This is a genomic window from Streptomyces sp. CA-146814, from assembly GCF_050942385.1.
GTDB lineage: Bacteria > Actinomycetota > Actinomycetes > Streptomycetales > Streptomycetaceae > Streptomyces.
The window spans coordinates 775001-832671 of sequence record NZ_CP192068.1 but is presented as its reverse complement, the minus strand read 5'-3'; the positions used below and the strand labels follow the sequence as shown (position 1 = coordinate 832671).

General features: G+C 73.0%; 46 protein-coding genes (1 of these 46 cut by a window edge). 25 read left to right on the top strand and 21 right to left on the bottom strand.

From position 1 onward, the window contains the following. Both ACQP09_RS03585 and ACQP09_RS03580 read left to right on the top strand, forming a co-directional pair. Positions 1-963: the 3' portion of a hemolysin family protein gene (locus tag ACQP09_RS03585; RefSeq protein WP_433395925.1), read on the top strand. 480 nt of this gene lie to the left of the window's left edge; only the last 963 of its 1443 coding nucleotides appear in the window; the start codon falls outside the window, past its left edge; its stop codon occupies positions 961-963. After that, complete coding sequence (locus ACQP09_RS03580) at positions 960-2057, top strand: hemolysin family protein (protein ID WP_433395923.1); 1098 nt, start codon at positions 960-962, stop codon at positions 2055-2057. The genes ACQP09_RS03585 and ACQP09_RS03580 overlap by 4 nt, the downstream gene beginning before the upstream one ends. Positions 2058-2126: 69 nt before the next feature. On the opposite strand, the gene ACQP09_RS03575 is transcribed toward ACQP09_RS03580, so the two are convergent. Both ACQP09_RS03575 and ACQP09_RS03570 read right to left on the bottom strand, forming a co-directional pair. Next, positions 2127-4082, bottom strand: a complete 1956-nt coding sequence (locus tag ACQP09_RS03575) for an AAA family ATPase (protein WP_433406480.1) — start codon at positions 4080-4082, stop codon at positions 2127-2129. A gap of 359 nt (positions 4083-4441) precedes the next feature. Then, entirely contained in the window at positions 4442-5071 is a 630-nt protein-coding gene (locus ACQP09_RS03570; protein WP_433395921.1) for a uridine kinase family protein, read from the bottom strand. 186 nt (positions 5072-5257) lie between these two features. Between ACQP09_RS03570 and ACQP09_RS03565 the strand changes: the two genes are divergently transcribed. Together ACQP09_RS03565 and ACQP09_RS03560 are read left to right on the top strand one after the other, a co-directional pair. Beyond that, the gene (locus ACQP09_RS03565) at positions 5258-6625 is read left to right on the top strand and encodes a peptidase C39 family protein (protein WP_433395919.1); all 1368 of its coding nucleotides are present in this window, start codon (positions 5258-5260) and stop codon (positions 6623-6625) included. Between the two features lie 59 nt (positions 6626-6684). Further along, positions 6685-7467: an SAM-dependent methyltransferase gene (locus ACQP09_RS03560; protein ID WP_433395917.1), complete on the top strand. Its 783-nt coding sequence runs from the start codon at positions 6685-6687 to the stop codon at positions 7465-7467. A 56-nt stretch (positions 7468-7523) separates the two neighbouring features. On the opposite strand, the gene ACQP09_RS03555 is transcribed toward ACQP09_RS03560, so the two are convergent. Together ACQP09_RS03555 and ACQP09_RS03550 are read right to left on the bottom strand one after the other, a co-directional pair. After that, on the bottom strand, positions 7524-9056 hold the full coding sequence (locus ACQP09_RS03555; RefSeq protein ID WP_433395915.1) for a PepSY-associated TM helix domain-containing protein: 1533 nt from the start codon (positions 9054-9056) through the stop codon (positions 7524-7526). A gap of 168 nt (positions 9057-9224) precedes the next feature. Beyond that, the gene (locus ACQP09_RS03550; protein ID WP_433395913.1) at positions 9225-9824 is read right to left on the bottom strand and encodes a hypothetical protein; all 600 of its coding nucleotides are present in this window, start codon (positions 9822-9824) and stop codon (positions 9225-9227) included. Positions 9825-10191: 367 nt separating this feature from the next. On the opposite strand from ACQP09_RS03550, the gene ACQP09_RS03545 reads away from it, so the two are divergent. Next, positions 10192-10347 (top strand): SCO1431 family membrane protein, encoded by a 156-nt coding sequence (locus tag ACQP09_RS03545; RefSeq protein WP_356211199.1) that lies wholly within the window; start codon positions 10192-10194, stop codon positions 10345-10347. A gap of 83 nt (positions 10348-10430) precedes the next feature. On the opposite strand, the gene ACQP09_RS03540 is transcribed toward ACQP09_RS03545, so the two are convergent. Then, positions 10431-11699, bottom strand: coding sequence for a glycoside hydrolase family 18 protein (locus ACQP09_RS03540; RefSeq protein ID WP_433395911.1), 1269 nt, complete (start codon positions 11697-11699; stop codon positions 10431-10433). 412 nt (positions 11700-12111) lie between these two features. On the opposite strand from ACQP09_RS03540, the gene ACQP09_RS03535 reads away from it, so the two are divergent. Next, positions 12112-13284: an acyl-CoA dehydrogenase family protein gene (locus tag ACQP09_RS03535; RefSeq protein WP_433395909.1), complete on the top strand. Its 1173-nt coding sequence runs from the start codon at positions 12112-12114 to the stop codon at positions 13282-13284. Between the two features lie 40 nt (positions 13285-13324). On the opposite strand, the gene ACQP09_RS03530 is transcribed toward ACQP09_RS03535, so the two are convergent. Together ACQP09_RS03530 and ACQP09_RS03525 are read right to left on the bottom strand one after the other, a co-directional pair. Beyond that, positions 13325-13474: a hypothetical protein gene (locus tag ACQP09_RS03530; RefSeq protein ID WP_433395908.1), complete on the bottom strand. Its 150-nt coding sequence runs from the start codon at positions 13472-13474 to the stop codon at positions 13325-13327. Between the two features lie 231 nt (positions 13475-13705). Then, positions 13706-14104 carry a hypothetical protein gene (locus tag ACQP09_RS03525; RefSeq protein WP_433395906.1) on the bottom strand — a complete coding sequence of 133 codons (399 nt, stop codon included), beginning with the start codon at positions 14102-14104 and terminating at the stop codon, positions 13706-13708. A 204-nt stretch (positions 14105-14308) separates the two neighbouring features. Between ACQP09_RS03525 and ACQP09_RS03520 the strand changes: the two genes are divergently transcribed. The 4 genes from ACQP09_RS03520 (at position 14309) to fxsA (ending at position 18462) form a co-directional block, all read left to right on the top strand. Beyond that, the gene (locus ACQP09_RS03520; protein ID WP_015607305.1) at positions 14309-14749 is read left to right on the top strand and encodes an Lrp/AsnC family transcriptional regulator; all 441 of its coding nucleotides are present in this window, start codon (positions 14309-14311) and stop codon (positions 14747-14749) included. 46 nt (positions 14750-14795) lie between these two features. Beyond that, positions 14796-16442, top strand: a complete 1647-nt coding sequence (locus ACQP09_RS03515) for an amidohydrolase (protein WP_433395904.1) — start codon at positions 14796-14798, stop codon at positions 16440-16442. 563 nt (positions 16443-17005) lie between these two features. Further along, the gene (locus ACQP09_RS03510) at positions 17006-17773 is read left to right on the top strand and encodes a polyprenol monophosphomannose synthase (RefSeq protein WP_433395902.1); all 768 of its coding nucleotides are present in this window, start codon (positions 17006-17008) and stop codon (positions 17771-17773) included. 77 nt (positions 17774-17850) lie between these two features. Beyond that, positions 17851-18462, top strand: a complete 612-nt coding sequence (gene fxsA / locus ACQP09_RS03505; RefSeq protein WP_433395900.1) for an FxsA family membrane protein — start codon at positions 17851-17853, stop codon at positions 18460-18462. A 183-nt stretch (positions 18463-18645) separates the two neighbouring features. Here the strand turns inward: fxsA and ACQP09_RS03500 are convergent, their stop codons facing one another. From ACQP09_RS03500 to ACQP09_RS03485, 4 genes are all read right to left on the bottom strand, one after another. Further along, complete coding sequence (locus ACQP09_RS03500; protein ID WP_003959706.1) at positions 18646-19020, bottom strand: RNA polymerase-binding protein RbpA; 375 nt, start codon at positions 19018-19020, stop codon at positions 18646-18648. Between the two features lie 266 nt (positions 19021-19286). Beyond that, on the bottom strand, positions 19287-20660 hold the full coding sequence (locus ACQP09_RS03495; protein WP_433395897.1) for an MFS transporter: 1374 nt from the start codon (positions 20658-20660) through the stop codon (positions 19287-19289). A gap of 46 nt (positions 20661-20706) precedes the next feature. Next, entirely contained in the window at positions 20707-21471 is a 765-nt protein-coding gene (locus ACQP09_RS03490; RefSeq protein ID WP_433395896.1) for a glycerophosphodiester phosphodiesterase, read from the bottom strand. Next, positions 21468-22163, bottom strand: coding sequence for a YczE/YyaS/YitT family protein (locus ACQP09_RS03485; protein ID WP_433395894.1), 696 nt, complete (start codon positions 22161-22163; stop codon positions 21468-21470). The genes ACQP09_RS03490 and ACQP09_RS03485 overlap by 4 nt, the downstream gene beginning before the upstream one ends. A 102-nt stretch (positions 22164-22265) precedes the next feature. Between ACQP09_RS03485 and ACQP09_RS03480 the strand changes: the two genes are divergently transcribed. Then, positions 22266-23765: a PLP-dependent aminotransferase family protein gene (locus ACQP09_RS03480; RefSeq protein WP_432152497.1), complete on the top strand. Its 1500-nt coding sequence runs from the start codon at positions 22266-22268 to the stop codon at positions 23763-23765. 19 nt (positions 23766-23784) lie between these two features. Here ACQP09_RS03480 and ACQP09_RS03475 read toward each other — a convergent pair whose 3' ends face one another. Together ACQP09_RS03475 and ACQP09_RS03470 are read right to left on the bottom strand one after the other, a co-directional pair. Next, complete coding sequence (locus tag ACQP09_RS03475; RefSeq protein ID WP_433395892.1) at positions 23785-25443, bottom strand: hypothetical protein; 1659 nt, start codon at positions 25441-25443, stop codon at positions 23785-23787. A gap of 37 nt (positions 25444-25480) precedes the next feature. Next, positions 25481-25675, bottom strand: a complete 195-nt coding sequence (locus ACQP09_RS03470; RefSeq protein ID WP_003970432.1) for a hypothetical protein — start codon at positions 25673-25675, stop codon at positions 25481-25483. Positions 25676-25997: 322 nt separating this feature from the next. Here ACQP09_RS03470 and ACQP09_RS03465 point away from each other — a divergent pair, with 322 nt between their 5' ends. The 7 genes from ACQP09_RS03465 (at position 25998) to ACQP09_RS03435 (ending at position 39929) form a co-directional block, all read left to right on the top strand. Next, positions 25998-26390, top strand: coding sequence for an ankyrin repeat domain-containing protein (locus ACQP09_RS03465; RefSeq protein WP_433395890.1), 393 nt, complete (start codon positions 25998-26000; stop codon positions 26388-26390). A 280-nt stretch (positions 26391-26670) separates the two neighbouring features. Further along, positions 26671-28089 carry a HEAT repeat domain-containing protein gene (locus ACQP09_RS03460; RefSeq protein WP_433395888.1) on the top strand — a complete coding sequence of 473 codons (1419 nt, stop codon included), beginning with the start codon at positions 26671-26673 and terminating at the stop codon, positions 28087-28089. A 56-nt stretch (positions 28090-28145) separates the two neighbouring features. Further along, positions 28146-28718, top strand: coding sequence for a DUF4240 domain-containing protein (locus ACQP09_RS03455; protein WP_433395886.1), 573 nt, complete (start codon positions 28146-28148; stop codon positions 28716-28718). Between the two features lie 93 nt (positions 28719-28811). Continuing rightward, complete coding sequence (locus ACQP09_RS03450; RefSeq protein ID WP_433395884.1) at positions 28812-32408, top strand: hydantoinase B/oxoprolinase family protein; 3597 nt, start codon at positions 28812-28814, stop codon at positions 32406-32408. A 105-nt stretch (positions 32409-32513) separates the two neighbouring features. Further along, positions 32514-34040 carry a hypothetical protein gene (locus tag ACQP09_RS03445; protein WP_433395882.1) on the top strand — a complete coding sequence of 509 codons (1527 nt, stop codon included), beginning with the start codon at positions 32514-32516 and terminating at the stop codon, positions 34038-34040. A gap of 82 nt (positions 34041-34122) precedes the next feature. Then, positions 34123-35073 (top strand): hypothetical protein, encoded by a 951-nt coding sequence (locus ACQP09_RS03440; RefSeq protein ID WP_433395880.1) that lies wholly within the window; start codon positions 34123-34125, stop codon positions 35071-35073. Positions 35074-35156: 83 nt separating this feature from the next. Further along, positions 35157-39929 (top strand): hypothetical protein, encoded by a 4773-nt coding sequence (locus ACQP09_RS03435; RefSeq protein WP_433395878.1) that lies wholly within the window; start codon positions 35157-35159, stop codon positions 39927-39929. Between the two features lie 132 nt (positions 39930-40061). On the opposite strand, the gene ACQP09_RS03430 is transcribed toward ACQP09_RS03435, so the two are convergent. Continuing rightward, complete coding sequence (locus ACQP09_RS03430; protein WP_433395876.1) at positions 40062-40592, bottom strand: hypothetical protein; 531 nt, start codon at positions 40590-40592, stop codon at positions 40062-40064. Positions 40593-41099: 507 nt separating this feature from the next. Between ACQP09_RS03430 and ACQP09_RS03425 the strand changes: the two genes are divergently transcribed. From ACQP09_RS03425 to ACQP09_RS03410, 4 genes are all read left to right on the top strand, one after another. Next, positions 41100-44135: a nitrate- and nitrite sensing domain-containing protein gene (locus tag ACQP09_RS03425; RefSeq protein ID WP_433395874.1), complete on the top strand. Its 3036-nt coding sequence runs from the start codon at positions 41100-41102 to the stop codon at positions 44133-44135. After that, positions 44132-44575: a roadblock/LC7 domain-containing protein gene (locus ACQP09_RS03420; RefSeq protein WP_432152486.1), complete on the top strand. Its 444-nt coding sequence runs from the start codon at positions 44132-44134 to the stop codon at positions 44573-44575. Before ACQP09_RS03425 ends, ACQP09_RS03420 begins: the two co-directional genes overlap by 4 nt. Before the next feature lie 192 nt (positions 44576-44767). Continuing rightward, entirely contained in the window at positions 44768-45160 is a 393-nt protein-coding gene (locus ACQP09_RS03415) for a DUF742 domain-containing protein (protein WP_433406479.1), read from the top strand. Beyond that, positions 45141-45749, top strand: a complete 609-nt coding sequence (locus tag ACQP09_RS03410; protein ID WP_432152485.1) for a GTP-binding protein — start codon at positions 45141-45143, stop codon at positions 45747-45749. Before ACQP09_RS03415 ends, ACQP09_RS03410 begins: the two co-directional genes overlap by 20 nt. A 153-nt stretch (positions 45750-45902) precedes the next feature. Here ACQP09_RS03410 and ACQP09_RS03405 read toward each other — a convergent pair whose 3' ends face one another. The 4 genes from ACQP09_RS03405 to ACQP09_RS03390 all read right to left on the bottom strand — a co-directional run bounded on the left by ACQP09_RS03405 (position 45903) and on the right by ACQP09_RS03390 (position 48995). Continuing rightward, a complete protein-coding gene (locus ACQP09_RS03405; RefSeq protein ID WP_433395872.1) occupies positions 45903-47093 on the bottom strand; it encodes a lipid-transfer protein in 1191 nt (396 codons plus the stop codon). Next, on the bottom strand, positions 47090-47530 hold the full coding sequence (locus ACQP09_RS03400) for a Zn-ribbon domain-containing OB-fold protein (protein ID WP_433406478.1): 441 nt from the start codon (positions 47528-47530) through the stop codon (positions 47090-47092). Before ACQP09_RS03400 ends, ACQP09_RS03405 begins: the two co-directional genes overlap by 4 nt. 173 nt (positions 47531-47703) lie before the next feature. Further along, positions 47704-48051, bottom strand: coding sequence for an Mpo1-like protein (locus ACQP09_RS03395; protein ID WP_432152482.1), 348 nt, complete (start codon positions 48049-48051; stop codon positions 47704-47706). 107 nt (positions 48052-48158) lie between these two features. Beyond that, positions 48159-48995 (bottom strand): M15 family metallopeptidase, encoded by an 837-nt coding sequence (locus ACQP09_RS03390; RefSeq protein ID WP_433395870.1) that lies wholly within the window; start codon positions 48993-48995, stop codon positions 48159-48161. Positions 48996-49055: 60 nt separating this feature from the next. Between ACQP09_RS03390 and ACQP09_RS03385 the strand changes: the two genes are divergently transcribed. Beyond that, on the top strand, positions 49056-49622 hold the full coding sequence (locus ACQP09_RS03385; protein ID WP_433395868.1) for an NUDIX domain-containing protein: 567 nt from the start codon (positions 49056-49058) through the stop codon (positions 49620-49622). Between the two features lie 55 nt (positions 49623-49677). On the opposite strand, the gene ACQP09_RS03380 is transcribed toward ACQP09_RS03385, so the two are convergent. Then, the gene (locus ACQP09_RS03380; RefSeq protein ID WP_433395866.1) at positions 49678-52038 is read right to left on the bottom strand and encodes a glycoside hydrolase family 31 protein; all 2361 of its coding nucleotides are present in this window, start codon (positions 52036-52038) and stop codon (positions 49678-49680) included. Positions 52039-52252: 214 nt separating this feature from the next. Here ACQP09_RS03380 and ACQP09_RS03375 point away from each other — a divergent pair, with 214 nt between their 5' ends. Both ACQP09_RS03375 and ACQP09_RS03370 read left to right on the top strand, forming a co-directional pair. Then, positions 52253-54232, top strand: coding sequence for an acetoacetate--CoA ligase (locus tag ACQP09_RS03375; RefSeq protein ID WP_433395865.1), 1980 nt, complete (start codon positions 52253-52255; stop codon positions 54230-54232). A gap of 62 nt (positions 54233-54294) precedes the next feature. Beyond that, on the top strand, positions 54295-55245 hold the full coding sequence (locus ACQP09_RS03370) for a hypothetical protein (protein WP_433395863.1): 951 nt from the start codon (positions 54295-54297) through the stop codon (positions 55243-55245). Between the two features lie 74 nt (positions 55246-55319). Here ACQP09_RS03370 and ptsP read toward each other — a convergent pair whose 3' ends face one another. Beyond that, complete coding sequence (ptsP, locus tag ACQP09_RS03365; protein WP_433395861.1) at positions 55320-56990, bottom strand: phosphoenolpyruvate--protein phosphotransferase; 1671 nt, start codon at positions 56988-56990, stop codon at positions 55320-55322. A 76-nt stretch (positions 56991-57066) separates the two neighbouring features. Continuing rightward, a complete protein-coding gene (locus ACQP09_RS03360) occupies positions 57067-57516 on the bottom strand; it encodes a PTS sugar transporter subunit IIA (RefSeq protein ID WP_432152475.1) in 450 nt (149 codons plus the stop codon). Between the last annotated feature and the right edge of the window lie 155 nt (positions 57517-57671).

The window sequence follows — 57671 nt, the reverse complement described above, 5'->3', positions numbered from 1 at the left end:
CTGGCCAACCGGCTGGTCCGGCTCTTCGGCGTCGAGCCCACCGACGAGCTGGCCTCCGCCCGCACCCCCGGCGAACTGGTCTCCCTGGCCCGCCACTCCGCCGAGGCCGGCGCCCTGGAACAGGACACCGCCGACCTCTTCGTACGGACCCTGTCGCTCGCCGGGCTCACCGCCCAGCACGTCATGACCCCCCGCGTGAAGGTGAACGCCCTGCACTCCTCCGCGACCGCCGCGGACGTCCTCAACCTCACCCGCGCCACCGGCCTCTCCCGCTTCCCGGTCTACCGGGACCGCATCGACGAGGTCGTCGGCATGGTCCACCTCAAGGACGCCCTCGCCGTCCCCGCCCACGAGCGCCTGCGCACCCCGGCCGGCCGGATCGCCGTCGCCCCGCTCCTGGTGCCCGGCACCCTGCCCGTCGAGCGGCTGCTGCGGCGGCTGCGCCATGAGCAGCCGATAGCCGTCGTGGTCGACGAGTACGGCGGCACCGCCGGGGTCGTCACCCTGGAGGACATCATCGAGGAGCTCGTCGGCGAGGTCCGCGACGAGCACGACGCAGAGGGCTCCGACCGCCCCGAACTCACCGCCGCCACCGGCGAGGACGGCCACCTGGCCTGGGACGCCGAAGGCAGCTGCCGGGTCCACACCTTGCGCCGGGCCGGTCTGGAGCTGCCGGAGGGGCCGTACGAGACCGTCGCCGGGCTCGTCGCCGACCTGCTCGGCCGCATCCCCGCGCCGGGCGACCGGATCGGACTCCCCGGCTGGCGGATCACCGTCCGCCGGGTCGGCCACAACCGAGCGGAGCAGGTCCGCTTCACCCGGCTTCCCGGCCCGCAGGAGCCCGTACGAGCCCTGCTGAAGGCACCGGCACACGGCGCACCGGACGCATCCGTACCCGCCCTGCCGGAGCCCGCCCCCACTCTGCCGGAGCCCGCCCCCGCCCTGCTGGAGGCCGTGCGATGAGCCTGCTCCAACTCCTCTTCGCCGCCTTCCTCGTCCTGGCCAACGGCTTCTTCGTCGGTGCCGAGTTCGCCCTCGTCTCCGTCCGCCGCAGCCAGATCGAACCGCTGGCCGCCCAAGGATCGAGCCGCGCCCGCACGGTCCTGTACGGGCTGGAGAACCTGCCGCGCATGATGGCCGCCGCGCAGTTCGGCATCACCGTCTGCTCGCTCACCCTCGGAGCCGTCGCCGAGCCGACCGTGGCCCGCCTCCTGGAGCCGGTCTTCCACCTGCTCCACATCCCCGAAGGGCTCATCCACCCGCTCGGCTTCGCGCTGGCGCTCGCGCTCGTCGTCGCCCTGCACCTGGTCATCGGCGAGATGGTGCCGAAGAACCTCGCGATGGCGGCTCCCGAGCGCACCGCGCTCTGGCTCAGCCCCGGCCTGGTCGCCTTCGCCCGGCTCTGCCGTCCGGTCACCACCGCGCTGGGCGCCTGCGCCGGTGCGGTGCTGCGCGGCTTCGGGGTCGAACCCAAGGACGAGGTGGAGGCCGTCTTCACCAGCGAGCAGCTCAACCGCCTGGTCGAGGACTCCGGCCAGGCCGGGCTGCTCGGCCCGGAGGCGCAGGAGCGGCTGGAGGACGCGCTGGTCCTCGGCAGCCGGCCGGTGACCGATGTCCTGCTGGAGCGGGACGGGCTGGTGACCGTGGACCCGTCGGTGACGCCGCGCCGGATCGAGGAGCTGACGGTACGGACCGGCTTCTCCCGCTTCCCCGTCTGCGCGGCGGGCGGCGAAGGCCCCTTCATGGGCTACCTGCACGTCAAGGACGTCCTGGACCTGGAGGACGCCGACCGGGCGGTCCCGCAGCAGCTCTGGCGCCCGATGACCACCGTGCGGGCCGAACTCCCGCTCGACGACGCCCTGACGGTGATGCGCCGCGCCGCGACGCACCTGGCCCAGGTCGCGGACGGCTCGGGCCGCGTCCTCGGCCTGGTGGCGATGGAGGACGTCCTGGAGACCCTGGTCGGCGAGGTCCGCGACCCGGCCCACCGGGTGGTCCCGGTGCCGCTGCGCACGGTGGACGCGGCGGGTGCGGAGGACCGGGCGCTGGTCTCCTGAGGGGTATGGGGGTGGGCCGGGCGGGAGAGACCGGCCCGGCCCACCCCCGTACGGGCCGCTCCTGAGGCCTCACACCCCGCCCGGCTCCTGCTTCCCCCGCCCCACCGGGCCGCGCCCTGACAGCACCTCGCCGTACGCCTGCATCAGGTCCGGCAGCCGGAGCGTGGACAGGTCCTCCCGGCTCAGCGTCCCCGGATAGCCGGAGAGCCGCAGATCGCGGTAGGCGCAGCTCTTCTCGTACAGCGTGCGCAGGAAGCGGCCGTTGCCCAGCTCGTCGATCCAGCCCTGGTCCACCACATGACCGCTGATGGAGCGCAGCTCGTCGACCGCCTCCTCGTCCCACACGTCGTCGTTCTCGGCGGCCAGCACGCTGCCGATCGCGGTGAGTTCGAGCGGCCGGTAGCTGGGGAAGTCGACCCGGCTGGTGAACCGGGAGGAGAGCCCGGGGTTGGTGGCGAGGAGGCGGTCCATGCCTTCCGGGTACCCCGCGAGGATGACGACGAGGTGGTCCCGGTTGTCCTCGGCCCGCTTCAGGAGGACCTGGAGGGCCTCGTCGCCGTACGCATCGCCCTTGCTGTAACCGGAGTTGGCCAGGCTGTACGCCTCGTCGACGAAGAGCACCCCGCCGAGCGCCGAGTCGATCAGCTCGTTGGCCTTCACCGCCGTCTGGCCCAGGAACTCGCCCACCAGGTCGGCGCGTTGGGCCTCGATCAGATGGTCGCCGCCGAGGAGCCCCAGCGCGTAGAAGACCCGGCCGAGGATGCGGGCCACCGTGGTCTTGCCGGTGCCGGAGGGGCCGGAGAAGACGAAGTGGCGCTTCGGCGGCTGGACCGGGAGCCCCTGCTCGGCCCGGAGCCGGGCCATGTTGAGCTGCGCGGAGAGCGCCTTCACCTGTCGCTTCACCGGCTCCAGGCCGACCATGCGCTCCAGTTGGGCCAGCGCCTCGGCCAGCAGGACCGGATCGCTCGGCCCGGCCGGGAACGCCGGCGGCTTCCGCGTCTTCGTCCGCCGTACGCCTTCGACCGGGCCGGTCGGAGAAGGCGCCGAGCCGCCTCCGCCCCCGTCCCCGGCCCCGTTCCCGCCTCCGTCACCATCGCCGAGCAGCCCGGCGTCACCGATCGGCCACGGCTCGCGGCCGTCCACCAGATCCGTCCCCAGCGCCGCGTCGCCGTCCACCAGCGCCTCGGCGCCCGTGCTCCCCGCCCCTCCCGCTCCGAATCCGGTCAGCATCACGGCGGCCAGGTCGGCGGACTCGTCGTACCCGTCGCCCTCCGAGATCGCCGCGAGGCGGGCCGAGGTGTCCATGAACGCCGGGTCGACCCGGTGCACCGCCCGGTACAGCGGCAGCGCCGCCGCACTGCGCCCGGTCCCCTCGTGGGCCCGCGCCAGCCAGTAGCGCAGCTCCTTGCGCTGCGGCTGCTCGCTGCGGCAGCGCATCAGGGCGGCGGAGAGCAGCGGTTCGGCCTGCCCGTACATCTCCAGCCGGACCCGGGCCATACCGCCGAAGAGCCCCGCCTCGATGCCGAGCATGGGATCGTCGACGAGCTGTTCGGTGTAACGGACCAGCTGCTCCCAGTCCTTGACCAGATACGAGCGGCAGGCGTGCAGGAACCGCACCTGCGCATCCGTGTCCACCGGCGGCAGCCCCGCCAACGCCCGGTCCAACTCCGGCACATGGCGTCCGTCCAGCCAGTGCGAGGCGTGGGCGAGCAGCAGATCACGCGGGCTCTCCAGCAGCGGCTGCACCCACCAGCCCAGCCAGTACCAGGAGTTGAGCGGCCGCCGGTGCCGGGCCCGCTGTTCGCCGAAGCGGTCGCGGTGCCGGTACATGCGTAACAGCGCGGTGGCGGTGTCGATGCGCAGCGCGTGGAGGCCGAGCCAGCCGTCCGCCATGCCGGGATCGATCCGTACCGCAGCTCTGAACTCCTCCTCGGCCTGCGGATAGGCGCCCATCGTGTAGGCGTCCATGCCGCGCAGCCAGGCGAGGTCGGCGGGGGCGTGTGCGCCCGGTGTGCCGATGTCCATCAGGTCCCCCACGCCAACCGTTCCCCCAGGATGTCCCGCCCGCACAGCATGCCCACCTGAGCGTGCCGAATCACTGCGCGGAGGAAGGGAATTGACCGCACCGGGGTGCATCGTACCTGCGCAAGGGGGAGCGAGCCGGTCAACGGCGGACCGGGCGGGTGGTGACCGAGGGTGAGCGGATCGCTCTGCGTGGTCGCCGGGCGGCGGGGCGCGCACAGGACGAAGCCCCCGATCACGGGGGAACAACCGGGGGCTTCGCGTCTGTGGGGGCTCCGAAAAGCCGCACAATGAGAACGTAAGACCAGTAAGGCCCCTCGGTCAAGCCGAGTTGGGGCACTTCCCGGCTGATTTCCGACTGCTCAGTACGGCGGTGTGTGCTGCTTACCGTCGGTGACGAAACGGTTCGCTCCCGCTGTCGCGCCGGGCCCCTCCTGCCACGTGTATCCCTCCGGCACCTGACGTACCAGCAGATCGGCGTACGGACGTGAAGGGTCCTCGGCGAAGTGCGCCGCCTCGGCGGCGGTCCACCCGTTCCAGAACTCCGTGAGCCCCGCGCCGTCCCGCGCCCTCCCGCGCCCCCAGGAGGCCTCCCGCTCCAGCTCCATCCAGCAGAGCGCCGCCAGCCACGGCCGCACCTCCCGGCGGCCCGCCCCGACACCCTCGACCAGGACCACCGGGGCCGGCTCCAGGGTCCGCGCGGGGCCGAAGCGCCGCTCGGTCCAGTCGTACGGCGCGTACTGGGCCGCCTCGCCGCGCGCGAGGGGCAGGAGCACCTGGCCCCGCAGCCGTCCGACCCAGCCGAACAGCTCCTCGTGGGTGGCGAGATCGTCCACATGGAGCACCGGCGCACCCCCCAGAGCCTCCGCCAGCCGCCCGGCGAACGTGCTCTTGCCGGACCCCGCGTGCCCGTCCACCGCGACGAGCCGGACCGGCCCGCAGGAGGCGGGCAGCGAGCGCAGGTCGGCGGCGTGGCGGGCCAGGTCGTTCATGCGTCCAGCGTACGGGCCGGAGGCCGGTGGGCCCGGCGCGCCGCAGGTCACGCCAGTGGTCCAGACCCATATTGGTGGCGCGGCGCAGGCCGAAAAGCTGGCCCGACCGCGCCCGGAGCCGGGATAGTTGGCGCACCGATCGGCATCCGCAGCCCCACTCCCACCCATGACCCGGGGGTTTCGCCCATGACCAGTCCGACCTCACGCAGGACCGTCCTGACCGCCGCACTCGCGGCAGCAGCGGCCGGAGCGGGCACCGCCGCATCCACCGGACCCGCATCCGCCGCTTCCGCGTCGACACCCTCCGCACCCCAGGCAGCCGCACCTCTCGTGGACAACCGTTTCTGGCACACGTACACCGACTGGCGCTGGGGCTCCGGCGACGGCACCCGCGTTTTCGCCGGCGTCCGCCCCGGCCTGGCCATCGCCACCGCCACGGGCCGCACCGACTACACCGACCCGCACACGGGCCGGACGGCCGCCTGGGAGTACGCCACCTGGACCTCGCCGCTCCACCGCACCGCCGTCCCCGCCACCGAACTGATCACCTCCTGGAACGCCCGTACGCCCGCGGGCACCTGGATCGCCGTCGAGCTCAGCGCCAGCTACGCCGACTCCACCACCACCCCGTGGTTCGTGATGGGCCGCTGGGCCTCCGGCGACGGCGACATCCGCCGCACCTCGGTGGACGACCAGGGCGACCCGCACAGCTCGGTCTGGACCGACACGCTCTCGGTGGACGACTCGGCGAGCGGCGTACGTTTCGTCGCGTACCGCCTCCGCCTCACCCTGTACCGCACCCCGGGCAGCCGCCTGACCCCCACGGTCCGGCGCGTCGGCGCGATGGCCTCCGACATCCCCGACCGCTTCACCGTCCCGGCGACCACCCCGGTCCACGCCCGCGAACTGCGGGTCCCGCGCTACTCGCAGAACGTCCACATCGGCCAGTACCCGGAGTACGACAACGGCGGCGAGGCGTGGTGCAGCCCGACCTCCTCGCAGATGATCGTCGAGTACTGGGGCCGCAAGCCGACCGCCGAGGACCTCGCCTGGGTCCGGCCCGGCCTGCCCGACCCGCAGGTCTGCCACGCCGCCCGCTACACGTACGACTACCAGTACGGCGGCTGCGGCAACTGGCCCTTCAACGCCGCCTACGCCGCCACCTACCGCGACCTGAACGCGGTCGTCACCCGCCTCGGCTCGCTCACCGACCTGGAGCGGCTGGTCCACGCGGGAATCCCCGTCATCACCTCGCAGTCCTTCCTCCAGGAGGAGCTGCCCGGAGCGGGTTACGGGACGGCGGGCCACCTGATGGCGGTGGTCGGCTTCACCCGCGAGGGTGACGTGATCGCCAACGATCCGGCTTCGCCGGACAACGAGGCGGTCCGCCGCGTCTACCCGCGGCGCGACTGGGAGAACATCTGGCTCCGCACCAAGCGCTACAACGCGAACGGCCAGGTCCGCAGCGGTACGGGCGGGGTCTGTTACGTGTACTGGCCGTCGGGGCCGACACCGGGACAGCGCCGCGTGCTGCGGTCGCTCGGGCTGCTCTGACTCCGTCAAGGAGGCCTTGAATCAAGAGAGTTGACCGGAGCGTGCGATAAGTTGACGCGGTGACCGACATCGCATCGCGTATCGACACGACCCGGCCGCACACCGCCCGGATATGGAACTACTGGACCGGCGGGAAGGACCACTACCCCGTCGACCGGGAGGCCGGCGACCGGATCCGGGCGCTGCACCCCGGCATCGGGGAGTACGCGAAGGCGGACCGGCTGTTCCTGGGCCGGGCGGTCCGCCACCTGGCCGGTCAGGAGGGCATCCGGCAGTTCCTGGACATCGGTACGGGGCTGCCGAGCGCCGACAACACGCACGAGGTCGCCCAGCGCGCCGCCCCGGACGCGCGGGTCGTGTACGTGGACAACGACCCGCTCGTCCTGGCGCACGCGCGCGCTCTGCTGGTGGGGACGCCCGAGGGGCGCACCGACTACCTGGACGCGGATCTGCGGGACATCGACACGATCCTGGCCGCGGCGGCGAAGACGCTCGACCTCTCGCAGCCGGTCGCGCTGATGCTGCTCGGCGTCGTCATCTTCATCGAGGACGACGAGGAGTCGTACGCCCTCGTCCGCCGCCTCATGGACGCGCTCGCCCCCGGCAGCCACCTCGTCCTGTCCCACACGGTCACGCACCCCGACATGCCGGACGTCGACGAGGCGGTGGCCTTCTGGAACGAGCACGGCACCCCGAAGCTCACCCAGCGGACCCCCGCCGCCGTCGCGCGCTACTTCGACGGCCTGGAGCTGCTGGAGCCCGGCGTGGTGTCCTGCTCGGCGTGGCGGCCGGAGCAGGCGGTGCCGGACGTCGCGATGTACGCGGGCGTCGGCCGGAAGTGACGTCACGGTGAGGCGCCCGGCCGGGTGGTCCCGGCCGGGCGCCTCGTACCGGACACTCAGGCGGTACGCCGCTGTCGCCGTACCGCGCCCACCACCACGTCGACCACCAGGAACGCGGCCAGCGTCACGCCGAGGACCGGCAGCGCCCAGCCCAGGGCGATGACCGCCGGGACGCCCAGGATCAGGACCGGCAGCGGCAGCCGCCGCCAGGCGCCGCGCTCCGGGGCCCGGCCGACGGGCGCGCGGCGGTCGTCGCGGGTGGGCCGTCGCTGCCACCACATGCGGTAGCCCCAGACGATCACCGCCGTCAGACCCAGCGCGATCACCGCCAGGACGATCTGGTTGACGACTCCGAACAGCACGCCCATGTGCCCCTGCACGCCCAGCTTGCTGAGCTTGGACAGGGCCGGGTGGTCGGCCCAGTAGGTGCGCGCGGTGACCTCGCCGCCGGCCACGTCCACGGCGACCCGGTCGTAGTGCACCGGCCAGACGTTGTCGTTCTGCGCCACGGTCCACGCGCTCGCCGCGTCCGCCGCGGGCGTGACCACCACCGTGCCGCCGAGACCCGCGTCCCGGGCCGCCGCGAGGGCCGTGTCGAAGCCGGCCGGGTCGGCGTCGGCCGTCGCTTCGCCGGAGCCGCCGTGACCGGCGTGGTCCGAGTGGTCCTCGGCGGGAGCCTCCGCGCCCGGGAGCGCGGTGTCGAGGGCCGGGGCGTTGCCGCCGGCCGCGTCCAGCAGCCGGCCGAACCGCTCACCGGCATAGTTCGACCAGGTCAGACCGGTGGCGCTCAGGAACAGCAGCCCCAGAGCCAGCCACACCCCGGTGGCCGCGTGCCAGCTGCGCGTCCGGCGCACCCCACGGGCCTTGCGGTCCGGAACCAGCACACCCCGCGCCGACTTGGCACGCTGTCCACGGCTGCGCCCGATCCACAGGACGAGCCCGCCCGCGACGGCCACCCAGAGCCAGCTCGCGGCGACCTCGGAGTACAGGCGGCCGAACTCGCCGAGGTGGAGGTTGCGGTGGAGGTCGTCGAGCCAGGTGGTGAGCGGCGTCGACCCGAACCAGGTCGTCAGCTCGCCCCGTACCTCGGCGGTGTAGGGGTCGACGAAGACCGTGCGCTGGTTCTCGCCCAGCTCCGGCACCGCGAGCACCACCCGCGTGGTGTCCTCGGGACCCGACGGGGTGATCACCGACGCCGTGGTGCCTTCGGGGTAGGCCGCCCGCGCGGCGGCGATCTGCTCGGCCAGCGGCCGGGGCGCGTCCCCGACCCGCTCGACCCGCAACTGGTCACCGTAGACGAGCTGGTCGAGCTGGGGTGTGAGCGTGTAGGCGAGCCCGGTCAGGGCGGCCACCAGCAGGAAGGGGGCGACGAGGACCCCGGAGTAGAAGTGCAGCCGGACGAGGAGGTGGCGTACGGCGTCCCAGGAGCGGGGCCGGCCGGGGCCGTCGGCGGGTTCGGTGGCGGCGTCCGCCGTGTCGGTGGCGGCCGGTTTCGTGAGGGCGTCCGGTCTGTCGCTGTCCGGCTCGCTTGTCGCGGCGCCGGTGGGGTCGTGGTCGTTCTGCGGTATTTCTTCGGTGCTGCGAGACATGGGTGCTCCTCGGAGGGCAGGGCGGAGGAAGACTCGGCGACCTGCCGGTGGGGGCCGGGTTCTGCCCGGGCGGTGGGACGAGGTGGCGTTGGCGACCCGGCGGCACCCGCACGTACGCCTCAGGGCGCCGGATCGGCTCCGGCGCTCGCGAGGCTGGGTGCGGGCCCGTCAGGCCGCGGTCGCCACCGGCGGCCCACGCCGGTGACAGGACCGGGCGAGGAGCGCCCCGAACCGGATCCGCGCGACCACCGGCGGCACCGGGCGCGACCGGGGCAGGCAGGGGAGGGGAGGGGCGGTCCGGAGGGCGACGCGGGGGACGAGCAGGGCCGCGAGGCGCCGCAGCACCCGCTCCCCGTAGATCACGCAGAGGGCCGTTCCGAGGGTGGCCGCCGCATGGGCGAGAGCCATGCCGGGGTCCATGGCGTGCCCGCCGTCGTGACCGCCGGACGGCCCGGACGCGTGGTGCTCGCCCCCGGGAGTCATGGCGGAGTGCCGGCCTCCGCCGGACGCCGGGAGGAAGTGGAAGGCACCGTGCAGCGCGAACTGCGTACCGCCCAGCACCAGCGTCACGACGTCGAAGCGGCGCCGCCGGCCGCCGAAGAGCAGGGCGCCCTGGAGGCTGAGCGCGAGGAGCAGAAGGGCGAGCACCCCCGCACCGGGCAGCCGTCCGCCCGCCGCGACATGGCTCACGGCACCGAGAAGCAGGCAGGCGGAGCCGCAGAGCAGGCCCCTGGCCGCTCGCGTCGGCCAGCCGCCCCGTGCACGCATGGAGACAAGGTAGCCAGCCGCCGCGCACGCTCCGCCCCGGGGGCCGCCGGCGCTGTCTCTTGCCACGCGGTCTCTTTCCATGGGCCAGTAGTCGGCCAGATGGCCGAAAAAGTTCCCGTACGACTTCTCGTACGACTTCTCGTACGGAAGCCCGTACGAAGTTTCTGTCTGCCGTCCTGTGGCGTCGCCCACAGCAGCCCCTCCCGCCCCGGCTCCACGGGCCCCGGAACCCTTGCCGTATCAGGGGACCGAGCTGCCCCGGGCCGTCCGAGCGGTGACCCGGATCTCGTTTCGCGCCGCGCTCCTGGCTGGCACTGTGGTCGGGCCAGGGGGGCCTCAGCCGGAGTTCGACGAACAGCGAGACGCCATGACCGCGACCACCGCCGCACAGAACGCCCACCACGTCCGCCGCGCCCGCACCGGCGGCCCGGACGACGACGGCCCCGGGCTGCTGGAGCACCTCGCGGGGTGGGCCCTCGTGGTCGTGCTCGCCATGTTCGTCACCCAGGCCGGACTGATGTGACCCGCCCCGGCCCCGGAGCCGCGAAAGGGGTGGGGTGCCCGGCCGGCACCCCACCCCCACGGTCCGCGTAGGTCCGTGGCCGGTCAGTCGATCGCCTTGATCAGCTCGCCGTTCGTGGTGTCACCGCTCAGCTCCCAGAAGAACGTGCCTCCCAGACCCTGTTCGTTCTTGTACTCCATCTTGGTGCCGATGGTCTCCGGGGTGTCGTAGCTCCACCAGTCGTTCCCGCAGTGCGCGTACGCCGTACCGGCCACCGTGCCCGAGACGGGGCAGCTGCCCTTGAGGACCTTGTAGTCCTCGATGCCGTCCTCGTACGTGCCCTTCGCCGCGCCGGTCGCGCTGCCGCCCGGCTCGGTCTGGGTGACGCCGGTCCAGCCGCGGCCGTAGAAGCCGATGCCGAGCAGCAGCTTCTCCGACGGGATGCCGAGCGACTTCAGCTTGGAGATCGCCGCGTCGGAGTTGAAGCCCTCCGTCGGGATGCCCGGGTAGGAGGTCAGCGGGGAGTGCGGGGCTGTCGGGCCCTGCGCCGCGAAAGCGCCGAAGAAGTCGTACGTCATCGGCAGGTACCAGTCGAGGTGCTTCGCCGCGCCCGCGTAGTCCACCGCGTCGATCTTGCCGCCGTCGGAGCCGTCCGCGGTGATCGCCGAAGTGATCAGGTTGTCGTTCCCGAAGGACTTGCGCAGCTCGCCGAGCAGTTCGCCGTAGGCGTCCCGGCCGCTCGTGTCACAGGTCAGACCGCAGGCATTGGGGTACTCCCAGTCGATGTCGATGCCGTCGAAGACATCGGCCCACCGCGGGTCCTCCACCAGGTCGTAGCAGGACTTGGCGAACGCGGCCGGGTTCTGCGCGGCCTCACCGAACCCGCCGGACCAGCTCCAGCCGCCGAACGACCAGAGCACCTTGATGTCCGGGTGGAGCTCCTTCAGCTTGCGCAACTGGTTGAAGTTGCCGCGCAGTTCCTGGTCCCAGGTGTCGGCGACCCCGTCGACGGACTCCTCGGCCGTGTAGGCCTTCTCGTAGTCGGCGTAGGAGTCGCCGATCGTGCACGTGCCGTTCTGCACGTTGCCGAAGGCGTAGTTGATGTGGGTGAGCTTCTCCGCCGAACCTGACGTCACGATGTTCTTGACGTGGTAATTGCGGTCGTACGTGCCCCAGTTGGTGAAGTATCCGATCACCTTGTCGCCGGCCGCTGTGGGGGCGGCCTCGGCGGGGGCGGCGGCCGGCCGGGCGGCGGGGGCGGCGCCGGCCGGGGCCATGCCCGCGACGCCGAGCAGGGTGGCGCCGAGCGCCACCGTACAGACGGCCGCGGCGAGCGCCCGGAGCCGGGCGCGGGGACGGTGCGGTGTGAGCATCGTGGCTCCTCGTGGGGGAGGGCTGGTGCATGGGGGTGCGGGTCGAACGCGTGGGGGGTGCGGGTCGAACTCCGGGCCGTACGCGCCCGGTTTGACATGAACGCGGTAGGGCGTTCGTGGGGGAAACCGTAGAAGGACTAGACCAGTTGGGTCAATGGTTCGGACCAATTCACGGATCTTCGTGAGGCGCTCCAGCCCCTTTGACCAGCCCTTCACCCGTGACGGAAGGCATCCGATCGGGCATACTCAACCCGCCACAGCCGCTGACCCGCGCCCCCCCGAGACCCGGGAGGGCAGGATCGGCTGGGCAGTCTGCTTTTTCCCGGCTCCGCTCCGGGAGATCACCCGGCGGCGCCTCTCACACCCCGAGCGCGCGACCGTCGCAACGCCCGACAGGGAGGAGAGCGCCGTCATGTCCGACCGTGCCCCGCAGCCGGTGGAACGCCGTCTGCCCACCGAGGAGTCCCGGCAGCTCGTCGCGCTCGTCCGCGACATCGTGTCCAAGGAGATCGCCCCCCGGGCGGCCGAGGAGGAGGAAGCCGGCCACTTCCCGCGCGAGGTCTTCACCCTCCTCTCCGAATCCGGCCTCCTCGGACTTCCCTACGGCTCCGCCCACGGCGGCGGCGACCAGCCCTACGAGGTCTACCTCCAGGTGCTGGAGGAGCTGGCCGCGGCCCGCCTCACCGTCGGCCTCGGCGTCAGCGTCCACTCCCTGGCCTGCCACGCGCTCGCCGGTTACGGCACCGAGGAGCAGCAGGCCGCGCACCTTCCGGCGATGCTCTCCGGCGGCCTGCTGGGCGCCTACTGCCTCTCCGAGCCCGCCTCCGGCTCCGACGCCGCGTCCCTGCGCACCGAGGCCGTACGCGACGGCGACGACTGGGTCATCACCGGCACCAAGGCGTGGATCACCCACGGCGGCGTCGCCGACTTCTACACCGTCCTCGCCCGCACCGGCGTCGAGGGTCCCCGCGGCATCACGGCCTTCCTCGTCCCCGGCGACGCCGAAGGCCTGAACGCCGCGCTCCCCGAGAAGAAGATGGGGATGAAGGGCTCGCCCACGGCCCAGCTCAACTTCGACGGCGTACGGGTCGGTGACGACCGCCGCATCGGTGAGGAGGGCCAGGGCTTCGCCATCGCGCTCTCCGCGCTCGACTCCGGTCGCCTCGGCATCGCCGCCTGCGCCATCGGGGTCGCCCAGGCGGCCCTGGACGAGGCCGTGCGGTACGCCACCGACCGGCGCCAGTTCGGCCGCCCCATCGCGGACTTCCAGGGGCTGCGCTTCATGCTCGCCGACATGGCCACCCAGATCGAGGCAGGCCGGGCGCTCTACCTGGAGGCGGCACGGCTGCGCGACGCGGGAGAGCCCTTCTCCCGCCAGGCGGCCATGGCGAAGCTCTTCTGCACGGACGCGGCCATGCGCGTGACCACCGACGCCGTCCAGGTGCTCGGCGGCTACGGCTACACGCTGGACTTCTCGGTCGAGCGGCTCATGCGCGAGGCCAAGGTGCTCCAGATCGTGGAAGGCACCAACCAGATCCAGCGCATGGTCATCGCGCGCCACCTGGCGGGCCCGGAGACCCGCTGACCCGCGGGAGGTGTCCGAACGTCCCGCGTGGGCGGAACGGTCAGACACTCCCCGGCGGCCGGTCCGACCAGGCCGGAAGCGCGGCGGCCCGGGTCCACTCCGGGTCGCGGTGGCCCGGCACGGTCCGGCCGCTGCTGCGCCAGTGGAGCAGCAGGGCGCTGTAGACGGGCGGGTCGACGGGGGAGGCCATCGGCGAGTTCCCCGTCGACCGGGGCAGCGGCTGTGGCTGCGGAACCGATTCTTCGAGCGCCGGGGGAGCGAGCCGGCGGCGCCCCGAGCCGACTGGTGAATGCAGCGTCGTCATACGGGGGTCAACGCGCCGGGGCCGGCCGGGTCACTGCCGGCCCGAACCGAGTGCCAGTTCGGCGGGTGCCCGCGAGCACCCGCCCGGGAACGTACCCCTACGGCCGCGAACGGCGGCTCAGGCCGCCTCGCGCCGCATCCGGGGAATCCGCAGCGGCCGGGAGCCAGGGCCGCCCGCGTGGGAGAAGGGCTGCATCCGCCAGTCGAGGCCCTGGGGGAGCGTCAGCAGCAGCGCCGCCTCCTGCTCCTGGGGCTCCAGCGTCTCGTCGGCGGGCCGGGCCTCCGCCGCCGCACGGCCGGTGCCGGAGCAGACGGTGAGAACGAACGGGTTCCACGGGGTGGGGCACCGGGCGTGCTCCGGCAGGACGTCCTCGTCGGCCAGCAGCGCGATCGGCTGGGCGCAGTCCGGGCAGACCACCCGGAACATCTCGAACATGTCGTACACATCGGCGCCGTCGTCCTCGTCGGGATCGACGGGCTCCGGTTCGGTACGTCCGGTGAGCTTGATGCTCTGCATGGGATCTTCCCCCCTCGGGTGGGCCGGCACAGCGCCACGGCCACGACCACAGCAAGCACTTCCCTCCGCTCGCGGCCGATAACCGCCGGAGGCCCCGCTACCGACCCGTAGGTCTGTGGTGTTCGTCACATGCCGCCCGCAGGTGCCGTTCCGTGACCTTGTGCGACTGTGCCGACAGGCGTCCGGGGCCATAGGTTGATCCGCATGGAGGAGCTGGACCGTCAGATCGTGGAGTTGCTCGTCAAGGACGGGCGGATGAGCTACACCGACCTGGGCAAGGCCACGGGCCTGTCCACCTCGGCCGTTCATCAGCGCGTCCGCAGGCTGGAGCAGCGCGGGGTGATCCGCGGCTATGCCGCCGTCGTCGACCCCGAGGCCGTCGGGCTGCCCCTCACCGCGTTCATCTCGGTGAAGCCGTTCGACCCCAGCGCGCCCGACGACATCGCCGAGCGGCTGGCGGGCGTGCCGGAGCTGGAGGCCTGCCACAGCGTCGCCGGGGACGAGAACTACATCCTCAAGGTGCGCGTGGCGACCCCGCTGGAGCTGGAGCACCTGCTGACCCGGATCCGCACGCTGGCCGGCGTCTCGACCCGGACGACCGTCGTCCTCTCCACCCCGTACGAGGCCCGGCCGCCGCGCGTCTGAGGGGGGTGCGGGCTCCACGGTCCGCGGCAGGCGCGAGACTGGTCCCATGACCGAGAGCACCGCCCCTCAGAGCGCCCCCGACCACCGCACCCTGCTGCTGCGCGGTGGAGACGTCCACAGCCCGGCCGACCCGTTCGCCACCGCGATGGTCGTGGAGCGCGGACATATTGCCTGGGTGGGCTCCGAAGGGGCCGCCGACGCCTTCGCGAGCGGCGTCGACGAGGTGGTCGACCTGGAGGGCGCCCTGGTCACTCCGGCGTTCACCGACGCCCATGTGCACACCACCGCCACCGGCCTGGCCCTCACCGGACTGGACCTCTCCGGCGCCCGTACACTCCCCGAAGCCCTCGGCCTCGTCCGTGCGTTCGCGAACCGGCACGGTGTCACCGACGTCCTGCTCGGCCACGGCTGGGACGCCGCGCGGTGGCCCGAACGGCGCCACCCCTCGCGCGCCGAGCTCGACGAGGCGGCCGGCGGCCGTGCCCTCTACCTGCCCCGGATCGACGTGCACTCCGCCGTCGTCACCACCGCCCTGCTGGACCTCGTCCCGGGCGTCACGGCGATGACCGGCTACCACCCCGACGCCCCGCTGACCGGCGACGCCCACCACGCCGTACGCGCCGCCGCGCACAACGCCCTCACCACGGCCCAGCGCACCGCCGCCCAGCGCGCCGCCCTCGACCACGCCGCATCGCTCGGCATCGGCACCCTCCACGAGTGCGGCGGGCCCGAGATCTCCGACGAGGAGGACTTCACCTCGCTCCTGGCCCTCGCCGCCGAACGTCCGGGCCCCCGGGTCTTCGGCCTCTGGGCCGAGGAGATCGCCGACGAGAAGGGCGCCCGCCGCATCCGGGAGCTCGGTGCGATCGGCGCGGCCGGCGACCTCTTCGTCGACGGCTCCCTCGGCTCGCACACCGCCTGCCTGCACGAGCCGTACGCCGACGACCCGCAGACCGGCACCGCCCACCTGGACGCCGCCGCGATCGGCGCCCATGTCACCGCCTGCACCCAGGCGGGCCTCCAGGCGGGCTTCCACGCCATCGGCGACGCGGCCGTCACCGCCGTCGTGGAAGGCGTGCGGGCCGCCGCCGAGACGCTCGGCCTCGCCAGGATCCGCGCCGCCCGCCACCGCGTCGAGCACGCCGAGATGCTCACCCCGGAGACGATCGCCGCCTTCGCCGAACTCGGCCTCACCGCCTCCGTCCAGCCCGCCTTCGACGCCGCCTGGGGCGGCCCGGACGGCATGTACGCCCAGCGCCTCGGCGCGGAGCGGGCCGCCGGCCTGAACCCGTACGCCGCACTCCTGCGCGCCGGAGTCCCGCTCGCCTTCGGCTCCGACAGCCCGGTCACGCCGCTCGACCCGTGGGGCACCGTGCGGGCCGCCGCCCACCACCGCACCCCCGAGCACCGCATCTCCGTCCGGGCCGGCTTCACCGCGCACACCCGGGGCGCCTGGCGGGCCATCGGCCGGGACGACGCCGGGCTTCTGGTGCCCGGTGCACCCGCCGACTACGCCGTCTGGCGGACCGCCGAACTCCTGGTCCAGGCGCCCGACGACCGGGTCGCCCGGTGGTCCACCGACCCCCGCTCCGGCACGCCCGGTCTGCCGGATCTGACCCCCGGTGCCGAACTTCCGGTCTGCCTGCGGACGGTGGTGGCCGGACAGACGGTCCACGTGCGACCGAACGAGTGACGTCGGCGGGTTCCGTACCGCCGATCGATGGCTCGGGCACGCGTTCACGACCTGCGGATCTCGGGCACTGACCAGGCAATTTGGGCAAAAGCCGCAGGTCGCACGGGTGTTGACAGAACGCGCCCACGGGCCGGTAGGTTCGGCCGGGTCCACCACAGGACGTCCGACCGGTGAAACCTCCACGCAGTCGTCGAACGCCGCTGGGTCATGGGGTGGTGTGCCGCACCGGCGCACCACCACTGACAGCCAGGTTCAGCGCCCGCGCCTCGGGGGCGAGGGAAGGTTTCAGCCGGACGGAGGGTGCGACCCGGGTGGGGCCCGGACGTTCAGTAGACAACGGCTTTCGGTCGACCCGCAGCCAGCGGGTCCCAGGTCGGCCCGAAGGGCGCCGGGCCCCGATCCGCAGCTCCGTCCCTGCCGGAGGCCGCGGTTCCGTCCGTGCTTCTGTCCGCAGTTCCGTCCATCTGCCCGGCCTGTGCCACGCGCCTGTACGACCGCGTAGGACCCGGGCGGCGGTGTGCTGGATATGGTGTCCCTCTGTGTACGGACTTTAAGGGGCAGTAGTGAACGACGGCGGTCAGAGGCAGTTCGGCCCGCTCGGCAAGGTCCTCGTGATCATTCCGACCTACAACGAGGTCGAGAACATCAGGCCGATCGTCGACCGGGTGCGCACCGCCGTGCCGGACGCCGACATCCTGGTGGCCGACGACAACAGCCCCGACGGCACGGGAAAGGCGGCCGACGAGATCGCGGCCGCCGACGACCAGGTCCACGTCCTGCACCGCAAGGGCAAGGAAGGGCTCGGCGCCGCCTACCTCGCGGGCTTCACCTGGGGCACCGAGCACGGCTACGGCGTCCTCGTCGAGATGGACGCCGACGGCTCCCACCAGCCGGAGGAACTGCCCCGCCTGCTCACCGCGCTCAAGGGCGCCGACCTCGTCCTCGGCTCCCGCTGGGTGCCCGGCGGCCGGGTCGTCAACTGGCCCAAGAGCCGCGAGGTCATCTCCCGAGGCGGCAGCCTCTACTCCCGCCTCGCCCTCGGCCTCTCCGTCCGCGACGTCACCGGCGGCTACCGGGCCTTCCGCACCGAGACCCTCCAGGGCCTCGGACTCGACGAGGTCGCCTCCCAGGGCTACTGCTTCCAGGTCGACCTGGCCCGCCGCTCGGTCGAGGCCGGCTACCACGTCGTCGAGGTCCCCATCACCTTCGTGGACCGCGAGGTCGGCGACTCCAAGATGAGCCGGGACATCCTCGTCGAGGCGCTCTGGCGGGTAACCGGCTGGGGCATCACCTCCCGCGCCAACAAGGTCCTGGGCCGCAAGAAACCCTGACCCTCCGGTGCGCGTACCGGCCGGTCCATGATCACCCCCTTACGCCGCTTCCACCTCCGTACGGGCACACTGGTGGCATGACGACCGGCACTCCGCCCCCGACCCGTCCCCGGCGCTCACGCGCCCGTAGATTCCTGCCCCTGGCCCTCGCCGCCTGGCTGGTCCTGGAGGTCTGGCTGCTGACCGTGGTCGCCTCGGCCGCGGGCGGTCTCACCGTCCTGCTGCTCCTGGTCGCCGGAGCGGTGCTCGGCACCGTGGTGATCAAGCGCGCCGGACGCCGCGCCTTCAAGAACCTCACCGAGACCCTCCAGCAGATGCCGGGGCAGCCCGGCGCCACCGAGGCCCCGCAGGTGACCGGCGGCAAGGCCTCCCGGGGCAACGGGCTGCTGATGCTCGCCGGACTGCTGCTCCTGATCCCGGGCCTCATCTCGGACGCGGCCGGTCTGCTCCTGCTGGTGCCGCCGGTCCGTACCCTGATCAGCCGCCGGGCGGAGCAGTCCCTGGAGCGCCGGATGCGGGCCGCGTCCCCCGGCAGCCTCTCCGACGCCTTCCAGCAGGCCCGTATGCACCGGCCGGACGGAAAGGTCGTCCAGGGCGAGGTCATCCGCGAGGACGGCACACAGCCCCCTTCCCGGCCCACCGGCCCCGACGACGACCCTCGCGGCCCGCGCCCGCCGCTCACCCCCTGAGACCGGTCGGCCGGCTCCGGACCTGCTGACGCCGGTCGGGCTCACACCGGTCGGGCCGGCGCCGGACATGGCAAGAGCCGCCGGCCGTGACACACGTTCTGTATCACGGCCCGCGGCTCTTGTGCTGTGCTGTTGTCGCGCTCGGTGCGATAGGTACGCGGAGTGCGGTGGTGCATTACGCGGTCAGGCAGACTTCCTGCTGTCCCGCGGGTGCACGGCGATGTTCATGGCTCCGGAGCGCAAAACCGCCAGCCTCTCGGCCAGCACCTCTTCGAGCTCCTCACGCGTGCGCCGCTCCATGAGCATGTCCCAGTGCGTACGCGCAGGCTTGCCCTTCTTCTCCTCGGGGCCATCCCCGTCCACCAGGAGTGCCTGGGCGCCGCACGCCTTGCACTCCCACTCCGGCGGAATCTCCGCCTCCACCGAGAACGGCATCTCGAACCGATGTCCGTTCTGGCATGCGTACTCCACCGCCTGGCGCGGGGCCAGATCGATGCCGCGGTCCGTCTCGTAGCTGGTAACCACAAGTCGCGTGCCGCGAAGAGCTCGCTCACTCATGAATCGTGCCTCCCGGGCTTGTCGCCCACAGGACAAAATGTCGCTGTCGTCGTCATCCGGTCAACGTACGGTCGCTGGCAAAGATTCCCGTCGCCGGTCATGCGTCGCCCGTTCGTGCCGCTGCTTGTCTTGGGTCGAGTACCCACCCTTGCCCGGTTTGTCACCTCTGATGGGCGTTGTCACCCAACGGTTGGGCCGTTTCTACTCGCAGTAACGGTCCTCCGGGCAGGCCAAAGACGTATACTACCGGCCTTTGACTTCAACGTCTAAATCCGTTCCGGTACGGGGTTGCCCGCGGCCGTGATCGCCCGCCGTACCGGCACCCGCGCGAGCAGCACCGCGCCCAGTGCGAAGAACACGATCAGCGAGATGATCGCCTCCCGGTAGCTGCCGGTCAGCTGGTACGCCAGACCGAACACCAGGGGCCCCAGCCAGCTCAGACCCCGGTCGCTCATCTCGTACGCCGAGAAGTACTCCGCTTCCTTGCCGCGCGGCACCAGATGGGAGAAGAGCGAGCGGGACAGCGCCTGGCTGCCGCCCAGGACCAGCCCGATGGCCGCCGCGAGAACGAAGAAGAAGACGGGCGCGTCGGCGGGCAGCAGGTAGGCGGCGATCAGGATCGCGGTCCATACGACCAGCGAGCCCAGGATCGTGCGCTTGGCGCCGTACACCCGGGCCAGCCGGCCCATCCCGAGCGCCCCGGCCACCGCCAGGATCTGCACCAGCAGCACGGCGACGATCAGGGTCGTCTGGTCGAGGCCCAGCTCCTCGGAGCCGTACAGCGAGGCCTGGGAGATCACTGTCTGGATGCCGTCGTTGTAGACCAGGTACGCGAGCAGGAACGACAGCGTCAGCGGATGGCGCCGCATGTCCTTCAGGGTCGCCATCAGCTGCTTCCAACCGGATCCGACCGCGCCCTCGCCGTCCGGTGCCACCCGCCGGTCGCGCAGCCGCCGCAGCGGTACGAGGGTGAACGCGCCCCACCACACACCCGCCGAGGCGAGGCAGATCCGTACCGCGTCGGACTCCGCGAGACCGAAGGACTCGTGGCCCGTGTACAGGATCAGGTTGAGGACGAGCACCAGGGCGCCCGAGGTGTAACCGAAGGCCCAGCCGCGCGAGGAGACCGCGTCGCGCTCCTCGGAGGTGGCGATCTGCGGCAGATAGGCGTTGTACAGGACCATCGACACGGAGATCGACGCGTTCGCCACGATCAGCAGGAACGCGCCCAGCAGATAGCGGTGGCCGTCCAGGAAGAACATCCCGGCGGTCGCCGCGGCACCCGTATAGGCCGCCGCCGCCAGCAGCGGCTTCTTCCGTCCCGTACGGTCCGCCGCCGCGCCCACGATCGGCATCAGGATCACGGCCACCACGATGGAGGCCGATACGGAGTACGCGAACAGTGAGCCCGCGCGCACGGGTATGCCCAGTGGATGCACGAAGCCGTCGGGATCGGCGGCGGCCTTGGCGATCGACGTCAGATAGGGACCGAGGAAGACGGTCAGCACGCTGGTGGAGTAGACGGAACAGGCGAAGTCGTAGAAGTACCAGCCGTGCTGTTCGCGTCTGCGCGCGGCCGCCGACCCGTCGCCCCGCGGCTTTCCGGCCGGATCTGTCGTTCCTGCGGTTCCGGTGCTCAACCCGCGCCCCCTCGGTTCTCGCGTACGGACGCGGACGGGCCCGGCGTCAGGACCAGGCCCCCCGCTCGCTCAGCACCGTGCGCAGCGTCTCGATGTGATCGGTCATGATGCCATCGACCCCGAGGTCCAGGAGGGCCGCCATCCGCTCGGGCTCGTTGACCGTCCAGACGTGCACCTGGAGCCCGAGCGCGTGCGCCGTACGGACGAAACGGGCGTCCACCACCGGGATGCCGCCCTGGCGCTCGGGAACCTGCGCGCAGACCGCGCCCGCGCGCAGCGGCGCCGGGATCCCGTACGAGCGCAGCCGCAGCCCCAGGACGCCGCGCACGCCGTACGAGGTGGCCAGGCGCGGGCCGGCCAGACGGTGCGCCCGGGCCACCCGGGCCTCGGAGAAGGAGCCGACGCAGACCCGGTCCCAGGCGTCGGTCCTGCGGATCAGCTCCAGGAGTGGTCCGAGGGCCGGTTCCGCCTTGATGTCCACGTTCCAGCGGGCCTCCGGGAACTCCTCCAGCAGCTCCTCGAAGAGCGGAAGGGGTTCGGTGCCGCCGACCCTGGCCCGGCGCACCGCGCTCCAGGGCAGCGCGGAGATCCTGCCCCGCGCGTCGGTGACCCGGTCGAGCGTGGCGTCGTGGAAGGCGACGAGGCGGCCGTCCGCCGTGGTGTGGACGTCGGTCTCGAAGTAGCGGTAGCCCGCGGCGGCCGCCCGGCGGAAGGCGGCCGCGGTGTTCTCCACGCCGTCCGCCGCCCCGCCGCGGTGGGCGAAGGCAAGGGGTGTCGCGTGATCAAGATAGGGATGGCGGCTCGATTTCACTGCGGCAGTATGGCCTGCCCGGATGGAGGGGTGGCGACGGGGCCGGATCCGGCGGGAGGCGCGGCGGTGACCGTCGGCGTGGCGGGTGCGGGGAGTTCGAAGAGCCGCAGGAAGAGCTGGGCCAGCGGGCCGATCGCCAGCGCGTACAGGACCGTACCGGCCCCGAGCGAGCCGCCGAGCAGGAAGCCGGTGACGACGACGGCCACCTCGATCGCCGTACGGACCAGCCGGATGGAGCGGCCCGTGGCCCGGTTCAGCCCGGTCATCAGCCCGTCGCGCGGACCCGGGCCGAAGCGGGCCGCTATGTAGAGGCCGGTCGCCACCCCGTTGAGCACGATGGCCAGGGCCATCACCGGGATCCTGGCCCCGAGACCGTCGAGGTCGCCGACCAGGGCGAGCGTGCCGTCCATCGCCAGGCCCACCACGAAGACGTTGGAAACAGTGCCGAGCCCCGGACGCTGCCGGAGCGGGATCCAGAGCAGCAGCACGATCGCGCCGACGATGATCGAGACGACGCCGATCGAGATGCCGGTCAGCTCCGTGAGGCCTTGGTGCAGGACGCCCCACGGCTCCAGACCGAGTTCGGCGCGGACCAGGAGTGCCGAACTCGCCCCGTACAGCGTCAGACCCACGTACAGCTGGACCAGTCGCCGGGTGAGGTGGGTGGTGCCACGGGCGGTGGTGCTGGACACGTGTTGCCCCCTGGTGTGGTGGTGGTGGACTGCTGCGTGTCACTCTGTGGCAGGGGATCGGCCACCAGACATGGCCAATCCGAGGAAGGTGGACTGATTTTCATGGCGCAGTGGACTTCGACCGTCGGGGCGGCCCAGCTCGCCCGGCAGCTCCAGGCCCAGCAGCCCCGGCCCACCGGCCCCGCCGGACGGAAGCCGCCCGCCTACCGCGCGCTCGCCGACGGCGTACGGCTCCTCGTGCTGGAGGGCCGCGTTCCGGTCGCCGCCCGGCTGCCCGCCGAACGCGAACTGGCCCTCGCCCTCGCCGTCAGCCGCACCACCGTCGCCGCCGCCTACGAGGCGCTGCGCGCGGAGGGGTTCCTGGAGTCGCGGCGCGGGGCCGGAAGCTGGACCGCCGTCCCGGCCGGGAACCCGCTGCCCGCCCGGGGCCTGGAACCGCTGCCTCCGGAGTCGCTCGGCTCCATGATCGACCTGGGCTGCGCCTCCCTGCCCGCCCCCGAGCCCTGGCTGACCCGGGCCTTCCAGGGTGCGGTGGAGGAGCTGCCTCCGTACGCCCACACGCACGGCGACTACCCGGCCGGGCTCCCCGCCCTGCGACAGATGATCGCCGACCGCTACACCGCGCTCTCCATCCCGACCATGCCCGAACAGATCATGGTCACCACCGGTGCGATGGGCGCCATCGACGCCATCTGCCACCTCTTCGCGGGCCGCGGCGAACGGATCGCGGTCGAGTCCCCTTCGTACGCCAACATCCTCCAGCTGATGCGCGAGGCGGGCGCCCGGCTCGTCCCGGTCGCGATGGAGGAGGGCATCGGCGGCTGGGACATGAACCGGTGGCGCCAGGTGCTGCGGGACTCGGCGCCCCGGCTCGCCTATGTGGTGGCCGACTTCCACAACCCGACCGGCGCGCTCGCCGACGAGCAGCAGCGGCGGGACCTCGTCGACGCGGCCCGCTCCGCCGGCACGGTCCTGGTCGTCGACGAGACGATGACCGAACTCCGGCTGGACGCCGACATCGCCATGCCCCGCCGGGTCTGCGCCTTCGACCCGGCCGGCAGCACGGTGCTGACCGTCGGCTCGGCCAGCAAGGCGTTCTGGGCCGGGATGCGGATCGGCTGGGTCCGGGCGGCCCCGGACGTCATCCGCTCGCTGGTCTCGGCCCGCGCCTACGCCGACATGGGTACCCCGGTCCTGGAACAGCTCGCCATCAACTGGCTGATGGGCACGGGCGGTTGGGAGCAGGCGGTGGAGATCCGGCGGGACCAGGCGCGCGAGAACCGCGACCAGCTGGTGGCGGCGGTGCGCCGGGAGCTGCCGGACTGGGAGTTCGCGGTGCCGCGCGGCGGGCTGACCCTCTGGGTGCGCACGGGCGGCCTCTCCGGCTCCCGGCTGGCGGTGGCGGGTGAGCGCGTCGGCGTACGGGTGCCTTCGGGGCCGCGGTTCGGGGTGGACGGGGCGTTCGAAGGCTATGTGCGGCTGCCGTTCACGGTGGGCGGCCCGGTCGCGGAGGAGGCGGCGGTACGGCTCGCGGCGGCGGTGGAGCTGGTCCGCTCCGGCGCCGGCGCCGGAGCGGACGCGCCACGGAGCTTCGTGGCCTGAGGGCCGCCCCCCCGGCGGCTCACCCCTCGGCGATCGCCGCCTGCGCCTTGGCCAGCTGCCCGGTCGGTACGGCCTCCACGGCCACCGGCACCTCGGCGGTGTCCGCGACCGGCCCGTCGGGCACGGCGGCCGGCTCCGGCCGCGGCTCCTGCTGCGGCTCCTGCGGAGCGGCGCCCGGCAGCTGCGGCAGTGCGTCGAGCACCGCCTGCCGGTGGGCCTCGCTGGTGGCGTCGTCGTACGGGTCCGGCGTCGCCGGGACCTGGAGGCGCAGCACCGGCCCGGTGCCCAGGCGCGCGTAGCCGCGTCCGGCCGGCACCTCCGGCGGCGGGGTCGTGTTCGGCTCGGCGCCCAGCACGGCGGCGATCTGCTCGCGGGAGGCGGGGCCGAGGACGACGCGGGCCCGGGTGTGGGTCCGTACGGTCTCGGTGAGGGTCTCCACGGCGTCGAACTGGTCGGCCAGGACGACAGTGACCCCGGCCGCCCGCCCGTGCCGCAGCGGCACCTGGAGCAGCTCCTGCGGGTCGGTCCTGCCGTCGGCGGCGGCGAGGTGGCCGAGCACGCCGGGACGGTCCAGCAGGATCCAGAGCGGCCGCTTGATGTCCTCGGGGACCGGGTGGCCTCCCTGCCGGGCCCGGTTGGCGAAGATCAGCCGCCGCTCCGTCTCGTGCGCGGCCCATTCCAGAGTGGCCAGCGCCCCGCTCAGGCCGGACTCCACGGCGAGGACGCCGGTGCGGCCGATGAGGGCGCCGTACTCACCCGTCCCGCTGCCGTCGACCACGAGGACGTCGCCCTGCTGGAGGGCCTGGAGCGCGATGGAGCGGACCAGCGTGGTGGTGCCGCTGCCGGGCTGGCCGACGGCCAGCAGATGGGGTTCGGTGGAGCGGTTGCCGGTCCGCCAGACGACGGGCCAGGCATCCGCGGTCATGTCGCCGTCGCGCACCGGCACCGTACGGCGTACGGCCTCGGGGTCGGTGAAGCCGAGGACCGTCTCGCCGGGCGCGGTGACGAAGCGCTGGGCGGCGATCGAGGTCGGCAGCGGGTCCAGCACGGTCATGACGAGGCGGTTGGCCTCCTCGTTCCAGGCGAAGTGGTACTCACGGCCGCGGCCCGACTTGGTGTGCAGCAGCTGCTCGATCCGGGACCGCGCGGCGGCCTCGCCGTCGGTGAAGTACGCCGGATAGGAGACCTGGAGGCGCGTGAGGCGCCCGTCGCCGTCGAAGGCGTACTCCGCGAACGCCTTCTCCCAGTCGCCGCCGTGGGCGAAGAGCGGGTCGGGGTCCTCGGGGACCGAGAAGTACGGCACGAGCGCCTCGTAGAGGGCGCGCAGACGGGTGGACTCCGCCTCGTCCGGGCCGGTCTTCACGGGGGTCCGCTCCCGCCCCTTCCACGCGGCGGCGCCCATCACCGTGATCAGGGCCAGGATCGGCCCGTACGGCACGAGCGCCACGGCGAGCACGCAGGCCGCGGCCAGGAACAGCTTGGGACCACGCCGTTCCTTGGGTGTCGCGGCCCACTTCTGCCGGCCGGAGACGGCCAGCAGCCGCAGACCACGCAGAATCGTGATCAGCGGATGGAGCACATCGGTGGCACTGTCGGCGGCCGTGCGCGCGATCTCTCTGCTGCGAGTGATCGAAGCGCTGCCGCTGCTCAGAATGCGGGGGAGTGGTCGCCGGGCCACAGCTGTCTCCTGAAGGGGTGGGAGCGGTTGCGGAGCGTCAGAACTTGATCCCGCCCAGCAGGCCGGCGAGGCTCGCCCCGCCTGCCGTGATGCTCGGCGCGATCGCGGTGCCGGCCAGGTAGAAGCCGAACAGCGCGCAGACGATGGCGTGGGACGCCTTGAGCCCGTCCTTCTTGAAGAACAGGAAGACGACGATGGCGAGCAGTACCACGCCCGAGATGGAAAGGATCATGAGCGGATCTCCTGGTTGAGGGGACAGTCACCATGAGTCCTTCCAGGATCACGCGAAGTATCTATACGATAAAAGGTGCAATCGAGTGAATGAAACGCATTTTCACTTGACTGGCGGAGGTGAACCCGTGGTCCGCGCGCGGTCATGCGGAGTCCGTGCCGGGCAGGAGCCGTCCAAGGTGATCTTTTGCCGTATCCGGGCCCGGTCATGTCCGTCCCCGAGCAGTACCCTGTCGATTCACTCGTACGGCCCCGTGCCGTACACCACCCGGTCAACCGCGGCGGCGAGAGCCGCCGCGCGGTCAAGGAAGGCGGCCCGCGCGATGAGCGAGACTCCCGATCCCGAGGTGGTCGAGCTGGCGACCAAGGTCTTCGACCTGGCCCGCACCGGCGAGACCGAGGCGCTCGCCGCGTACGTCGACGCCGGCGTCCCCGCCAACCTCACCAACGACCGGGGCGACTCGCTGCTGATGCTCGCCGCCTACCACGGGCACGCCGAGGCGGTCGCCGCGCTCGTCGCCCGCGGCGCCGACCCGGACCGGGCCAACGACCGCGGCCAGACGCCACTGGCCGGAGCCGTCTTCAAGGGCGAGGACGGTGTCATCGACGCCCTGCTCGCCGCCGGTGCCGACCCCGCCGCCGGAACACCGTCCGCGCGGGACACGGCCCGGATGTTCGGCAAGGCCGACCTGCTGGAACGCTTCGGTGCCCGCTGAGGGGGCGGCGGACGTGTCCGCCGATGGGTCCGCTGACCGGTCCGTCGTAAATGTGGTCGCGGTGGCGAAATGGCTGGGTCATCATGACGTCGCGGGTCCATTTCGGGCCACCGACGAGAGGCAGAGGAAGATGGTCTACACCAAGCACCGGACGGCGATCGGCCGATCATGTCGCTGCGCGGCGTAGGGATGTCCGCTGGACATCCCGCCGTGCCCATGGGGTACGGAGCACTGCACACAAACCCGGTTGTGTCGACAGCTTGATGTGAGGCTTTCTCCCATGTTCGATCCGTTCATAGCGCCGAGCGGCACCCTGCTCGGCCTGTTGCAGAGGGGCCGCGGCGACGGCACGCTCCACGCGCTCGCCGCCTCGCGCCCCGAGGCCCTCGCGGCCCTCAACCACTGCGTCGTGAGCGACCCCCGTCACGACTGGCAGGTGGAGAACCGCTCCCTCTACTACGCCCGCCTGTACCTGGATCTCGACGGCGGCATCGAAGAGATCGAGCGCCACCTCGGTGACCCCGACGACCACACGGACACCGACGACTCCCGTACCGGCCTCGCGCTCTCCGTCCTCGGCCACCTCGCCTCCTACGGGCGCGACGACGCCCTGGCGCTGCTCCGCCGCTACGCCGCCACCGGCGCCAACTGGGCCTGGGCCCTGGACGAGCTGGCCCTGCGCGACGACGACGCGGGCCTGCGTTCACTCGCCCTGCCCGTCCTGGGCCGCTTTCCGGCCACCAAGGAAGGCACCGCCGAGCTGGCCGCCGCCGTCCGCGACTCCTTCGAGCCGCGGCCCTGGCGGCTCTGGGCCGACGACCCGCGCGAAGCGGTCGGCGCCCGGGTGCGGGCCGCCACCGAACAGGGCTCGTTCGACCGCTGGCAGCGCCAGATGCGCCCCGGCGGCCCACGTCCCGGCTGGAGCGTCCAGGCCGTCTTCGACTGGGCCCAGCAGGCCCTGGAGCGCGGCAGCGAACTGCACGTCCCCGCGGCCCGCTGCCTCTCCGCCGTCGCCGGACCCGAGGACCGTCCCCAGATCCTTGAAGCCGCCCGCGACGGCTCCGAAGGCGCCCGCTGCGCCGCCCTGCACCACCTGGCCGAGGCGGCCGACCCCGCCGTCCTCGACCTCATCGAGAACGCCGCCCTCAGCCCCGCCCGGACGGTCGCCGACGCCGCTGTCGCCGCCTTCGAGCGGATGGCCGGCGACGACGCCGTGGAACGCGCCCGCCGCTGGGCCAGGCGCCCCGACGCCCTCGGCGCCTCCGCCGCCGGGATCCTCGCCTGCCGCGGTACCGCCCAGGACGCTCCCCAAGTCCTCGGCGCGCTGCGGGAGGCCGTACGCGGCGACGGACCCGACGCACCACGGCTCTGGACCCTGGTCGACGGCGCCGGCCGCCTCGGCATCGCCTGCGCCGCACCCGTACTGCGCCACGTCTACCGCGAGACCTCCTCCTCGCATCTGCGCGGCCGGGCCGCCCGGGCCCTCGCCGCCACCGACCCCACCTTCGCCACCGGCTTCGCGGTGGAGTGCCTCTGGGACTGCGAGGAGACCACCCGCGAGGTGGCCGCGCTGCACGCCGAGACCGGAGACATCCGCGTCGCCGAACGGCTGCGCCGCCTCGCCGCCGACCCGGCCGAGGAGGCCGAGGTGCAGACGGCGGTCCGCAGCCGGATCGGCCCGGACGCACCGGCGCTCTGACCGCGCGACAGGCGTAGGAGGGGGCGTTGTCAGACCCTCCTCCTACGCTTCTCACCATGGACATCGACACGTGGTGGGGGCTCGTCGGACGGGCACGTGAGGCGGCCGGGGACCGGGCGGACGACCGGGACCCGCCCGACGACCCGCTGCCCGGCGCACTGACCGACGTGCTCGCGGCCCTGGAGCCCGCGCGGATCGTCGACTTCGCCGTGACGGCGTACGAGGTGACCGGCTCGGCCTACCGGTGGCCCTTGTGGAACGCGGCGTACCTCGTCGAAGGCGGCTGCGGTGACGACGGGTTCATGGACTTCCGCGACGGGCTCGTCCTGCTAGGGCGCGAGGTCTTCACCCGGGCGGTGGCCGACCCCGACTCGCTGGCCGGGCTGCCCGTCGTGGTCCGGATGAGCCGCGAGGAGAGCGGCTGGATCGGCTACGAGTCGCTGACCGGGCCGGTGAAGGCGGCGTACGAGCGGGCCGGAGGCGCGGCCGACGGCTTCTACGCGGCCGTCGAGGCGGCCGACCGGGGCCGCATACGGACCGGGGAGCCGGCCGGCGAGCACTGGGACGCCGAGGACGCCGACCTCGCCCGTCGCCACCTGCCACGCCTGGCGGCGCTCTTCCTGGACTGAGCGCGAGCCTTCTGCCCCAGCGGTGCGGTCTTCTGCCCCTGCGTGCAGCCCTCTGGCCCTGCGGGTCGGCACCCGCCGGAACAGAATGGCGCCATGACCGGACGCTGGGAGTTCTGGATCGACCGGGGCGGCACCTTCACCGACGTGGTGGGCCGCCGTCCCGACGGCCGGCTGGTGACCCGCAAGCTCCTCTCGCACGACCCCGGACGCTACGACGACGCGGCCGTGGCCGGAATCCGCCTGCTCCTCGGCCTCCGCGACGGTGAGCCCGTGCCCGCCGACCGGGTCGCCGCCGTCCGCATGGGCACCACCGTGGCCACCAACGCCCTGCTTGAGCGGCGCGGCGAGCCGACCGTCCTCCTCGTCACCGAAGGCTTCCGGGACGCGCTGCGGATCGCGTACCAGAACCGCCCCCGCCTCTTCGACCGCCACATCGTCCTCCCGGAGGCCGTCCACGAGCACGTGATCGAGGTCCCCGAACGTATCGACGCCGAAGGACACACCGTACGGGCGCTGGAACTCGATGCCGTACGCGAGCGGTTGCGCGCCGCCCACGCCGACGGGCTGCGCAGCGCCGCCGTCGTCCTGATGCACGGCTACCGCCACCCCGACCACGAACGGGCCGTCGCCGAGGCGGCCCGCGAGGCCGGATTCACCCAGGTCAGCACCTCCCACGAGGTCAGCCCGCTGATCAGGCTCGTCCCGCGCGGCGACACCACCGTCGTCGACGCCTACCTCTCACCGGTACTGCGCCGGTACGTCGACGAGGTCGCCGCCCGCCTCGAAGGCATCCGGCTCCTGTTCATGCAGTCCAACGGCGGACTGCGCGAGGCCGCCGCGTTCCGGGGCAAGGACGCGGTTCTCTCCGGCCCGGCCGGCGGCGTCGTCGGCATGGTCGGTACATCGCGGCAGGCCGGACACGACCAGGTCATCGGCTTCGACATGGGCGGCACCTCCACCGACGTGTCCCACTACGCCGGAGAGTTCGAGCGGGAGCTGGGCACCCAGGTCGCCGGGGTGCGGATGCGCGCCCCGATGATGAGCATCCACACGGTGGCGGCCGGCGGCGGCTCCCTGCTCCACTTCGACGGCCGCCGCTACCGGGTCGGCCCCGACTCGGCGGGCGCCGAACCCGGCCCCGCCTGCTACCGCCGGGGCGGCCCGCTCACCGTCACCGACGCCAACGTCATGCTCGGCCGCATCCAGCCCGGCCACTTCCCCGCCGTCTTCGGCCCCGACGGCGACCAGCCGCTCGACGCCGGCCTCGTACGGGAACGGTTCGCGGAGCTCGCCGACGAGATCGGCCGCGCCACCGGGGACCGGCCGGCCGAGGCCGACGTGGCGGCGGGCTTCCTGGAGATCGCCGTCCTCAACATGGCCAACGCCGTGAAGAAGATCTCCGTGCAGCGCGGCCACGACATCACCCGCTACGCCCTCACCGGCTTCGGCGGCGCGGGCGGCCAGCACGTCTGCGCCGTCGCCGACGCGCTGTCCATCGACACCGTCCTCGTACCACCGCTCGCCGGAGTGCTCTCCGCGTACGGCATCGGCCTGGCCGACGCGACCGCCATGCGCGAGCAGTCCGTGGAGGCGGAGCTGGACGAGTCCGTACGGGAACGGGTCGAGCGGCTCTGCGTGGAGCTGGCCGACCGTACGCGGGACGATCTGCGCGCCGACGGAGTGCCCGATTCCGCCATCAGCACGCGGGCCCGGATCCTGCTCCGGTACGCGGGGACGGACGCGGCGCTCCCCGTGGCCCTGGACACGGCAGGGGCCATGGCCGAGGAGTTCACCGCCGCCCACCGCACCCGGTTCGGCTTCACCATGGACAAGCCGATCGTGGTCGAGACCGCCTCCGTCGAGGCCACGGGGACGACCGGGGACGACGGATCCCGCACTCCTGACCCCGCACCCCGCGACGGCGCACTCGAACCGCGCGACACCGTCCTGATGCACGCCGAGGGCCGGGAACAGCAGACGCCCTTGTACCGCCGCGAGGACCTCCGCCCCACCGACACCGTCACCGGACCCGCCGTCGTCGCGGAGGACGACGCCACCACCGTCGTCGACCCCGGCTGGCAGGCGTCGGGCAGCACCACCGGCCACCTGGTGCTCACCCGGGCCCGGCCCCGGCCGGGGAGGACGGCCGTCGGCACCCGGGTGGACCCGGTGATGCTGGAGGTCTTCAACAGCCTCTTCATGTCGATCGCCGAGCAGATGGGCGTCCGCCTGGAGAACACCGCCCACTCCGTCAACATCAAGGAGCGCCTCGACTTCTCCTGCGCCCTCTTCGACGCCGACGGCAACCTGATCGCCAACGCCCCGCACATCCCGGTGCACCTGGGCTCCATGGGCGAGTCCATCAAGGAGGTGCTCCGGCGCAACGAGGGCACTCTGCGCGCCGGAGACGTGTACGCCATCAACGACCCGTACCACGGCGGCACGCACCTGCCCGATGTCACCGTGGTGACGCCCGTGTTCGACGAGGACGAGCTGCGGTTCCTGGTCGCCTCGCGCGGCCACCACGCCGAGATCGGCGGCACCACCCCCGGCTCCATGCCCGCCTTCAGCCGTACGATCCAGGAGGAGGGCGTGCTCTTCGACAACTGGCTCCTGGTCCGCGACGGCCACCTCCGCGAGGCCGAGACCCGCGACCTGCTCGCCTCCGCCCCGTACCCCTCCCGCTCACCGGACACCAACCTCGCCGACCTCCGTGCGCAGATCGCCGCCAACGAGAAGGGCATCGCGGAACTCCGCCGCATGACCGACCAGTTCGGGACGGATGTCGTGACGGCCTATATGGGGCACGTCCAGGACAACGCGGAGGAGTCCGTACGGCGGATCGTGGCCGGGCTCCAGGACGGCGGCTTCCGCTACGAGACCGACGGCGGGGCCGTGATCCAGGTGGCGCTCACCGTCGACCGGGAGACCCGGAGCGCGGTGATCGACTTCACCGGCACCTCCGAGCAGCAGCCCGGCAACACCAACGCACCCCGCTCGGTGGTGATGGCGGCCGTCCTGTACGTCTTCCGCACCCTCGTGGGGGAGGACATCCCGCTCAACAGCGGCTGTGTGAAGCCGCTGGACGTGCGGATTCCGGCCGGTTCGATGCTCGACCCGGCATACCCGGCGGCGACCGTCGCGGGCAATGTGGAGACCTCGCAGGCCGTCACCGGAGCCCTGTACGGAGCGCTCGGCGGCCAGGCCGAGGGATCCGGCACCATGAACAACCTCACCTTCGGCAACGACCGCGTCCAGTACTACGAGACGGTCGCCAGCGGCTCCGGGGCGGGCGACGGCTTCGACGGCACCGACGCCGTGCAGACCCATATGACCAACTCCCGGCTCACCGACCCCGAGATCCTGGAGTGGCGGCTGCCCGTACTCCTGGAGAGCTTCGCGGTGCGCGAAGGCAGCGGAGGCGCGGGGCGGTGGCACGGCGGCGGAGGCGTGGAGCGCCGGATCCGCTTCCTGGAGCCGGTCACGGTGGCGCTGCTCTCCGGGCACCGCCGGATTCCGCCGTACGGGGCGGAGGGCGGGGAGCCCGGCGCGCTCGGGGAGCAGCACATCGAGCGGGCGGACGGTGGCGTGGACCGGCTGGAGGGGTGCGACACCGCCGAACTGGAGGCCGGTGACGTGCTGGTGGTGCGGACGCCGGGCGGTGGGGGATACGGGCCGTCGGGGGCGTGACCGGGGGCGCGGGGGGCTGCCCGGAAGCCGTGGCGCGGCCGCCTGCCGCCGGTCGCATAAACGCCGTTTCGACCGTTGTCAGTGCGAGGACCTAATCTGTCCCTCGTGACTTCGCCTGCCGACACGGAAAACGCTGCGCCGCAGCTCAGCGCGGGGCCGAGGCCTGCCCCGGGCCCGGCCGCCGACGAGGGGCTCTCGCGTCGGCTGCGCGCGCTCGCGTGCACGGCGCCGCTGCACGACCTCGACGTGCGCAAGGCGAATCTGGCCGGTGAGTACACGGTTTACGCAATGGCGGAGGTCGCCCTCGCGGCCATCGACCACGTCACGCTCAACATGGACTTCGACACCGGTGCCGACCACGACCAGATAGTGGCCAGGCTGCTGCCCCGCGTCGGCGCCCAGGCCCCGGACCGCCCCGTCGCCGAGCACGAGCGGGTCGCGCGCTGGGTCCTGGAGAACCTGATCAACGTCGGCAGCGTCGACCGGGGCTTCCGCGCGGTCTACGGCACCTTCGGACCCGACGGCGTCTACGTCCGCCGGGACTACGACTTCAAGCTGATCGAGGAGGTCCCGGGCTACGGCGGCACGGTCTACCTCCGCGCCACCGACGAGGCGGTCAACGTCCTCGTCGGCGCCCTGGACACCGATGTCACCAGCGCCCAGATCGCCGCCGAGGTCAAGCTGGAGGTCCTGATCAGCCGGGGCCGCCTCGCCGACGCCCAGCTCGCCGCCGAACAGGCCCGCTACCGCACCGTGCAGTACGCCGAGACGCTGCGCCGCACGCTGGAAGCGACCCGGCGCAACGTCCGCGCGGTCGACTGGCTCACCACCGTCCCGGATATGATCGCCGAGGCCCTGGACCACGTGGCCGACCGCTACCGCCACGAGAACGCGATCCTCACCAACATCCGCAAGGCGCGCGACGAGGCCGAGGAGCCCGAGCACAAGCGCCGGGCCGCCGAGCTGGTCGACATCGTCAAGGACTGCATCCGCCGCCATACCCAGCTGCAGTCCCGCCTCCTGGAGGCCGGACCGCTCTTCCGGGCCGAGCAGGACCGGCAGGCGTTCGCCACCCCGGCCGCCCACGCGGGCCTCGATCTGTACGGGCAGCTCCTCGCCCCGCTCCTCCCGCTCCCCGTCGAGCAGTCCCTGCGGGCCACCGACGCGTTCTTCGCGAACGGCACCGGGCTGCGCACCCCCACCTCCGTCCGCGTCGGCGACCTGGTCGAGATGCTCCTGACCCCGCCGCTGGAGCGGGAGCACCTCGGCATGGAGATGCCCGAGCCCGACCTGATCGCGACGCCGGACGACAGCCGGTTCAGCGACGCCCAGCTGAGCAGCGCCATGGCCCTGCTCGACCTGGAGCACGACGCGCCCCGCCGACTCTCCGGCCTGCTCGCCGAGGCCCGCCGCAGCGACCCCGACCTGCCGTACCTGGTCGCGCTGCTCGCCGTCCACGCCGCCAGCCCGCCCGTCGGCACCGCCTACCGCCAGGGCGAGCGGCGCCTGCTCTTCGCGGTGGACGACGGTACGCAGCTGGAGGACCCGGAGTTCGGCGGCGCCGACCTCATCGTGGGCACCGCCCTGCTGGACGCCGCCGGTATGGCCGCGGACCGCCAGGAGGCCTCATGACCGGCGTCGTCCGTCCTGCGCACCCCCACCTTTTCCGTACCGACGTGCACCCCCACCTTTTCCGTACCGAGGAGTCCCAGCCGTGAGCGACCACGACGCCGAGCACCCCGACGCGTGGACCGAGCCCTCCGCGTACGCCTCCTCGACGACGTACGCGGGCGACTCCGCTCACCCGCACACCGCCGAGCCCAGCGGCACCGGCCAGGGGCCCGTCACCCCGGCCGACGCCGCCGACGCTGCCCGCCTGGTCTCCTTCGGCCTCCAGCCCAAGCTGCTCCCCGCCCGCGACGCCGAATACGCCGACCTGCTCCGCCGGTACCGGGAGGAGGGCACCTTCGCCCGGCTCGCCGACGCCGTCGCCACCGGGCTCGGCCTCATCGTCCTGGAGGTCTCCCCGCGCGCCGGAATGGCCGTCACCGCAGGCGAGGACTCCGTCTTCGCCGTCCGCATGGGCGACTACGCCCGCCGCGCCTCCTCCGACGCCGCCGACCGCTTCCTCCACGGCCTCGCCCACCTCGCCGTCGCCGCCCTCGCCTTCCCGCGCCCCGAGGACCTCGCCGACGACGCGTACATCGGCCGCATCACGGTCAACGGCGTCGACGCCTTCGTACGCCAGGCCTGCAAGCGCCTTGAGGAGCGCGCCGAGGAGCAGGGCGACAACACCGACCCCGCCACCGACACCCCCGGCCTCGAATCCGGCTGGCGGATCTACGCCCGCCGCAGCTCCACCGGCGCCACCAAGGACGCCCGCCGCCTCGCCGGATCCACCACCGGCATCATCGGCAAGGCCGTCGCCTTCCTCACCGACTCCGGCTTCCTCCAGCGCACCGGCGACGACGCGGGCGGCGCCTACCGCACCACCGCCCGCTACCAGCTCCAGGTCCGCGACATGGCGGGCAGCGCCGCCATGGCCGAGCTGCTGGAGCTGGGTGTCGTCCCCGTCACGGACGGCTCCGCCACCCTGCTGCCGCCGTCCGACCCCGACGACCTGGAGCTGGCCGCCGACGCGGGCCTGCCCTTCCACTCCTCCTGACCCCGCCCGCACTCCTTCCGACCCGCCCCCACCGCACCGCCCAGCTCCGCCACCGCTTCTCCGAACGACGAGAGTCCGCCGCCATGTACGAGTTGTCCCGGGTCCGCCTCTACTCCATCGGGCCTGCCGGTGCGCGCTACGCCGACACCGTCCTCGACCTGCGCGGCGTCGGCGAACCCGTCCCCAACCCGGCTCCCGCGCAGGCGGAGTTCTTCGAGGACGAGCCGGTCGGCCCGCCGCGCCGGCCCGCTCCGGCGGGCGTGCTCTTCCTGGAGAACGGCGGCGGCAAGTCCGTCCTGCTGAAGCTGATCTTCTCGGTGATGCTCCCCGGCCACCGCAACACCCTCGGCGGCGCCAGCTCCGGCGTGCTCCGCAAGTTCCTGCTCGCCGACGACTGCGGCCATGTCGCCCTGGAGTGGCAGCACACGCTCACCGGCGAATGCGTCGTCGTCGGCAAGGTCAGCGAGTGGCGCGGGCGGCAGGTCTCCAACGACCCGAGGAAGTTCGCGGAGGCCTGGTACTCCTTCCGGCCCGGCCCCGGGCTCAGCCTGGACAGCCTGCCCGTCGCGGAGGCCACCGCCGTCGGGCGGCCCGCCGAAGGGGTCTCCGGGGCGCGGGGCAGGCGCCGCACGATGAAGGGGTTCCGCGACGCGCTGGTGGACGCGGGCAAGTTCTACCAGCACCTCGACGTGCACTGGGAAGAGATCCACGACCGCTGGAACGAGCACCTCGGCGACCTCGGACTCGACCCCGAACTCTTCCGCTACCAGCGCGAGATGAACGCCGACGAAGGTGAGGCCGCCGGACTCTTCGCGGTCAAGAAGGACTCCGACTTCACCGACCTGCTGCTCCGCGCCGTCACCGACACCCGCGACACCGACGGCCTCGCCGACCTGGTCAGCGGCTTCGGCAACAAGCTGGGCCGCCGCGCCGAGCTGACCGCCGAACGCGACTTCACCGCGGGCTCCGTCGACCTCCTCGGCCGGATCGTCGAAGCGACCGAGACCCGCGCCCGCAGCCGCGACATCCACGCCGCCGCCGAGCGCCGCACCCGTACGCTCGCCCGCCGCCTGAGCGCCCGCGCCGCCGAGGAGCGCGGCCGCACCGCCGAGCTGGCCGAGCGGGTCACCGCCGCCGCGCACACCGTCACCGAGGCCGAGTCCAGCCGGGGCCACCGCTCCCTCATCGCCGCCGAACTCGCCTACCGCCATGCCTCCCTGGCCCTGGCCGGCGCCGAGAAGAGCGCCGCCGCCGGACGCAAGGAGCTGGCCGAGGCCCGTACGCTGCACGCCGCCTGGCAGGCCGCCGAGGCCGTCCTCCGCCACCGCGCCGCCGCCGACCGCTCCGCCAGGGTCGCCGCCGCCATCCGCGAGGCCGAGCGCGACGCGGCCCCCGCACTCGCCGCCCGCGCCACCGCCGCCGCCGACCTCGTACGGGCGCTGCACACCGCCGCCGAGGACGGTGAGCGCGTCGCCAACGAGCAGGAGGAGCGCTCCGAGACCCTCCAGGCCACCGGCGAACGCGCCCACCGCGACGCCACGGTCGCCGCCACCGAGGCCCAGCGCGCCCGCAGCGAGGCCGGCCACCTGCGCCAGCGCCTCGCCGAGGTCGAGCAGGAGACCTCCGAGGCGGTCCAGGCCGGCTGGCTCGACAACACCGCGCCCGACGCCGACCCGGCCCGCGCCGCCCTGGCCGCCAGCGACGCCGAACAGTCCGCCGTCGCCGCCTGGGACACCGCCCGCGAGGCCGCCCGCACCGCGGCCGACCAGGCCCGCGAGGCGGCCGCCGCCGAGAGCCGCGCCGAGCTGACCGCTGCCCGCGCCGCCGACGGAGCCAAGGCGGCCGAGCAGAGTTACGAGGACGAGCTCAGGGCCGCCGAATCCATCGCCGCCGACCCGCGCCTCGCCGACCTGCTCGGCCTGCCCACGGGCACGGGCGTCCCGCACCCGCGGAGGGGAGCGGGCGAGGAGACGCCGGGCGGGGCGCAGCGGGACACCGCCCGTACCGGCCCCCAGGGCGACGGCACCGCGGCCGGCCCTCAAGGCGCCACCGAGGCAGCCCCGGAAGGCGCGGTCGCCCTTGCCGACCAGCCCACGACGCCCCACCAGCCGCTCACCGCCCAGGAGTTCGACCGCAGCGCCGACGAACTGCGCGAGCTGCTCGACCAGTCCGTCACCGCCGCCGAGCGCCGCCTCTTCGACCTGCGCACCGCCGCCGCCGACGACGCCCGCATCCTCGGCGCGCTCGGCGAAGGCGGGCTGCTGCCGCCCGGCCCCGACGTCCTGGCCACCGTGGAGTACCTGGGCGAGCACGGCATCCCGGCCCTGCCCGGCTGGCGCTACCTCGCCCAGGCCGTCGACCCGGCCGACCACGCCGCCGTCCTCGCCGCCCGCCCGGAGCTGGTCGACGGCGTCGTCATCACCGACCCCGACGCCCACACCCGCGCCCGCGAAGTCCTCGGCTCCGCCGCTCTGCTGCCGCGCTCGGCCGTCGCCGTCGGTACCGCCGCCGCTCTCCTCGCCCCGGTCCCGGACCCCGGCACCGGCTCCGACGCGCAGCACGACGGCGTCTTCCTCGTCCCGCCGAACCCGGCCATGCACGACGAGCACGCCGCCGACGAGGAGCGCCACGCCCTGCGCTCCCGCGCCGCCGCCCGCGACGAGGACATCCGCACGCTCGCCGCCCGCCTCTCGGCCGACCGGGCCCTCGCCTCCCGCATCGGCTCCTGGCGCGCCGACTGCCCGCCCGGCATGCTCGCCGAGCTGGCCGAGGCCGCCGCCACCGCCCGTACGGCCGCCGAGAGCGCCGAAGCGGTCCTCGCCGAGGCCCGCACCGCCCGCGCCGAGGCCGACGAGGTCGCCGCCGACACCGCCCGGGTCCGCGAGGAGCGCCAAGAGGCCGCCCAGCGCGCCCGCCGGGTCGCCGACGCGCTGGCCGGACTCGCCCACCGGCTGCGGGAGCGGGCCCGCTGGCAGGTCCGGCTCCGCGAACTGGTCGACGAGGCCGCCGAGTCCGAGGCCCGCGCCGCCGTCTGCCTGGACCTGGCCCGCTCCGCCGACGAGGACCGCCGCGCCGCCCAGCGCGCCGGCGACGACGCCCGCCGCACCGCCCGCGCCCTGCGGGCCGAGCGCGCCGAGATCGCCGGCGCCCCGGAGAGCCTCCCGGAGCCCGACGAGACCAAGCCCCGCACCGCGCTGCCCACCCTCCGCGAGGCCTACCGGGCCGCCTCCCAGCTGTACGAGAAGGTCGGCGTCGGCGCCGACCTGCGCGCCGAACAGGCCCGCGCCGAGAGCGACGAGAGCGCCGCCCTCGCCGAGCTGGACCGCCTCACCAACAAGGTCCGCACCCGAGCCGCACAGCTCCTGGAAGGCACCGACGGAGCCGACGGCCCCTCCCGCCAGGCGGCGGCGGCCCGTGCCGAATCCCACGTACAACTGCTGGAGACGCGGGCCTCCACCGCCAGCGAGCAGCTGGGCCGGTACCGGGGCGAGGCCGAGCGGCTCGCCCCCGACGACGAGACGCCGCACCACACCGAGCTGCCCGACGAGCTGGTCCCGGCCGACGCCGAGCAGGCCCAGACCCTCCTCCGTACGGCCACCGGCGAACTGGCCTCCGCCACCGCCGCCCTGGACACCGCCCGCGCCGCCCACAGCGAGCTGCTCCACGCCCACCGCACCGCCGAGGACTCGGCAGGCGGCTTCGACGAGACGGCGGCCCTCCTGCGCGACCTGCTCCGCGACCACGGTACGGAGGACGGCACCGAAGGCCCCGACCCGTATCCCGGCACGCTGGAGGAGGCCCGGCACTCCGCCGCCGAGGCCCGCCGCTCCCTGCGCGGCTGCTCCACCGACCTCTCGGCCGCCGAGAGCGCCGTACGGGAAGCGAGCGACATCCTCGTACGGCACGCCAACTCCACCCGCTACGAGCAGGTCCGCACCCCGGCCCGCCAGCAGATCCGCGAACTGCCCGCCTCCGCGCTGCCGGAGCACGCGCAGAAGTGGGCCGACGCCTTCGCGCCCCGGCTGCGCGTCCTGACCGACGAGCTGGTCCAACTGGAGCGCAACCGCGACTCCATCGTCGACCGGCTGCGCGGCCTGGTCGAGTCCGCCCTCGCCACCCTCCGCTCCGCCCAGCGGCTCTCCCAGCTCCCGGAAGGACTGGGGGAGTGGTCGGGGCAGGAGTTCCTCCGGATCCGCTTCGAGGAGCCGGACCAGGCCACTCTCACCGAGCGCCTCGGCGAGGTCATCGACGAAGCGACGCACGCCGCCCTCAAGAAGAACTCCGACCTGCGCCGGGACGGCATGTCCCTGCTGCTGCGGGGCGTCGAGGCGGCGCTGCGGCCCAAGGGCATCGCGGTGGAGATCCTCAAGCCGGACGCCGTGCTCCGCGCCGAACGCGTGCCCGTCGGTCAGATGGGCGACGTCTTCTCCGGCGGCCAGCTGCTCACCGCCGCCATCGCCCTGTACTGCACGATGGCGGCGCTGCGCAGCAACGACCGGGGCCGCGACCGCCACCGGCACGCGGGCACGTTGTTCCTGGACAACCCGATCGGCCGCGCCAACGCCACGTATCTGCTGGAGCTCCAGCGTGCGGTCTCCGACGCGCTCGGCGTGCAGCTGCTCTACACGACCGGCCTCTTCGACACGACCGCGCTCGCCGAATTCCCGCTCGTCATCCGCTTGCGCAACGACGCCGACCTCAGGGCCGGGCTGAAATACATCAGCGTGGAGGAGCACCTGCGCCCCGGACTGCCGCAGCAGGACCCGGACGGCGAGACGGTCCACGGCGAGATCACGGCGACCCGCATGTTCAAGCGGAGAACCCAGCAGACGACGCCGTCGGCCCCGCAGCCGTAACCAGCTCAGCAATTGCAGGCCTAGCCGCAACCGGCTCAGCAGTCGCAGGCCCGGCCGCAGTCGCAGGCCCGGCCGGAGGCATAACGTCCGGCCCCCGCGGGCCCGGTGAGAAACCGGTCCCGCGGGCCGGGGTCACGCCCGGGAGAGGTCGCCGGCGCTCCGGCGGCCGGATATCCTGCCGCCCGCCTCGTCCCGCTCGGCCGCTCGCGCCGCCCGCTGGGCCCGCCGCCGCTCCCGGCGCATCTGCCGGGCGGTGCTGCTCGGCTCCGACACCACGCCGTGCCGCTGGTTCCACACCTGCCGGGTGACCCAGACGTCCAGCACCGCCCAAGTGGCGACCACCGTGCTGGCCACACTGCTGAGCACCATCGGGAAGGCCAGCCAGGAACCGGCCAGCGTGCACAGGAAGGCGATCACCGCCTGGATGATCGTCAGCGCCATGACGAGGACGGCGCGCACCGCCGCCGTCCGCACCGCATCCGGCATCCGCCGCTTCCTGGCCGGCTCCTCCACCCACAACTGCCGCGGAATCCGCGCCTCGTCCCCGGCGTCCGTCAACTGCCGCGGAACCCGCGCCCCGTCCCCGGCGTCCGTCCTCGCGGTGCCGACCGGTGTCACCGGTGACACCGGTGCTCCGGCGCGTCCGCGCTCCTGCGTGCTCAAGGTCCTTCAACTCCCCACCACTGTCCGACTTCAGGGTGGCTGCCCGGCTTGCGCCGGTTCTACGCGGGCGGATGGGCTCCGTACCGCCGCGCGCGCTCCCGCCCTGCGTCTACCCCGTACATATGGACGAACCACCCGCTCCGAAGATTCCCGCTGAAAGCCACCGCAGGGCCACAGAAGGCTACGGAACGAATAATTCCAGCCAACTGATCCGGGCCCGCCCTCAGGGGATCGGTGGGGATCCTCTGTCGCTTTCGCGAATTTCATCTCCGGGAATACCGGGACAACTCATGATCAAATCCTGGCCGGACGGCTGAAAATCATCCGGACGTGTCTTCGAGTTGTCTCTGTGTCAGTAGTAGGCTCGCGCCGTTTATTGACGCAGGACGGACCTCGCCCGCGTCGGACCGATGCGCGCCGGTGTACGCACGGCGAACGTCGGGGCAGGGTCGAGGGACGACCGGGAGAAGACCACCCCCGCGGTGCGGGGCCGATCTGGGGGAGGCCATGCGCTTTCGCGGGAAGTCCATCCGCAGGAAGATCGTGGCGTTGCTGCTGGTGCCGCTCGTCTCCCTCACGGGTCTCTGGGTCCTCGCCACCTACGTCACCGGCCGCCAGGCGACCGAGCTGATGAGCGTCAGCACCTCCGTCGACAAGGTCGCCGGACCGCTGGAGGAAGCGGTCCGGGTCGTGCAGGCCGAACGGCGGCAGACCCTGGTCTTCCTGGCCGACCCCCGCGCCTCCGACGCCCTGCCGCTCCTGCTGAGCCAGCGTGCCGACACCGACCGGGTCGTGGCCGAGGTCAGGGACAGCGCCCGGCAGAACGACGTCCGCGAGGCGCTCGACGCCGAGGCCCGCACCCGGCTCGACGCGATCCTCAGCGCTGTCGACGGCCTGGGCTCGCTGCGCGAATCGGTCGAGAAGCGCACCATCGGCCGGGCGAAGGCGCTGGACTTCTACAACGGCCTCGTCGACCCGGCGTACCGTTTCCTCAACGGCCTCCACACCACGGAGAACGGCTCGCTGGACAAGCAGATGCGGGCGCTGGTCGGGATATCCCGGGCCCGCGAGATGTTGTCGCGCGAAGACGCGCTGGTCGCCTCCAGCCTCGTCGCGGGCCGCTTCACCACCGCCGAACTCCGCCAGATATCCGGCCTCGTGGCCCAGCGCGAGCTGCTCTACGAGGTCAGCCTCGAAAACCTCCCCGCCGCCGAGCGCCGCCGCGTCGAGCAGTTCTGGAGCAGCCCGGACGCCGAACCGCTGCGCACCGCCGAGGACGCACTGATCGCCGCCGGACCCACCAAGCGCCAAGGCGCCGTCGACACCGACCGGTGGCAGCAGGCGGCGCCGCCCGTCCTCGACCGACTGGCCGACGACTCCACGGAGATGGGTGACCGCTTCCAGGACCGCGCGGAACCGGCCGGATACCGGGTCCTCGCCCAGGCCGGAATCGCCGGAGTCCTCGGCTTCCTGGCCCTGATCGTCTCGATCTTCGTCTCCGTACGGATCGGCCGCGAGCTCGTCCGCGACCTCTCCCGGCTCCGCAAGGACGCCCACGAGGTCTCCGGCGTACGCCTGCCGAGCGTCATGCGCCGCCTGGCCGCCGGCGAACAGGTCGACGTCGAGACCGAAGCCCCGCACCTCACCTACGAGCGCGACGAGATCGGCCAGGTCGGCCAGGCGCTCAACACCCTCCAGCGCGCCGCCGTCGAGGCCGCGGTCAAGCAGGCCGACATGCGCCGCGGCGTCTCCGAGGTCTTCGTCAACCTCGCCCGCCGCAACCAGGTCCTCCTCCACCGCCAGCTGACCCTGCTGGACACCATGGAGCGCCGCACCGAGAACAGCGACGAACTGGCCGACCTGTTCCGCCTCGACCACCTCACCACCCGCATGCGCCGTCACGCCGAAGGGCTCGTGATCCTCTCCGGCGCCGCCCCCTCCCGCCAGTGGCGCAAGCCCATCCAGCTCATGGACGTGGTCCGGGCCGCCGTCGCCGAGGTCGAGGACTACGAACGCATCGAGGTCCGGCGGCTGCCCCGGATCGGCGTGGGCGGCCCCGCCGTCGCCGACCTCACCCACCTCATCGCCGAACTCCTGGAGAACGCCACCGTCTTCTCGCCGCCGCACACCGCGGTCCAGGTGCACGGCGAGCGCGTCTCCAACGGCTTCACCCTCGAAATCCACGACCGCGGCCTCGGCATGCCCCCCGAAGTCCTGCTCGACGCCAACCTCCGGCTCGCCGAGACCCCCGACTTCGAGCTCTCCGACACCGACCGCCTCGGCCTCTTCGTGGTGAGCCGGCTCGCCCAGCGCCAGAACGTCCGGGTCTCCCTGCAGAAATCGCCGTACGGAGGCACCACCGCGGTCGTGTTCATCCCGGCCGCCCTCCTCACCGAGGCCCCCGACACCCACGGCACCGGCTTCCGCCTCGATCGCCGGGCCGAGCGGGCGATCGGCAGCGGCCGCACCAACGGCGACGCCTCGTCCGCCGCCGGCACCGCACCGGGCGGCGACCGCAGGACGAACGGCCGCTCCGCCGTCCTCTCGCCGGTCCCGACCGGCCTCACCGGACCGGCGGTGCTCGACGGCCCCGTGGAACTCGAAGGCCCGGTCGGACTCCTGGACCTGGCCGGCGACCCGCTGGACCGCGCCTCGGACCCGGCCCTCGATCCGGCCCTCGGGTCGGTGCTCGACGGCGTCTCCGACCTGGAGGACACCGAGAGCGAGCGCGGCGGCATCTTCCGCGCCCGCGACCTGCGCCGCGAGGACGGCCGGGACCCGCGCCGCGACGACACCCTGAGCTCGCGCCGCGACGACACCCTGAGCTCGCGCCGCGAGGACGCCGACACCGACAGGTTCCGCCGCGGCGACGCCGGTGACGCCCGCCGGGCCGCCGACCGCGAACAGCACCAGCAGGCCCGCGACCACGGCGAAGGCCCCACCGCCGAGGTCCGCCCGATGCGTCCCACGGGCCCCGTACCGCTGCCGCGCCGCACCCCGCCGACCCTGGTCACCGACCGCGGCCGCCGCGTGGACGACCAGGCCCCGGAGGCCACCGACACCGACACCTCCGCCGAGCCGTCCACGACCGCACCCCGCACCCCGACCGGCCCGGTAGCGCACACCACCTCGTGGGCCGCCCGCGCCGCACAGCGCACACCGGCACCGCCCACCACACACGAACCACCGCACACCTCAGAACCACCGCACACCTCAGAACCACCCACCACCCCCGCACCACCCCGCACCACCGAGGCCCGGCGCGACACCGCCCCCGACACCGTGGGCGGCCTGCCCCGGCGGGTCCGGCAGGCCAGCCTCGCCCCCCAGCTCCGTGAGGAGTCCGCCGACCGGACTCCGCACCGGGCGCCCGTGGACACGGCCGACGACTACGACCGTGACGCGGACGAGGTACGCAACCGCATGGCTTCACTCCAGCGTGGCTGGCAGCGCGGTCGTCGGCAGAACGCCGAGGACGCACAGGACGCCGCCGGCCCCGAGGGAACAGCACCAGGAACCACTCCGGGAGGGGACGGTCGATGACCGCACCGAACGCCGCAGCATCCAACCCCGCACGCCACGGCTCGGGCGAACTGAACTGGCTGCTCGACGAACTCGTCCAGCGCGTCGCCAGCATCCGCAAGGCGCTGGTGCTCTCCAGCGACGGCCTGGCCACCGGCGCCTCGGCCGACCTGACCCGCGAGGACAGCGAGCATCTCGCCGCCGTCGCCTCCGGGTTCCACAGCCTCGCCAAGGGCGTGGGCCACCACTTCGACGCGGGCCGGGTGCGCCAGACCGTCGTCGAGCTGGACGAGGCGTTCCTCTTCGTGACCGCGGCGGGCGACGGCAGCTGTCTCGCCGTCCTGGCCGACGCGGACTCCGACGTGGGCCAGGTGGCGTACGAGATGACGCTGATGGTCAAGCGCGTGGGGGCCCACCTGGCCAACGCCCCACGGACGACCGGTCTGCCCGCCGGAGGGTGAGGGCCGGGCATGAGCGCTGACTCCCCCCGGGGCACGAACCCCGGCTCCACGGATTCCGGCTCCACGAACTTCGGTTCCACGGATCCCGGTTCCACGGATTCCGGCCCCACGGGCCCCGAGCCCACCGGCTCGGAGCCCTGGGGATCCGGAGCCGCCGCCCCCGGATCCACCGCCCCCGGACCCCCGGACGCGATCACCACCGACCCCCAGTCCTCGCGGTGGTACGACGCGGAGGCCGGGCCGGTGGTCCGTCCGTACGCCATGACCCGGGGGCGCACTAGCAGCGCCTCCCGGCACCGGCTCGACCTGATCGCACTCGTCGTGCCCGAACCGGCCGCCGAGGACCCCGGCCGGGACCAGACGCTCGCGCCCGAACACGTCACGATCGTCGAACTCTGCAGCGACGCGCCCCAGTCGATCGCCGAGCTCGCCGCCGGACTCGACCTCCCGGTAGGGGTGGTACGGGTCCTGGTCGGCGATCTCGTCGAGGACGAACTGGTGCACGTCACCCGACCCGTTCCGCCGGCCGAACTGCCGGACGTGAACATTCTTCGCGAGGTAATCAATGGCCTTCGGGCGCTCTAGCCGCGTCAAGCAGCGGCCCGTCGAGCCCGTCACCCTCAAGATCCTGGTGGCGGGAGGGTTCGGCGTCGGCAAGACGACCGCGGTCGGCGCGGTCAGCGAGATCAGACCGCTGCGCACGGAGGAACGCCTCAGTGAGGCGGGCCGCCCGGTGGACGACCTGGCGGGCGTCGAGGCCAAGACCACCACCACGGTCGCGATGGACTTCGGCCGGATCACGGTCCGCGAGGACCTGGTCCTCTACCTCTTCGGCACGCCGGGCCAGGACCGCTTCTGGTTCCTCTGGGACGAGCTGGCCCAAGGCGCTCTCGGCGCGGTCGTCCTCGCCGACACCCGCCGTCTGGAGGACTGCTTCGCGGCGGTCGACTACTTCGAGCGCCGCCGGATCCCGTTCACCGTGGCCGTCAACTGCTTCGACGGAGCCGGGCAGTTCCCCGCCGAGACCGTGCAGGCCGCTCTCGATCTCGACCCCGAGGTACCGGTGCTGCTGTGCGACGCACGGGACCGTGCCTCGGTACGTGACGTCCTCATCGCGGTCGTCGAGCACGCCTTGGAGCGCGCGGCCCGGGACCGCGCGCCCATCGCCACCTGACGGGTCCTGCGGTCCTGCGGTCGTACGCGTGCGGCCCGCACCCCCGCCGACAGGGGTACGGGCCGCACGCCGTCCGGCGGACCGGGCTGTGAGTGTTCTGCGGCGATGACGAGCCGTCAAGTCATGTACAGGCAAAAGGTGTTCGCGGCGATCTCACCGAACGGCCACCACCGCCGAACCGTGTCCGAACAGCCCTTGGTTCGCCGTGATGCCCACCCTGGCCCCAGGCACCTGGCGCTGCCCGGCCCGGCCGCGCAACTGCCACGTCAGCTCACACACCTGGGCGATCGCCTGTGCCGGCACCGCCTCGCCGAACGAGGCCAGCCCGCCGCTCACGTTGACCGGGATCCGGCCGCCCGGTGCGGTGACCCCCTCCCGTACGAGCTTCGCGCCCTCACCCGGACCGCAGAGCCCGATGTCCTCGTACCACTCCAACTCCAGTGCGGTGGACAGGTCGTAGACCTCCGCCAGCGACAGATCCTCCGGCCCGATCCCCGCCTCCTCGTACGCGGCCCGGGCGATCGAGCGCCGGAAGCTCTCCGGTGACGGCTCCACGGCGACCGCCGAGTCGGTGCCGATGTCCGGCAGGTCGAGTTCGGTCCGGGGGAAGGTCGGTGTCACGGTGGAGACGGCCCGGATCCGCACCGGATCGGCCACTCCGCGCCGCCGCGCGAACTCCAGGCTGCACAGCACCAGCGCGGCGGCCCCGTCGGAGGTGGCGCAGATGTCCAGCAGTCGCAGTGGATCGGCGACAACGGGCGAGGCGGCAACTTCCTCCGCTGTCACCGGAGTTCGGTAGCGGGCGTACGTGTTCACCACCCCCGCCGCGGCGTTCTTCACCTTGACCAGCGCGAAGTCCTCCGGCGTATCCCCGTACAGGGCCATCCGGCGCCGCGCGTAGAGCCCGAAGTACGCCGGGTTCGTCGCTCCGAGCACCCGGAAGCGCAGCCAGTCCGGGTCGTCCGGCCGCTCCCCGCCCGCCGGGGCGAAGAACCCCTTGGGCGCCGCGTCCGCCCCCACCACCAGGACCACGTCCGCCATCCCGGCCAGGATCTGGGCCCGCGCGGTGTCGATCGCCTGCGCCCCGGACGCACACGCGGCGTACACGGACGCCACCCGCGCCCCCTGCCACCCCAGCGCCCGCGCGAACGTCGCCCCGGCCACATACCCCGGGTACCCGCCCCGGACCGTCTGCGCGCCGACCACCGACCCCACCTCGGGCCACCCGATGCCCGCGTCGTCGAGGGCGGCGCGCGCGGCGGCACGCCCGTACGTGACGAAGCCGCGCCCCCACTTGCCCCACGGATGCATCCCGGCCCCGAGCACGGCCACATCGCCGCTCACGACAGCGCCTCCGCCACCACGGGCCGCCAGTTCCACGTCGTGTGTACGGTGCCGGTCACCGGATCCTCGCCCAGGACGCCCGGCACCACCTCCACCACCGACCCGACGGGCAGATCGTCCACGCCCACCCCGGGCGCGGCCTGTCCCAGCACCACCATGCGCTCGGCCGCCAGCTCCACGGCGACCAGCGTGTACGGCACCCAGGGCACCGCGGGATCGCTGACGTACGGCGGAGGGGGCCGGTAGCGCCCGTCGGTGCAGGACCACACCGTGCCCCGCTGCGACAGCGGCACCTCCTCCAACTCCCCGCCCGAGCAGCCCGGGTTGCGGCAGTGGCCGTCCTCGCGGGGGAAGTGGACCGACCGGCAGCCCGAGCACCGGGTGCCCAGCAGCCGGAACTCCTCCTCAACGGTGCCCTCGGTGAACCAACCGGCCACCACGGGTATGCGCGTACGCGGCAAAGCCCCTCCCCGACACTGAATCTGACGGAACGTCAGAAGTGTGCCACGGGGGGACCGCCCCCGGCGAGGGGGGCGGCCACGGAGGCCGCTCCGTACGCGGCCAGGCGAGCCGCTCCGTACGCGGCCACGAGACCCCCTCCGCGCGCGGCTCAGCCGTTCTCGGCCAGCCACTTGGCCGCGGTCTCCGCCAGCTCGGCGTCCCGGCCGCTCAGCATCATCCCGATCATCTGCGCGTCCCCGCGCAGCGACCACGCAGGATGCCCGAACGTCGCCGGGTTGTTCTTCTCGATCAGGAAGTGCGCGGGCCAGGCCGTGCCGTACCCGATCAGCGGCAGCGCCGCCAGGTATCGCTTCCGCCCCCGCGCCAGCCCGTAGGCCGTGATCGCGAGGCCGGTGAGCGTGCCGGTCAGATGGACCCAGCGGGTGGCGGCACGGGAGTGCATCGCGACGTAGTAGGGCCAGAATTCCTCGTACGAATCGAACGTCTGTTGTGACATACGGGCACCGTAGCGGCCCGATCGGCAACCGAACACGCCCCTTTCGCGTCCGAAAGGAAGAACGGGCGGCCGGAGCCCACGGGGGTGGTCCCGGTCGCCCGTTCCTTTCAGGGCCTGCCTACCGACCCGCGGTCCACCGGAAAGTCGAAGTAGGTGTCCGGGAACAGCTCGGGCTTGTGGGTGAAGTGCCACCACTCCTCGGGCAGGTTGACGAACCCCACCTCGGTCAACGTCCGTTTCAGGAACTGCCGGTTGGCCCGCTGCTTCCCCTGGATCCGGGGATCATCGGTGTGCGACAGGGTGTCGAAACAGTCGTAACCGGTGCCCATGTCCACCGAGTTGTCGGGGAACCGCCCGCCCTGCGGCGCGAAGCAGGGCGTCAGCCGTTCGCCCGGTCGGTACGGTCTGGTCGGCAGAGCCGGCAGCCGGACCAGGGTCAGATCCACCGTGCTGCCCCTGCTGTGCCCGGACTTCTCCGCGATGTAACCGTCCGCGAAGAGACGGGACTTGTCGACCAGCGGATAGAACTCCGCCTTTATGGACTGGTCGTCGAGATCCTTCGCCCATCGCACGAAATGGTCGACCGCCCGCTGCGGCCGGTAACAGTCGTAGACCTTCAGTGAGTAGCCCTGCCGCAGCAGCCGCTTCTGCGCCTGATGCAGAGCACGGGCGGCGGGCCGGGTGAGGATGCAGAGGGGCTGCCGATAGCCGTCGACGCGCTCGCCGAGGAAGGTGTGGGCCGTGGTGTAGCGCATCTCCTGAATGATCGTCGGGTCCACCGACCGCAACGCCACGAACCCGTCGGGCGCCTTGGGTTCGGGACGGGCCTGTGCCGAAGCGGATCCGGGCCGGGCCTGTGCCGGGGCGGGGGCGGCGGCCGTGACGGCAAGCAGAGCGGCTCCGGCAGTGGCCAGGGCGCGGAGAGCGGTACGCATTCCTGTCATGACCACATCGTCCACCAGCTTCCCGCCCCCGGCGAAAGGACGATCGGATACAGTCCGCCCGTGTCCGAGCCCACCAGCAGCCCCGCCCCGACGACCGGTCGGCAGCCGACCCCGTACGTCAGGGACTCCCACTGCTCCACCTGCGGAGCCCCGTACACCGCCCTCACCGCCCCCGGCGCCTGGCCCCGCACCTGCCCGCGCTGCGGCGCCACCGCCTACCGCAATCCGCTCCCGGTCGCCGTAGCCCTGCTCCCCGTGACCGGCCCCAGCGCGACCGGACTCGTCGTCATCACCCGCACCATCGAGCCGCGCAAGGGCGGCACGGCGCTGCCCGGCGGCTTCGTCGACCACACCGAGGACTGGCGCCAGGCGGTCGTGCGCGAACTGCGTGAGGAGACCGGGATCGAGGCCGCAGCACAGGACGTCCGCCTGGCCGATGCCCTCAGCGACACCGCCGGCCACCTCCTGGTCTTCGGACTCCTCCCGCCACGCCCCCTGACAAGCCTGCCGCCCTCCGTCCCCACCGACGAGACCTCGGGTTACGAGATCCTGTACGCGCCCCGCCCACTGACGTTCCCGCTGCACACGGAGGCGGCGAACGCCTGGTTCGCGGGCCGCTACAGCTGAGGCGTACGGACTCCGCCCCAGAGGGTCCGCCGAACGCGCCTCCCCGAAGCGCCCCCTACCCCTCCACCCCCCGAACCCGCACCGGAAGCCCCACCGGGCCCCCCGCCGCACCGTCCCGCTCCACCACCACGCGGTCCCCCTCCCACCGCGACACATACCGCTCGACCTCGGCCTCCGCCCACCCGTCACCCGGATCCCGGACCACCAGACCGCCTCCGGTACGCCCAGGAGCCGGCGCCCACACCTCCAGCTCCAGCTCCCCGTCCGCGTCCCGCACCGGAAGGACCGCGCCCGCCCGCGCCAGCACCGGAATGCGGGAGAGCGGCGCGTCCACCACCACCGGCCCCGGCCCCTCGTGCGCCCGCCCGGTCACCGTGTCGTACCAGCGCCCCCGCGGCAGCCGCACCACCCGCCGCTCCGCACCGGCCTCCATCACCGGCGCCACCAGCAGCGCATCACCCAGCAGGAACGCGTCCTCGCACCCGCGCAACGCCCGGTCACCCGGCGCCGCCCACCACACCGGCCGCACATAAGGCGCCCCCGACAGCCGCGCCACGTGCGAGAGCATCACGAAATAGGGGTGCAGCCGCTCCCGCTCCACCAGCGCCGCCCGCGCGTGCTCCAGCACCTCGGGCCCGAACTCCCACGGCTCCCGCCGCCCCGCGTCGATCGCCGCATGCGTCCGGAACAACGGCAGGTACGCGCCCAGCTGGAACCACCGCAGATACAGCTCCGGCGACGGGAACCCGTCGAACCCGCCCACATCCGGCCCCGAGTACGGCACCCCGCACAGCCCGAGTCCCAGGACCAGCGAGAGCGAGGCCCGCAGCCCCGGCCACCCGGTCGACACATCACCGGACCAGGTGCCCCCGTACCTCTGCATCCCCGCCCACCCCGACCGCGAGAACAGGAACGGTCGCTCCTCGGGACGCAGCCGCAGCAGCCCCTCGTATCCGGCGCGCGCCATCGCCAGCCCGTACACGTTGTGCGCCTCGCGATGGTCGCCGCCCGCGCCCTCCAGGACGTGCCGGGCCGAGCGCGGCAGCGACGGGTCGCCGAACGCGGTGAACGAGACCGGCTCGTTCATGTCGTGCCAGACCCCCGAGAAGCCCTGGGCAAGCCGCTCCTCGTACAGAGATCCCCACCATTCCCGCACAACCGGATCAGTGAAGTCCGGATAGACGCAAGCCCCGGGCCACACCTCGCCCACCACCACCCGCCCCCGCGCGTCCCGGACGTACGCCCCACGCTCCCCGAGCGCCACGCCCGCGTCGAACACCGCGTCGCCCGGCGCCGCCTTCACCGCCGGATCCACGATCGACACCAGCCGTACGCCCTCGTCACGCAGCTCCTTCGCCAGCTCGGGCAGCGCCGGGAACCGGGCCCGGTCGACGGTGAACACCCGGTGCCGGTCGTAGTGGTCGATGTCCAGATGCAGCACGGAGAGCGGAAGCCCCCGTTCGCGGTACCCGGCCACCACCCGCCGCACCTCCCGCTCACTGCCGAACCCCCACCGCGCGTGTTGCGGCCCCAGCGCCCACGACGGCGGCACCGCCGGCGCACCCGTCAACGCCGTCCACCCGCGCAGCACCCGGGCCGGCGTCCCCGCCACCACCCAGCACCGCAGCGGACCACCCTCCATCCGCACCTCACAGGTCCCCGGCCGGTCATGCCCCGAGCCCGCGCCCTCCTCGCCCTCGCGCACCACCACCCGGCCCGACCAGGTGTTGTCGTGGAACGCCAGATGCGTGCCCGCGTCCGACACCACCACCTGCACCGGCATCGTCAGATACAGCGGATCGTCCCCCGGACCGAACCGCCCGCCCGGATCGGTGTTCCACAGCCCGTACGCCCCGTCCCGCAGCCGGGGCCCCGACGCCCGCCCGCCCAGCCCGAAGAACCGCGCGTCCGCCGGCACCTCCGACCGCTGCACCCACCGCACCGCGCCGCCGCCCACCGGCTCCCACCAGCGCGGCGGCAGCTCCCGCCGCAGCAGCACCCCGCCCGGCGTCCGCAGCTCCACCGCCCCCGTACGCGACACGATCACCGTCAGCCGCTCCGAGACCACCTGCCAGCCACCGTCCTGGCCCGGCTCCAGCACCGCCCGCGGATCCGGCCCCGGCACCTCACCCGCCAACGCGTACGACGGCAGCGGATCGGCCCCGTCCCACGCCCAGAACACTGCACCGCCCACCGCCACCCGGACCCGCAACTCCGAACGGGCGAACCGCACCACACCCCCGCCGGGCTCCGGCTCCGCCCCCACCAGAGCACCGGGCACCCGGGCCCGCTCCGCACCGCGCGGAGGCAGCGCACGCGCGTCCGCCGACCGGCGCCGCCAGGCCGCGAGCACCGTCCGCAGCCCCCGTACCGAACCGACCAACCTCACCCGACGCACCAGGTCACGACCGTCCATGGCGCACACCCTGCCACCCGCCAGGACCGCAGAACCTCCCGTTCAACTGCCGTTCACCCGTCCTCGCAGAGGAATCGCAGCCCGCATCACGCCGGGCCACCCTGGTGCCGAAGACGATCACATGGCATCGTCCGTGTCAGCCGCTCACGCGCACACCCCAGCCCGTGCGCGCCGACACGCCACCCGCGTACCCGTCCAGCCAGGGAGCCGCCCCATGACCGCAGCCACGCCCGACGCCCCCCTCTGGCAGCCCAGCCCCGAGCGCATCGAGGCCGCGGCCGTGACCCGCTTCCAGAGCTGGGCCGCGAGCCGCTTCGGAGCCCCGGCCGAGGGCGGGTACGAGGCCCTGCACCGCTGGTCCGTCGACGAGCTCGACACCTTCTGGCAGGCCGTCGCCGAGTGGTTCGACATCCGCTTCTCCACCCCGTACGAGAGCGTCATCGGCGACCGCACCATGCCCGGCGCCACCTGGTTCCCCGGCGCCACCCTCAACTACGCCGAACACGCGCTGCGCACCGCCGAGGACCCGGCCCGCGCCGACAGCCCCGCCCTCCTGTACGTCGACGAGACCCACACCCAGGTCCCCATCAGCTGGTCCGACCTCCGCCGCCAGGTCGGCGCACTCGCCGCCGAACTCCGCGCCCTCGGCGTCACCCCCGGCGACCGGGTCAGCGGCTACCTCCCCAACATCCCGCAGGCCGTCGTCGCCTTCCTCGCCACCGCGGCCGTCGGCGGCGTCTGGACCTCCTGCGCCCCCGACTTCGGCGCCCGCAGCGTCCTCGACCGGTTCCAGCAGATCGAACCCGTCGTCCTCTTCACCGTCGACGGCTACCGCTACGGCGGCAAGGAGCACGACCGTACGGAGACCGTCGCCGAACTCCGCCGCGAGCTGCCCACCCTCCGCGCCGTCGTCCACATCCCGCTGCTCGGCACCGATGCCCCCGAAGGCGCCCTCGCCTGGGCGGCCCTCACCGCCGCCGACACCGAGCCGGTCTTCGAACAGGTCCCCTTCGACCACCCGCTCTGGGTCCTCTACTCCTCCGGCACCACCGGCCTGCCCAAGGCCATCGTCCAGTCCCAGGGCGGCATCCTGCTCGAACACTTCAAGCAGCTCGGCCTGCACTGCGACCTCGGCCCCGAGGACCGCTTCTTCTGGTACACCTCCACCGGCTGGATGATGTGGAACTTCCTCGTCTCCGGCCTCCTCACCGGCACCACCGTCGTCCTGTACGACGGCAGCCCCGGCCACCCGGACGTCAGCGCCCAGTGGCGGATCGCCGAACAGACCGGCGCCACGCTCTACGGCACCTCCGCCGCCTACGTCATGGCCTGCCGCAAGGCCGACATCCACCCGGGCCGCGACTTCGACCTCTCCCGCATCCAGTGCGTCGCCACCACCGGCTCACCCCTCCCGCCCGACGGCTTCCGCTGGCTCCACGACGAGGTGGCCGAGGACCTCTGGATCGCCTCCGTCAGCGGCGGCACCGACGTGTGCAGCTGCTTCGCCGGAGCCGTCCCCACCCTCCCGGTCCACATCGGCGAACTCCAGGCCCCGTGCCTCGGCACCGACCTCCAGTCCTGGGACCCGTCCGGCAAGCCGCTGACCAACGAGGTCGGCGAACTGGTCGTCACCAACCCCCTCCCGTCCATGCCGATCCGCTTCTGGAACGACCCCGACGGCAGCCGCTACCACGACAGCTACTTCGACATGTACCCCGGCGTCTGGCGCCACGGCGACTGGATCACCATCACCGACCACGGCTCGGTGATCATCCACGGCCGCTCCGACTCCACCCTGAACCGCCAGGGCGTCCGCATGGGCTCCGCCGACATCTACGAGGCCGTCGAACGGCTCCCCGAGATCCGCGAGTCCCTCGTCATCGGCCTCGAAGAGCCCGACGGCGGCTACTGGATGCCGCTCTTCGTCCACCTCGCCGAAGGCGCCACCCTCGACGACGACCTCCGCGCGGCCATCAAGGCGACCATCCGCGAGAACCTCTCCCCGCGCCACGTACCGGACGAGGTCATCGCGGTCCCCGCCATCCCGCACACCCTCACCGGCAAGCGCATCGAAGTGCCGGTCAAGCGCCTGCTCCAGGGCACCGAACTCGCCAAGGCGGTCAACCCGGGCTCGGTCGACAACCTCGACCTGCTCCACTTCTACGCCGAACTGGCCGCGAGCCGCCGTCGCTGACCGATTGTCAGTCCCCCTGATTACGCTGAGTGAGCAAGGATTCACCGCGCACAGGGGGACACATGGCGCAGCAGGAAAACACCAAGCGCACCATCAAGCCGAACACCAAACGCAGCTCGAAACACGGCACCACACGACACGGCACCACCCTGCGACGCACACTGCGCCGCGAAGCCCCCAGCACCGTCGGCCTCCTGGTCGACGCGCAGGACTTCGCGGCCATGCGCCGCTACGGCACCTTCCCCTTCGACGACCACACCGTCTACCTGCACCAGGTCGAAGGCCTGCTCAAGTCGCTGGCCGCCCAGGGCATGCACACCACGGTCGCCCTCTTCGACCCGGAGGACTACGCCGATTTCTGCGCGGAGTCCGGACTCGACGCGGACACCGGCGCCAGCCGCAGCCGCTTCACCGCCGAGATCGCCGCCGCCGGAGCCACGATCGCCTACACCGGCCAACGCCTCACCGACCTCATCCCGCTCCTCGTCTCCCGCGCGGTCCGCCAGGCCACCTGGGAGTACGCCACCCTCCTCCTCGCCGACCTCGGAGCCTGCGTGGACTGCGGCCAGGACATCGGACGGGCCGCCTTCGACCGGGCCTCCCACCTCCTGACCCGCCTGCTGGAGACGGCCGGACCGGGCACCCACCACCTGGTCTGCTCCACCCCCACGGAGAACGACCAGCTCCTGGCGGTGCTCCACACCCACCGCGACACCACCGGCCCGGCCCGCCTCGACACGTCGGAAGGAGCGGAGTTCGCCACCGTGCTCGCCGTGGCCATCGCCCTGGAGGCACCCGGGGGAGTGGTGCTCCGGACCAGCACCCCCGACAGCCCGGACCGCGTCCACGGCTGGCGACTGGCGTACGGCGCCCTCGCCCCGCTCACCGCGGGCGAGGTCTTCAACGCCTACTGCACCGACGCCGAGACCGGAGAGCCCGTCTCCCCGGAATCCGGCGTGGAGTACTGCGCGGGATTCGACATCGGAGCCGACCCGGCAGAACCACACCGCTGACGCACGCACACAGCAGGAGGGGCTCCCCGCCACACGGCGGGAAGCCCCTCCCGAACCTGCGTTTCCTGCCCTGCCTACTCGCCGGACAGCACAGCCTGAGCGGCGCTGCGCGCCTCGTCGGCGGAGTCGGCCGAACGGGCGGCGTTGGCCGCACGCTCGCACTGGGCCAGCGTGTACTTGGCCAGCGTGGCGCGCACATAAGGAATGGACGCGGCACCCATCGAGAGCGAGGTGACACCCAGACCGGTCAGCACACAGGCCAGCAGCGGATCCGCGGCGGCCTCACCACAGACACCACAGCTCTTGCCCTCGGCACGAGCGGCCTCGGCGGACAGCGCCACCAGATCCAGCAGCGCCGGCTGCCACGGGTCCTGGAGCCGCGACACCGCGCCCACCTGACGGTCGGCGGCGAAGGTGTACTGCGCCAGGTCGTTGGTGCCCAGCGACAGGAACTCGACCTCCTGGAGGATCGACCGCGCCCGCAGAGCGGCGGACGGAATCTCCACCATCGCGCCGAACTTCGCCTGCAGCCCCGCCTCACGGCACGCGTCCGCGAACGCCTTGGCGTCGATGCGGTCGGCCACCATGGGCGCCATGACCTCCAAGTACACCGGCAGACCCTCGGCCGCCTTCGCCAGCGCGGTCAGCTGGGTACGCAGTACCTCCGGGTGGTCCAGCAGGCTCCGCAGCCCCCGCACTCCGAGCGCCGGGTTCGGCTCGTCGGCCGGCGTCAGGAAGGCCAGCGGCTTGTCGGCACCGGCGTCCAGCACGCGGACGACGACACGCCCCTCGGGGAACGCCTCCAGCACCGCACGGTAGGCAGCAACCTGCTTCTCCTCGGAAGGAGCCTGCTTGCTGTCGTCCAGGAAGAGGAACTCGGTACGGAACAGCCCCACACCCTCGGCCCCCGCCTCGACCGCCGCGGGCACATCGCCCGGACCGCCGACATTGGCGAGCAACGGCACCTTGTGCCCGTCCGACGTGGCACCGGGACCGGTCGCAGAGGACAGCGCCGCCTTACGAGCGGCAGCGGCGGCCTCCATCTCGGCCCGCTTCTCCCTACTCGGGTCGACGAAGATCTCGCCCGTGCTGCCGTCCACCGCCACGACCGTGCCCTCGGCCAGCTCACCGGCACCTGGCAGAGCCACCACGGCCGGCACACCGAGCGCCCGCGCGAGAATCGCGCTGTGACTGGTCGGCCCGCCCTCCTCGGTCACGAAACCGAGCACCAGCGTCGGGTCGAGCAGCGCGGTGTCGGCCGGAGCCAGGTCACGCGCGATCAGCACGTACGGCTCGTCGCTGTCCGGCACACCCGGCATCGGAACCCCGAGCAGCCGCGCCACGATCCGGTTCCGTACGTCGTCGAGGTCGGCGACCCGTCCGGCGAGGTACTCACCGGCGTTGGCGAGGAGCGCCCGGTACGCGGCGAACGCGTCGTACACCGCCCGCTCGGCGGTGCTGCCCACGGCGATGCGCCGCTCGACATCGGACATCAGCTCGGGGTCCTGCGCCATCATGGCCTGCGCCTCGAGCACATGCTGTGCCTCACCGCCCGCCAGATTGCCGCGCGCGATCAGATCGGCGGCCACGGCCTCCACCGCCTGGCGGGCGCGCCCCTGTTCGCGCCCGGCCTCCTCGGTGGGAATCGATTTGGCGGGCGGCTCCAGCACCGCCGTACCCATGTGCCGAACCTCGCCGATGGCCACACCGTGGCTCACGCCGACGCCTCGCAGCGTTGTCTCCATTTCACCCGTCTCCGGTTGTGCGGTGACCGTGTCACCGCGGTGGTTGTGCAACTGGCCCGTCACTGCGCCCAAGGCGCTACTGCCAGCCGAACAGCGTGTCGCCGACCTTCACGTCCCCGTCCTCACGGACATCGGAGAGCGACTCGGCGGTGGCCTCCAGGGCCACGATCGGGCAGATGGGTGACTTGCCGGCCGCCTCGACGCCGACCGGGTCCCAGCGCACGATGCTCTGGCCCCGGGTCACCGTGTCCCCCTTGTTGACGAGAAGCTCGAAGCCCTCGCCGTTGAGCTGGACGGTGTCGATACCGAGGTGCGTCAGAACCCCGTGCCCGTCGGCGTCGACGACGACGAACGCGTGGGGATGCAGGGAGACGACGATGCCGTCGACGGGGGATACGGCCTCGGAGGGCTCACGTACGGGGTCGATGGCGGTGCCGGGACCGACCATCGCGCCGGAGAAGACCGGGTCGGGAACCGCGGTGAGTCCGATGGCGCGTCCAGCAAGAGGGGACGTCACGTTGGTCATGGGGAGCCTCCCAGGGGGTGGAGATTCAGGTGTCGCCGCCGCGGCTGATGTGGGGACGGCGTACTGCTCAGCAGAGTAAGTCATATGAAGTCCCGGTTCCGCCCGAGACCGCCCGGTTGACAGGCCTAGGGGTACACCGCAAGCGATTTGCCTCG

Bases quoted from the DNA above. Each gene is read 5' to 3' on its own strand.
- ACQP09_RS03580 (WP_433395923.1), top strand. From the start codon at position 960: ATGAGCCTGCTCCAACTCCTCTTCGCCGCCTTCCTCGTCCTGGCCAAC.
- ACQP09_RS03575 (WP_433406480.1), bottom strand. From the start codon at position 4,082: ATGGACATCGGCACACCGGGCGCACACGCCCCCGCCGACCTCGCCTGG.
- ACQP09_RS03570 (WP_433395921.1), bottom strand. From the start codon at position 5,071: ATGAACGACCTGGCCCGCCACGCCGCCGACCTGCGCTCGCTGCCCGCC.
- ACQP09_RS03565 (WP_433395919.1), top strand. From the start codon at position 5,258: ATGACCAGTCCGACCTCACGCAGGACCGTCCTGACCGCCGCACTCGCG.
- ACQP09_RS03555 (WP_433395915.1), bottom strand. From the start codon at position 9,056: ATGTCTCGCAGCACCGAAGAAATACCGCAGAACGACCACGACCCCACC.
- ACQP09_RS03550 (WP_433395913.1), bottom strand. From the start codon at position 9,824: ATGCGTGCACGGGGCGGCTGGCCGACGCGAGCGGCCAGGGGCCTGCTC.
- ACQP09_RS03545 (WP_356211199.1), top strand. From the start codon at position 10,192: ATGACCGCGACCACCGCCGCACAGAACGCCCACCACGTCCGCCGCGCC.
- ACQP09_RS03540 (WP_433395911.1), bottom strand. From the start codon at position 11,699: ATGCTCACACCGCACCGTCCCCGCGCCCGGCTCCGGGCGCTCGCCGCG.
- ACQP09_RS03535 (WP_433395909.1), top strand. From the start codon at position 12,112: ATGTCCGACCGTGCCCCGCAGCCGGTGGAACGCCGTCTGCCCACCGAG.
- ACQP09_RS03530 (WP_433395908.1), bottom strand. From the start codon at position 13,474: ATGGCCTCCCCCGTCGACCCGCCCGTCTACAGCGCCCTGCTGCTCCAC.
- ACQP09_RS03525 (WP_433395906.1), bottom strand. From the start codon at position 14,104: ATGCAGAGCATCAAGCTCACCGGACGTACCGAACCGGAGCCCGTCGAT.
- ACQP09_RS03520 (WP_015607305.1), top strand. From the start codon at position 14,309: ATGGAGGAGCTGGACCGTCAGATCGTGGAGTTGCTCGTCAAGGACGGG.
- ACQP09_RS03515 (WP_433395904.1), top strand. From the start codon at position 14,796: ATGACCGAGAGCACCGCCCCTCAGAGCGCCCCCGACCACCGCACCCTG.
- fxsA (WP_433395900.1), top strand. From the start codon at position 17,851: ATGACGACCGGCACTCCGCCCCCGACCCGTCCCCGGCGCTCACGCGCC.
- ACQP09_RS03500 (WP_003959706.1), bottom strand. From the start codon at position 19,020: ATGAGTGAGCGAGCTCTTCGCGGCACGCGACTTGTGGTTACCAGCTAC.
- ACQP09_RS03480 (WP_432152497.1), top strand. From the start codon at position 22,266: ATGGCGCAGTGGACTTCGACCGTCGGGGCGGCCCAGCTCGCCCGGCAG.
- ACQP09_RS03470 (WP_003970432.1), bottom strand. From the start codon at position 25,675: ATGATCCTTTCCATCTCGGGCGTGGTACTGCTCGCCATCGTCGTCTTC.
- ACQP09_RS03465 (WP_433395890.1), top strand. From the start codon at position 25,998: ATGAGCGAGACTCCCGATCCCGAGGTGGTCGAGCTGGCGACCAAGGTC.
- ACQP09_RS03460 (WP_433395888.1), top strand. From the start codon at position 26,671: ATGTTCGATCCGTTCATAGCGCCGAGCGGCACCCTGCTCGGCCTGTTG.
- ACQP09_RS03455 (WP_433395886.1), top strand. From the start codon at position 28,146: ATGGACATCGACACGTGGTGGGGGCTCGTCGGACGGGCACGTGAGGCG.
- ACQP09_RS03450 (WP_433395884.1), top strand. From the start codon at position 28,812: ATGACCGGACGCTGGGAGTTCTGGATCGACCGGGGCGGCACCTTCACC.
- ACQP09_RS03435 (WP_433395878.1), top strand. From the start codon at position 35,157: ATGTACGAGTTGTCCCGGGTCCGCCTCTACTCCATCGGGCCTGCCGGT.
- ACQP09_RS03425 (WP_433395874.1), top strand. From the start codon at position 41,100: ATGCGCTTTCGCGGGAAGTCCATCCGCAGGAAGATCGTGGCGTTGCTG.
- ACQP09_RS03420 (WP_432152486.1), top strand. From the start codon at position 44,132: ATGACCGCACCGAACGCCGCAGCATCCAACCCCGCACGCCACGGCTCG.
- ACQP09_RS03410 (WP_432152485.1), top strand. From the start codon at position 45,141: ATGGCCTTCGGGCGCTCTAGCCGCGTCAAGCAGCGGCCCGTCGAGCCC.
- ACQP09_RS03395 (WP_432152482.1), bottom strand. From the start codon at position 48,051: ATGTCACAACAGACGTTCGATTCGTACGAGGAATTCTGGCCCTACTAC.
- ACQP09_RS03390 (WP_433395870.1), bottom strand. From the start codon at position 48,995: ATGACAGGAATGCGTACCGCTCTCCGCGCCCTGGCCACTGCCGGAGCC.
- ACQP09_RS03380 (WP_433395866.1), bottom strand. From the start codon at position 52,038: ATGGACGGTCGTGACCTGGTGCGTCGGGTGAGGTTGGTCGGTTCGGTA.
- ACQP09_RS03375 (WP_433395865.1), top strand. From the start codon at position 52,253: ATGACCGCAGCCACGCCCGACGCCCCCCTCTGGCAGCCCAGCCCCGAG.
- ACQP09_RS03370 (WP_433395863.1), top strand. From the start codon at position 54,295: ATGGCGCAGCAGGAAAACACCAAGCGCACCATCAAGCCGAACACCAAA.
- ptsP (WP_433395861.1), bottom strand. From the start codon at position 56,990: ATGGAGACAACGCTGCGAGGCGTCGGCGTGAGCCACGGTGTGGCCATC.
- ACQP09_RS03360 (WP_432152475.1), bottom strand. From the start codon at position 57,516: ATGACCAACGTGACGTCCCCTCTTGCTGGACGCGCCATCGGACTCACC.